This window comes from Streptomyces sp. NBC_00083 (assembly GCF_026343295.1).
Taxonomy (GTDB): Bacteria; Actinomycetota; Actinomycetes; order Streptomycetales; family Streptomycetaceae; genus Streptomyces.
Genome location: NZ_JAPELY010000005.1, coordinates 1 through 57671, shown reverse-complemented (window position 1 = coordinate 57671; position 57671 = coordinate 1). Strand labels below are relative to the sequence as shown.

Annotated in this window: 47 protein-coding genes and 1 pseudogene (1 of these 48 running past the window's edge); 15 read left to right on the top strand and 33 right to left on the bottom strand. The window is 72.3% G+C overall.

All coding sequences use genetic code 11. The features are described 5' to 3' along the window. The 3 genes from OOJ98_RS32900 to OOJ98_RS32890 form a co-directional block, all read left to right on the top strand. Positions 1-965, top strand: partial view of an LCP family protein gene (locus OOJ98_RS32900; RefSeq protein ID WP_267058795.1) — the 3' portion only. It extends 553 nt beyond the left edge of the window; 965 of the gene's 1518 nt are visible here — the last part of the coding sequence; its start codon lies beyond the left edge, outside the window; it ends in the stop codon at positions 963-965. Positions 966-1068: 103 nt separating this feature from the next. Next, entirely contained in the window at positions 1069-2589 is a 1521-nt protein-coding gene (locus tag OOJ98_RS32895; protein WP_267058794.1) for an alkaline phosphatase, read from the top strand. A 36-nt stretch (positions 2590-2625) separates the two neighbouring features. Next, positions 2626-3171, top strand: a complete 546-nt coding sequence (locus tag OOJ98_RS32890; RefSeq protein ID WP_267058793.1) for a hypothetical protein — start codon at positions 2626-2628, stop codon at positions 3169-3171. A 15-nt stretch (positions 3172-3186) separates the two neighbouring features. Here OOJ98_RS32890 and OOJ98_RS32885 read toward each other — a convergent pair whose 3' ends face one another. The 5 genes from OOJ98_RS32885 to OOJ98_RS32865 form a co-directional block, all read right to left on the bottom strand. Next, complete coding sequence (locus OOJ98_RS32885; RefSeq protein ID WP_267058792.1) at positions 3187-4278, bottom strand: type III polyketide synthase; 1092 nt, start codon at positions 4276-4278, stop codon at positions 3187-3189. Positions 4279-4307: 29 nt separating this feature from the next. Beyond that, on the bottom strand, positions 4308-5513 hold the full coding sequence (locus OOJ98_RS32880) for a cytochrome P450 (RefSeq protein WP_267058791.1): 1206 nt from the start codon (positions 5511-5513) through the stop codon (positions 4308-4310). Positions 5514-5708: 195 nt separating this feature from the next. Then, on the bottom strand, positions 5709-7376 hold the full coding sequence (locus tag OOJ98_RS32875; protein ID WP_267058790.1) for an IclR family transcriptional regulator C-terminal domain-containing protein: 1668 nt from the start codon (positions 7374-7376) through the stop codon (positions 5709-5711). Between the two features lie 50 nt (positions 7377-7426). After that, on the bottom strand, positions 7427-7990 hold the full coding sequence (locus OOJ98_RS32870) for a molybdopterin-dependent oxidoreductase (RefSeq protein WP_323177961.1): 564 nt from the start codon (positions 7988-7990) through the stop codon (positions 7427-7429). 55 nt (positions 7991-8045) lie between these two features. Next, positions 8046-8744, bottom strand: coding sequence for a DNA-binding response regulator (locus OOJ98_RS32865; RefSeq protein ID WP_267058789.1), 699 nt, complete (start codon positions 8742-8744; stop codon positions 8046-8048). Between the two features lie 133 nt (positions 8745-8877). Between OOJ98_RS32865 and OOJ98_RS32860 the strand changes: the two genes are divergently transcribed. Further along, positions 8878-9420, top strand: a complete 543-nt coding sequence (locus OOJ98_RS32860; RefSeq protein WP_267058788.1) for a GNAT family N-acetyltransferase — start codon at positions 8878-8880, stop codon at positions 9418-9420. A 61-nt stretch (positions 9421-9481) separates the two neighbouring features. Here the strand turns inward: OOJ98_RS32860 and OOJ98_RS32855 are convergent, their stop codons facing one another. After that, a complete protein-coding gene (locus OOJ98_RS32855; protein ID WP_267058787.1) occupies positions 9482-11137 on the bottom strand; it encodes a serine/threonine-protein kinase in 1656 nt (551 codons plus the stop codon). Between the two features lie 127 nt (positions 11138-11264). On the opposite strand from OOJ98_RS32855, the gene OOJ98_RS32850 reads away from it, so the two are divergent. The 3 genes from OOJ98_RS32850 to OOJ98_RS32840 are packed head-to-tail and all read left to right on the top strand — an operon-like array spanning position 11265 to position 14595. Continuing rightward, the gene (locus OOJ98_RS32850; RefSeq protein ID WP_267058786.1) at positions 11265-12101 is read left to right on the top strand and encodes a B3/4 domain-containing protein; all 837 of its coding nucleotides are present in this window, start codon (positions 11265-11267) and stop codon (positions 12099-12101) included. Next, positions 12101-13387 (top strand): ATP-grasp domain-containing protein, encoded by a 1287-nt coding sequence (locus OOJ98_RS32845; protein ID WP_267058785.1) that lies wholly within the window; start codon positions 12101-12103, stop codon positions 13385-13387. Before OOJ98_RS32850 ends, OOJ98_RS32845 begins: the two co-directional genes overlap by 1 nt. Further along, positions 13384-14595 carry an MFS transporter gene (locus tag OOJ98_RS32840; RefSeq protein WP_267058784.1) on the top strand — a complete coding sequence of 404 codons (1212 nt, stop codon included), beginning with the start codon at positions 13384-13386 and terminating at the stop codon, positions 14593-14595. The genes OOJ98_RS32845 and OOJ98_RS32840 overlap by 4 nt, the downstream gene beginning before the upstream one ends. Here the strand turns inward: OOJ98_RS32840 and OOJ98_RS32835 are convergent. Then, positions 14592-16103, bottom strand: a complete 1512-nt coding sequence (locus tag OOJ98_RS32835; RefSeq protein WP_267058783.1) for a PLP-dependent aminotransferase family protein — start codon at positions 16101-16103, stop codon at positions 14592-14594. The two genes, OOJ98_RS32840 and OOJ98_RS32835, sit on opposite strands and share 4 nt — an antisense overlap. Positions 16104-16315: 212 nt before the next feature. On the opposite strand from OOJ98_RS32835, the gene OOJ98_RS32830 reads away from it, so the two are divergent. From OOJ98_RS32830 to OOJ98_RS32820, 3 genes are all read left to right on the top strand, one after another. Next, a complete protein-coding gene (locus tag OOJ98_RS32830) occupies positions 16316-17896 on the top strand; it encodes a class I adenylate-forming enzyme family protein (protein ID WP_267058782.1) in 1581 nt (526 codons plus the stop codon). Positions 17897-17976: 80 nt separating this feature from the next. Continuing rightward, on the top strand, positions 17977-19227 hold the full coding sequence (gene hemA / locus OOJ98_RS32825; protein WP_267058781.1) for a 5-aminolevulinate synthase: 1251 nt from the start codon (positions 17977-17979) through the stop codon (positions 19225-19227). Next, the gene (locus OOJ98_RS32820; RefSeq protein WP_267058780.1) at positions 19224-20780 is read left to right on the top strand and encodes an AMP-binding protein; all 1557 of its coding nucleotides are present in this window, start codon (positions 19224-19226) and stop codon (positions 20778-20780) included. Before hemA ends, OOJ98_RS32820 begins: the two co-directional genes overlap by 4 nt. On the opposite strand, the gene OOJ98_RS32815 is transcribed toward OOJ98_RS32820, so the two are convergent. The 23 genes from OOJ98_RS32815 to OOJ98_RS32705 all read right to left on the bottom strand — a co-directional run bounded on the left by OOJ98_RS32815 (position 20719) and on the right by OOJ98_RS32705 (position 45636). Beyond that, on the bottom strand, positions 20719-21393 hold the full coding sequence (locus tag OOJ98_RS32815; protein WP_267058779.1) for a response regulator transcription factor: 675 nt from the start codon (positions 21391-21393) through the stop codon (positions 20719-20721). The two genes, OOJ98_RS32820 and OOJ98_RS32815, sit on opposite strands and share 62 nt — an antisense overlap. A 92-nt stretch (positions 21394-21485) precedes the next feature. Further along, positions 21486-22943 carry an MFS transporter gene (locus OOJ98_RS32810; RefSeq protein WP_267058778.1) on the bottom strand — a complete coding sequence of 486 codons (1458 nt, stop codon included), beginning with the start codon at positions 22941-22943 and terminating at the stop codon, positions 21486-21488. A gap of 67 nt (positions 22944-23010) precedes the next feature. Then, on the bottom strand, positions 23011-24837 hold the full coding sequence (locus OOJ98_RS32805) for a long-chain fatty acid--CoA ligase (protein WP_267058777.1): 1827 nt from the start codon (positions 24835-24837) through the stop codon (positions 23011-23013). A gap of 50 nt (positions 24838-24887) precedes the next feature. Further along, positions 24888-26240 carry a cytochrome P450 gene (locus OOJ98_RS32800; RefSeq protein WP_267058776.1) on the bottom strand — a complete coding sequence of 451 codons (1353 nt, stop codon included), beginning with the start codon at positions 26238-26240 and terminating at the stop codon, positions 24888-24890. Between the two features lie 43 nt (positions 26241-26283). After that, a complete protein-coding gene (locus OOJ98_RS32795; protein WP_267058775.1) occupies positions 26284-27138 on the bottom strand; it encodes a class I SAM-dependent methyltransferase in 855 nt (284 codons plus the stop codon). Further along, a complete protein-coding gene (locus tag OOJ98_RS32790) occupies positions 27132-27950 on the bottom strand; it encodes an alpha/beta fold hydrolase (RefSeq protein ID WP_267058774.1) in 819 nt (272 codons plus the stop codon). The genes OOJ98_RS32795 and OOJ98_RS32790 overlap by 7 nt, the downstream gene beginning before the upstream one ends. After that, a complete protein-coding gene (locus OOJ98_RS32785) occupies positions 27947-28591 on the bottom strand; it encodes a LysR substrate-binding domain-containing protein (protein ID WP_267058773.1) in 645 nt (214 codons plus the stop codon). The genes OOJ98_RS32790 and OOJ98_RS32785 overlap by 4 nt, the downstream gene beginning before the upstream one ends. Beyond that, a complete protein-coding gene (locus OOJ98_RS32780) occupies positions 28584-29339 on the bottom strand; it encodes a DUF6182 family protein (protein ID WP_267058772.1) in 756 nt (251 codons plus the stop codon). Before OOJ98_RS32780 ends, OOJ98_RS32785 begins: the two co-directional genes overlap by 8 nt. Beyond that, entirely contained in the window at positions 29336-30490 is a 1155-nt protein-coding gene (locus OOJ98_RS32775) for a hypothetical protein (protein WP_267058771.1), read from the bottom strand. The genes OOJ98_RS32780 and OOJ98_RS32775 overlap by 4 nt, the downstream gene beginning before the upstream one ends. Continuing rightward, positions 30487-31932 (bottom strand): NAD(P)/FAD-dependent oxidoreductase, encoded by a 1446-nt coding sequence (locus OOJ98_RS32770; RefSeq protein ID WP_267058770.1) that lies wholly within the window; start codon positions 31930-31932, stop codon positions 30487-30489. The genes OOJ98_RS32775 and OOJ98_RS32770 overlap by 4 nt, the downstream gene beginning before the upstream one ends. Position 31933: 1 nt before the next feature. After that, positions 31934-32791, bottom strand: a complete 858-nt coding sequence (locus OOJ98_RS32765) for an SAM-dependent methyltransferase (protein ID WP_267058769.1) — start codon at positions 32789-32791, stop codon at positions 31934-31936. Positions 32792-32834: 43 nt separating this feature from the next. Continuing rightward, entirely contained in the window at positions 32835-34547 is a 1713-nt protein-coding gene (locus tag OOJ98_RS32760) for a GH3 auxin-responsive promoter family protein (protein WP_267058768.1), read from the bottom strand. Next, positions 34534-35181 carry a hypothetical protein gene (locus OOJ98_RS32755; RefSeq protein ID WP_267059082.1) on the bottom strand — a complete coding sequence of 216 codons (648 nt, stop codon included), beginning with the start codon at positions 35179-35181 and terminating at the stop codon, positions 34534-34536. Before OOJ98_RS32755 ends, OOJ98_RS32760 begins: the two co-directional genes overlap by 14 nt. A gap of 12 nt (positions 35182-35193) precedes the next feature. Beyond that, entirely contained in the window at positions 35194-36426 is a 1233-nt protein-coding gene (locus tag OOJ98_RS32750; protein ID WP_267058767.1) for a 3-deoxy-7-phosphoheptulonate synthase, read from the bottom strand. Positions 36427-36478: 52 nt separating this feature from the next. Next, positions 36479-36994 carry a hypothetical protein gene (locus OOJ98_RS32745; RefSeq protein WP_267058766.1) on the bottom strand — a complete coding sequence of 172 codons (516 nt, stop codon included), beginning with the start codon at positions 36992-36994 and terminating at the stop codon, positions 36479-36481. A gap of 125 nt (positions 36995-37119) precedes the next feature. Next, on the bottom strand, positions 37120-38319 hold the full coding sequence (locus OOJ98_RS32740; RefSeq protein ID WP_267058765.1) for an acyltransferase: 1200 nt from the start codon (positions 38317-38319) through the stop codon (positions 37120-37122). Positions 38320-38366: 47 nt separating this feature from the next. After that, positions 38367-39719 (bottom strand): aldehyde dehydrogenase family protein, encoded by a 1353-nt coding sequence (locus tag OOJ98_RS32735; protein ID WP_267058764.1) that lies wholly within the window; start codon positions 39717-39719, stop codon positions 38367-38369. Next, positions 39720-40817 carry a phenazine biosynthesis protein gene (locus tag OOJ98_RS32730; RefSeq protein ID WP_323177960.1) on the bottom strand — a complete coding sequence of 366 codons (1098 nt, stop codon included), beginning with the start codon at positions 40815-40817 and terminating at the stop codon, positions 39720-39722. It lies immediately after the preceding gene. 28 nt (positions 40818-40845) lie between these two features. Continuing rightward, on the bottom strand, positions 40846-41991 hold the full coding sequence (locus tag OOJ98_RS32725) for an FAD-dependent monooxygenase (protein ID WP_267058763.1): 1146 nt from the start codon (positions 41989-41991) through the stop codon (positions 40846-40848). A 63-nt stretch (positions 41992-42054) separates the two neighbouring features. Continuing rightward, entirely contained in the window at positions 42055-42531 is a 477-nt protein-coding gene (locus tag OOJ98_RS32720; RefSeq protein ID WP_267058762.1) for a PPOX class F420-dependent oxidoreductase, read from the bottom strand. A 114-nt stretch (positions 42532-42645) separates the two neighbouring features. Then, entirely contained in the window at positions 42646-43881 is a 1236-nt protein-coding gene (locus OOJ98_RS32715) for an MFS transporter (RefSeq protein ID WP_267058761.1), read from the bottom strand. Positions 43882-43910: 29 nt separating this feature from the next. Continuing rightward, a complete protein-coding gene (locus tag OOJ98_RS32710) occupies positions 43911-44735 on the bottom strand; it encodes an oxidoreductase (RefSeq protein WP_267058760.1) in 825 nt (274 codons plus the stop codon). A gap of 85 nt (positions 44736-44820) precedes the next feature. Further along, positions 44821-45636, bottom strand: coding sequence for an alpha/beta fold hydrolase (locus OOJ98_RS32705; protein ID WP_267058759.1), 816 nt, complete (start codon positions 45634-45636; stop codon positions 44821-44823). 288 nt (positions 45637-45924) lie between these two features. Between OOJ98_RS32705 and OOJ98_RS32700 the strand changes: the two genes are divergently transcribed. Further along, positions 45925-49767, top strand: a complete 3843-nt coding sequence (locus OOJ98_RS32700) for a type I polyketide synthase (RefSeq protein WP_267058758.1) — start codon at positions 45925-45927, stop codon at positions 49765-49767. Between the two features lie 203 nt (positions 49768-49970). Beyond that, positions 49971-50582, top strand: a complete 612-nt coding sequence (locus OOJ98_RS32695) for a TetR/AcrR family transcriptional regulator (RefSeq protein WP_267058757.1) — start codon at positions 49971-49973, stop codon at positions 50580-50582. Positions 50583-50665: 83 nt separating this feature from the next. On the opposite strand, the gene OOJ98_RS32690 is transcribed toward OOJ98_RS32695, so the two are convergent. Beyond that, positions 50666-51154: a PaaI family thioesterase gene (locus OOJ98_RS32690; protein WP_267058756.1), complete on the bottom strand. Its 489-nt coding sequence runs from the start codon at positions 51152-51154 to the stop codon at positions 50666-50668. Between the two features lie 534 nt (positions 51155-51688). Between OOJ98_RS32690 and OOJ98_RS32685 the strand changes: the two genes are divergently transcribed. Next, a complete protein-coding gene (locus OOJ98_RS32685; RefSeq protein ID WP_267058755.1) occupies positions 51689-52327 on the top strand; it encodes a TetR/AcrR family transcriptional regulator in 639 nt (212 codons plus the stop codon). A gap of 999 nt (positions 52328-53326) precedes the next feature. Here the strand turns inward: OOJ98_RS32685 and OOJ98_RS32680 are convergent. Continuing rightward, positions 53327-53692, bottom strand: coding sequence for a hypothetical protein (locus OOJ98_RS32680; protein WP_267058754.1), 366 nt, complete (start codon positions 53690-53692; stop codon positions 53327-53329). 202 nt (positions 53693-53894) lie between these two features. Here OOJ98_RS32680 and OOJ98_RS32675 point away from each other — a divergent pair. Next, positions 53895-54678: pseudogene (locus OOJ98_RS32675) on the top strand (LacI family transcriptional regulator); the annotation flags it as partial. Between the two features lie 933 nt (positions 54679-55611). After that, positions 55612-56868 carry a DNA cytosine methyltransferase gene (locus tag OOJ98_RS32670; protein WP_267058753.1) on the top strand — a complete coding sequence of 419 codons (1257 nt, stop codon included), beginning with the start codon at positions 55612-55614 and terminating at the stop codon, positions 56866-56868. On the opposite strand, the gene OOJ98_RS32665 is transcribed toward OOJ98_RS32670, so the two are convergent. Continuing rightward, positions 56789-57671, bottom strand: an 883-nt coding sequence (locus OOJ98_RS32665) for a hypothetical protein (RefSeq protein WP_267058752.1), incomplete at its 5' end; no start/stop codon positions are given. The two genes, OOJ98_RS32670 and OOJ98_RS32665, sit on opposite strands and share 80 nt — an antisense overlap.

The window sequence follows — 57671 nt, the reverse complement described above, 5'->3', positions numbered from 1 at the left end:
CGATGGTGATGGACTTCGCGGGCTTCGCGAAGATGACCGAGGCCGTCGGCGGCGTCGAGGTCTGCGTCCCCGGCAACGTCTACCAGGGCGACCTCAACCCGAAGCTCGGTCACAAGGGCAGCCTGATCTTCGCCAAGGGCCCGCAGAAGGTGTCCGGGCAGAAGGCCCTCGACTACGTCCGCATCCGGCACGGCATCGGCGACGGCTCGGACATCGGCCGCATCAAGCGCCAGCAGGCCTTCATCGGCAGCCTGATCAAGCAGGTGAAGGGCAACGGGCTCGACCCGACCACCCTGCTCCCGCTCGCCAACGCGGCCACCAAGTCGATGACCGTCGACTCGGGCCTCGGCTCCCCCAGCAAGCTGATCTCGTTCGCGATGTCGATGAAGGGCATCGACCTGCACAACACCAAGTTCGTCACCCTGCCCTGGCGGTACGAGGGCGCCCGCGTGGCCGTGGTGAAGCCGGAGGCCGACGCGCTGTTCGCGGCGCTGCGCGCCGACCGCACCGTGGACGGCCAGGACGCCGCGGCCAAGGACAAGGACGGCAAGCCCTCCGCCGCGCCCTCCGCCTCCGCCCCGGCACCCGCCTCCGGCAAGGGGATCGCCGTCGCCGTCTACAACGGCACCACCACCAAGGGGCTCGCGGGCACCGCCGCGGACTCCCTCAAGAGCGCGGGCTTCACGGTGACCGGCACCGCGACCGCCGCCACCCAGGACTACACGCACACCGTCATCCAGTACGGGCCGAACGACGAGGCCAAGGCCAAGACGCTCGCCACGCACTTCCCCGACGCGCTGATGCGCACGTCCAAGCAGCCGGGCCTGAGCGTCATCCTCGGCACGCAGTACAAGCCGGGCGGTCCCGACGCCTCGCCGAGCGCCCCCGCCGCGGTCCCCTCGTCCGTCGTGGACGCGTCCCGCTCGGCCGACGACAACATCTGCTCCAACCTCTCGTACGGGTAGGCAAAGAGCAGGGGCGGAAAGGTTATAAGGAAGGCAAAGGCGTTCGTCCTGACGTCGCCTGCGCCTTCCGGTCCGTTCACATGGGGCTCATAGCTTCGCGGCCATGAGACACACCACCATGAAGGTGCTCGCGGTGTTCGCGGCGGCGTCCGCCGTCGCGACCGGCACGGCCGTCACCGCCAACTCCACGCCCCGGCACGGGCACGGCGACGGCGACCGCGAGATCCACAACGTCATCTACCTGCTCGGCGACGGCATGGGCCGCACCCATGTCACCGCGGGCCGCGAGCGCTACTACGGCGCCCAGGGCAAGCTGAACATGGAGAAGCTGCCCTACACCGGCGCGGTCGCCACGTACGCCGTCGAGAAGGGCAGCGACCGGCCCGCCCTGGTCACGGACTCGGCGAGCGCCGCCACCGCCTGGGCATCGGGCATCAAGACGTACAACGCCGCGATCGGCGTGGACAGTTACGAGAAGCGCCGGGTCACGCTGATGGAGCAGGCCAAGTCGGCCGGCTTCGCCACCGGCAACGTCTCGACCGCCGAGATCACCGACGCCACGCCCGCCGCCCAGTTCAGCCACGCGCTCCTGCGCGGCTGCCAGGGCCCCACCTACTCGGACGCCGCCTGCCTGCCGAAGAACGCCGACGGCAGCTACGAGAAGGCGCCCGCCGACAAGACCCTGATCACCCCGATCGCCGAGCAGATCGCCCGCAACGGCACCGCCGACGTGGTGCTCGGCGGCGGCCTCGCCCGCTTCGAGCCGGACGACCAGAAGGCGCTCCAGAAGCAGGGCTACCAGGTGCTCGGCTCGTTCGGCGACCCCACGCTGCCGGCGCAGAGCGCCGCTTCGCAGCGGGTCGCCACCAAGGCCGACCTCGACAAGGCGCGCGGGAAGAAGGTCGTCGGGCTCTTCAACCGCGGCAATCTGACCGTCGAGCAGGCGAAGGCCGGTCTTCCCGCGGGCGCCCCGCAGAAGCAGGAGCCGACGCTCGCCGAGATGGCGAAGAAGTCGATCGACCTGCTCGACGGCCGCTCGAAGAAGGGCTTCTTCCTCCAGATCGAGGGCGCCCAGATCGACAAGCGCTCGCACGCCAACGACGCGGCCCAGACGCTCGCCGAGGTCAAGGCGTTCGACGACGCGGTCAAGGCGGCCACCGACTTCGCGAAGCGGGACGGCCACACCCTGGTCGTCGTCACCGCCGACCACGAGTGCGCCGGCTTCAACATCATCGAGAAGGGCACCTACACCAACGCCGAGTCGGTGGCGCCCCCGGCCAACACCGACGCGGGCAACACCGCGAACAACTCCCTTCCCTCGCGCGCCACTTCGGGCGCCAAGGACCCGGCCCGCTCGACCGGCATCGCCAACGGCGCGGGCGCGGGCGACGCGAAGAACTTCGCCCCGGCCACCTTCCGCACCCCCGACGACCCCCGGGGCGTCAAGGACGGCAGCCCCGACGCGAGCCTGTGGCTGACCTACCTCTCCGGCAACCACACCGGCGCCGACGTGCCGATCTTCGCCTACGGGCCGGGCGCGGGACGGTTCGCGGCCAGCCAGCTCAACACCGACCTGTACGGGAAGATGTACGGCTCGCTGTTCGGCCGTGCCCCGCGCGGCTGACCGTCCGGCCCGTCCACACACAGGAGTCGTACGCACATGAGACGCAGCCGCACCGCCGCCCCGGCCGTCCTGGCCCTCGTCACCCTCGCCCTGGCGACCGGCTGTGGCGGCGGTGCCGGCGAGCGGGCCGAGGCCGCGCCGGACCCCGTCCCCTCGGTGAGCTTCGCCGCACCGCGGCAGGCCGCGGCGCCCGCCGCCCACCGCGAACTGGGGAAGGGCGAAGTACGCCTGGACCAGGGCCCGTTCACCGACCGGGTGAAGGTCACGGGCGCTGCGCTCGGCGCCGGGTCCGCCGTGACGGGCCACCTCACGGTCACCTCGGACGTCAGCGACCTGATCGCCCTCGAAGTGCGTGCCGCGTACTACGGCGCGGACGGCGGGCTGCTCGGCACGGGCACCTTCCGGTACGCGGAGGAGGGCCACGACGGGCACCCGGGCGGCCACACCCCGGCCGCCGAGGGCGCGGGCATCGACTTCACGGTCCGGCCCGCCGCGCCGGACGGCACGAGCACGCCGGCCGGCGCCCCGATCGGGACGCCGGCCGGCGTGGTTCTCTCGATTCCCGTCCTCGTCAACGAGTAGCGGGGGGCGGGGGGTTCAGAGCTTCGCGGCCATCGCGCTGAGCTCCTCGTCCAGGTGCGGGCCCGCGTTCCAGCTGCCCACGCCGATCTCCGCGGTGATGCCGGGCCCGAATCCGGCGATCAGGCCGCGGGCCCCGTCCTCCATGCCGCCCTCGTCGAAGAGCCGCGCCAGCGCGTCGAAGACCACCGAACTCGCGATGTTGCCGCGTTCGGTGAGGGTGCTGCGGCTGAAGCGGAACATCTCCGGGCCGAGTTCGAGGAAGTGGCACAGGTCGTCCAGGATGCGCGGGCCGCCGGCGTGCACGATGTAGAAGTCGAGCGCACCGACCTCCCAACTGTGCTGGGCCACCAGGGTTTTGAGCGCGGGCGCCAGCATCTCCATGGTGCCGGGCACGCGCTTGTCGAGCTGGAAGTGGAAGCCCGTCTCGCGCACCGCGTACGAGATCCAGTTCTCGGTGTCCGGCACCAGGTGCGAGCCGTTGCGCTCGATGCGCATGCCGGTGCCGCCCTCGCCGCGGACCACCGCGGCCGACAGGGCGTCCCCGAACAGGCCGTTGGAGAGCAGCGAGCCGACGCCGATGTCGGTGGGCTGGTAGAGCAGCGAGCAGAACTCGCACGACACGATCAGCACGTTGGAGCCCGGGTAGGCCGTGATGAAGTCGTGGGCGCGGTTGATCGCCGCGCCGCCCGCCGCGCAGCCGAGCTGGGCGATGGGCAGCTGACGGGTGTCGGAGCGGAAGCCCATCGTGTTGATCAGCCACGCGGTCAGCGAGGGCATCATGAAGCCCGTGCAGGACACGTAGACGATCATGTCGATGTCGGCGGGCTCGACCTCGGCGTGGGCGAGCGCCTCGCGCACCACCTCGGGCACCCGCCGCTTCGCCTCGGCCTCGTACACCTGGTTGCGGAGTTCGAAACCGGGGTGGGCCAGGGTCTCTTCGAGGGGCTGCACGAGGTGCCGGGTGCGGACGCCGGTGTTCTCGATGAGCCGCAGGACCAGACCGAGCTGGGGATGGTCCGCGTGGGTCTCGCGGGCGATCGCCAGGGTCTGCTCCTGGGTGATGACGTGGTCGGGAACGGCGACCGCCGGTCTGCACAGGGTGGCCATCTAACTGCCTTTCGTCGGTGGGGGGTTGGTCACCAGGCGACCGGAAGGCTGAGCGGGTAGCGCCAGATGGAGTGGGTGTTCCACGGCACGTCGGCCGGTGCGCCGGCGTGGTGGATGCCCGGGAAGCGGGTGAGCAGGGAGGTGAACGCCACCTCCAGTTCCATCTGGGCGAGCGGGGCGCCGAGGCAGTGGTGCGCGCCCCAGCCGAACGTCATGTGCGCCACCGAGCCGCGGTCCAGGTCGACCTCGCCGGGCCGGTCGAACTTGGCGCCGTCCCGGTTGGCGGTGAGGTAGGAGACATGGACGACATCACCGGCGCGGATGAGGACCCCGCTCAGCTCGACGTCCTCCAGGGCGATCCGCGGGATGCCGACGCCCTTGCGGAACGGGATGAAGCGGAGCAGCTCGTCGAGGACCGCGGGGAAGCGGTCCGGGCGCGCACGCAGGACATCGAGGATGTCCGGCCTGGTCAGAAGCGTGTACGCGATGTTGCCGAGCTGGTAGGTGGTGGTGTCCTGGCCGGTGATGAGCAGGACCATCGCCATCACGGCGAGCTCCTGGTCGTCGAGGAGCTCGTCCCCGTCACGGGCGGTGGCCAGGGTGGAGATCAGGTCGTCGCCGGGGGAGCGGCGGCGGGCCGCGGTGAGGTCGGTGAAGTAGGCCCGCAGGTCGGCCTTGGCCGCGACGGCCGCCTCCCGGCCCGCGGCGCCGATGTTCATCATGGTCAGCGCGTGACCGCGCAGCCAGTCCCGTTCGCCCTCGGGGATCGCGAGGACCTCGCAGATCGTGACGAGGGGGAGCGGGGCGGCGACGTGCGCCACGAAGTCGGCGGGCGAGCCGTGCGCGGCCATCGTGTCGAGCAGCCCGTCGACCACGCGCTGGGTGCGCTCGCGCATCCGCGCCACGTGCTTGGGGGCGAAGCTCTTCGCGACGAGGCTGCGCAGCCGGCTGCTGGCCGGCGGGTCCATCAGGTTGATCGACTCGTCCTGCACGATCGGCTCGGGGGTCATCCGCGGGAAGTCCCGGCCGATGACCGCGCTGCGGCTGAAGCGGCGGTCGGTGGTCACCGTGCGCACGTCCTCGTACCGGGTGACGAGCCAGGCTTCGCCCTCCCCGTACGCCATGCGGATCCGCGCGACCGGTTCTTCGGTCAGCATCCGCTGGAGCTGCGGGTCGAATTCGAGTGCGTCGGCGTAGTCGAAAGGGCAGCTCCACACGGTGTCTGTGGTCTCCACGAGGCGTACTCCGGTGTCAGGGAAGGGCGGGGGCAGGGGATGAGCCCTGTATCCCCTGCCCCGGGCGGCGACATGTCCGCGTGCGACCCAATTAACCGATTAGAGGGAGATCTCGCGAAGACGCGGACCCGTCGGCCGCACGGCGGGCCTCACCCCGCGGTGCGCCCGGTCCTCACCCCGTGGTGCGCCCGGTCCTCATGCCGCCGGGGCCGGGCAGAAGCGGCCCACCACGTGCAGCTCCGCCTCGATGGCCGCCACGGTGGCGCGCATCTGCGGCAGCACCTGGTCCAGGCACTCCGCGCGGGTGCGCCGGGTGGTGTGCATGGCCACGTTCACCGCCGCCACGGCCCGGCCCCCGGCGTCCCGCACGGGCACCGCGAGGGAGCGCAGCCCCTCCTCCAGCTCCTCGTCGACCACCGCGTAACCCTGCTCGGCGACCTGTGCCAGGAGCGCGGTGAGTACGGCCGGTGAGGTGATCGTGTGCGGGGTGAGCGCCGACAGCTCCGTACGGCCGAGCCGTCGCGCGCGTTCGGCGACGGGCAGATCCGCGAGCAGCACCCGGCCCATGGCGGTGGCGTACGCGGGGAAACGGGTGCCGAGGGTGATGGTGACGCTCATGATCCGGCTGGTGGCGACCCGGGCCGTGTAGCGGATGGCGTCGCCGTCGAGGACCGCGAGCGAGGCGGAGTCGTGGACGGTGCGTGCCAGCGCGGCCAGGTGGGGCGCCGCGATGTCGGGGAGCGTCGTCCGGGAGAGCGGCGGGCAGCCGAGCGCCAGGACGCGCGGGGTCAGGCGGAAGACGCGGCCCTCGGTGGCGACCAGGCCCAGATGGTCGAGGGTGATCAGGGCGCGCCGCGCGGTGGCGCGGGCCAGGCCGGTCGCTTCGGCGACGGCGCTGAGGGAGAGCGCGGCGCGCCCGGCGCCGAACGCGGTCAGGACGGTGAGGCCGCGCGCCAGCGACTCGACGAATTCCGAGCCGAGCTCCTGCTTCGAGGCGGAGGTCCAGGCGGCGAGCGGGCGGGGCGGGGGCGACGGGGTGCTCGCGCCCGTGGTGGTGTGGTCGCGGGCGAGTGCGGCTTCCATGGCGTCGGCGGCCGTACGCAGGCGGTGGAGTACGGCCGCGCGCAGCGAGTCGGCGCTGTGCCGGCTGGTGTGGCTGACGACGCTGACCGCGCAGACGGGTGTGCCGTCCGGGGCGTGGACGGGTACGGCCACCGCGATGAGGCCGGGCTCGATGAGCTGGTCGTCGACGGCGCATCCCTCGGCCCGCGCCTCGGTGACCCGCTCCTCGAACCGCTCCTCGAAATGCGCCTCGACGCGGTCCTCGACGCCGGGAAGGGCGGCGTCCCCGGGGGCGGCGTCCCCGGGGCCGGTGGCCCGTCGTGCGCGCCACGCCGTCCACTGTTCGGGCGCCCAGTGCGCGGCGAACAGGGGCCCCGGCGCGGTGCGTTCGGCCGGCAGGAGGTCGCCGATGCGGAAGGTGAGCGACATCGCGCGGTGCCGGGTGCTCTGGTGGACGAAGCGGATGCCGTCGCCGTCCGGCACCGCGAGCGACACCGACTCGTCGAGTTCCTCGGCCAGTCGGGCCGCGCACGGACCGAACAGGGCGGGCAGCCGCAGCGCGCCGAGGTAGGCGTTGGCGAGCTCCATCAGCCGTGGTGCGAGCGTGGCGGTGGGCCCGTCGAGGCGCAGGTAGCCCATGCGGGCCAGGGTCGCGGCGACCCGGTCGACGGTGGAGCGGGCGAGCCCGGTCGCGCGGACCAGCTCGCCGAGGGTGAGCCGGCCGTCGGCCTCGCCGAGTGCGCGCAGGACGGCGACTCCGCGCATGAGCGGGCCGACGGCTTCGGCGGGGGCGGTGCTCATCCGGCCTCCGGGGGCGGGGAGTTGCGGGGCTGACCCGGTGGCCATGAACTCTAGTTCATTGAGCGAACCGGCGCGTTCTCCTGCCGTTCGGCCCGCTGCCGTTCGGCTTCGCGCGGCTCCGCTTCGTACCGTTCCGCTCCGTACCGTTCCGCTTCGTGCGGCTCCGCGCACGCGCGCACCCTGATCTGGGTGATCCCGCTGATGTAGCGCGCCCCGCACCGGTCGGTGGGGATGACGAGCTGGGCGCCGGGGCCGTCGAGGGCTGCGCCGTCGAGCGCGGTGGCGAGCAGCATCGGCGAGTCGCCGAAGTCCTCGTCGATCTCGGCCCAGGACACCACCGTGGCGTGCCCGTCCTCGCCGGTGATCTCCAGAAGGAACCGGGACCGGTCCTTGCGGCGGGCGGCGTCGAAGCCGGGGCCCGCGGCGGTGATCACCTCGCGCAGCAGCGGCCCCGTGAACGTGTGGGCCCGCCGGCCGCTCGTCGCACAGTCGAAGGTGACGGCCGCCGTCCGCTGGGGCCACCGCTCGCGCAGTTCGGCCACGCTCAACAGGACCGGCCGGTCCACCGCACCCACTACCGCCATGTGCCGCTCGGCCACGCGTTTATGAGTCATGTACGAGAGTATGGCTCGCATTTGCTGTTTTGAGTCATGGTGTGCGGGGCGACCTTCAAAGCGGGGTCCGGGCCGGGAGCGGGCCTCCCCCGACGCCACCCTCCAGCTCCCGCGCACGCGCCCCGGCCTGGAACCGGGAGGTCGCACCGAGCGCGTCCATCAGATCGGCGACCCGTCGCCGGTAGGTACGCAGCGACATGCCGAGCAGCCGCGCCGCCGACTCGTCGGTGTGGCCCGCGCCCAGCATCCGCAGGATCCGCCGCGCTTCCTCGCCCAGCTCCGCGGGGCGCCGCCGCAGGTGCTCGTCGAGGTCGGGCGAGGTGGCCCACGCGGCCCGCACCAGCGACCTGAGGCCCGCGACGACATCGGGCGAGCGGATCACCGTGTACGTCCGCGTGCCGACGGCGGGCGTACCCGCGAGGATCGCCGTGCGCCGGTCCAGGATGATGGTCTCCTGGGCGAGCGGCGCCGCGCAGATCCGGATGTCGGCCCCCGTGGCGGCCATCCTGGCCAGCCGCCGCTCGGCGTGCGCGTCGGGGAGCGCCTGCGGGGTGTAGAGCTTGTGCAGGACGGGCCCGTCGGGCGCCCTGCCGGGGCGCAGCCCGGCCCGGAAGGCGGTGTTGACCCCGGCCGACCAGGTCCCCGGGTCGGCGGCGGCGACCAGGAACTCGTGCCGCGCCCCGGCGAACAGATGCCCGGCGCGGTCGATCAGCTCGCGTTCGCCGTGGAGCGTCACGATCGGTTCGTCGTTCATGGTCCGGTCAGTGTGCGACGCCCGCCGTCTCCGGTCAACGCGCTGCCGGCGGCGGCCCCGCGGCGCCGGGCGCACCCGCCGCGCCCCCCTCCCGCCTGTTCCGCGAACCGCCGTGACCTGCCACGCTGTTGCGATGACAGAGGTGTTCTTGCGGCGGCTCTCCCGCTGGCAGGCCGAGCAACAGCGGGAGTCCGTCGCGGACCTGTACGTGGCGGCGTACGACGGCACGCCGGGCGCGCAGCCCCCGGAGCGGGACGCGTTCCTGCGCCGCTTCGCGCAGGACGTGCAGCGACCCGGCTTCGACATGATCATCGCGGGGGATCCGTTCCTGCTCGGCTGCGCGTACGGCTATCCGCCGGGCCGTGAGGGCGAGTGGTGGCACGGCTTCCGGGGCGCGGCGACCGACGGCGACGAGGAACTCGCCGCCTCCGACCGGGTGTTCGCGCTCGCGGAGCTGATGGTGCTGCCCACGCGCCGCCGCGCGGGCGTGGCCACCCGGCTCCAGGAACGCCTCCTCGAACGCCAGGAGGCCGACCTGCTCACCGCCCTGATCGCCCCCGACAACACGGCGGCCGCGGCGGCGTACGCGTCCTGGGGCTGGACCAGATCGCTCCGCGCCGCCCCGTCCGCCACCGGCCCCGCCCGCGACGCCTGGACCCGCCGCCCAGGAGGCTGAGCCACGCCGCGCCGCCCGGTGCCGGGGGCCCCGTGCCGGGTGCCGGGTGCCGGGTGCTGGGTTAGAACCCCTCCTTGCGGCGGCGAAGGCGGCGGGCGAAGACGGCCGGCACGACGTAGACCATGGCGAGCGAGCCGAGGGCGAGGAAGAAGGAGAAGATCCCGGTCAGGGAGTCCACCAGGTTCTGGTATCCGCTCACCACGCCGCCGTGCTTCGCCGCGACGCCCATCGCGCTGTACGTGCCGATGCCCCACCAGCCCTGCACCTCGAAGAAGGCGAGGGTGAGCCAGAACGTCTGGAGCAGGCCGCACCACTTCGCGACCGGCATCCGCCGGCGCGCCGCGGCGAGCCGGCCACCCAGGCCGAGCAGTGCCGGTACGGCGATCACGCGGAGCCATCCCATGAAGGTGGGCTCCGCGAACACCACGAGGTAGGAGCCGATCCCGAGCGGCAGCAGCCAGATCAGCCCGAACAACGGGTTGCCGAGAAGCCCGCCGTACACCCAGGAGCGGTCGCCGGGCGGGTGGCCGGCGGGGGAGTGCGGCGAGGTGCCGGGCGTACCCGACGGGTACCCGTAGCCCGGCTGTCGCGGCGGGACGTGAGCGGTGTGGCCGCTGCCGGATCCGTAACTCCCGAAGAAACTCGCCGAGTCGGCAGGCGGCGGAGGTGGCGCCGACGGTCCGGACCGGCCCGGGGCGGGCCCCTGGGTCGGGGCGCCGTGGAACCCGGCGCCCGCGTCGCCGCTCGTCCTGAATCCGGCGCCCGCGCCGCCGCTGTCCGTCCGGAACCGGGCGCCGCCCGCCGTGCCGTCCGCCTTGGGGCCGGGGCCGGGGCCGGGGCCGGGGCCGGGGCGCTCGCGGTCGTCCTCCGTCTCCAGGTTGAGCAGCTGCTCCGAGGTGCGGGCGATCGCGGACGCCACCGACGCCGGCAGCCAGGTGTCGGTCGTCGTGTCGAACGCGCGCGCCCGTGCGTGGAGTTCGGCCGCCGACGGGCGCCGCTGTGGGTCCTGGTCCAGGCAGTGCGCGATCAGCAGTGCCAACGGGCCTTCCACGCCCGGAAGTTGCTCCGGTGTCGTGCCGCGTCGCGGGGTGATGCCGGTCGCCGCGAAGGCCAGCGTCAGGCCGTAGCTGTAGATGTCGCTCGCTGCCGCGACGCGCTCCCCGTACGCCTGCTCCGGCGACATGTACGCGGGCGTGCCGATCCGGGCGCCGGACAGGGTCAGCCCGGTCTCCAGGACGGCGTGCACGATGCCGAAGTCGATGAGCCGGGGCCCCGACGTGGACAGGAGCACGTTGGACGGCTTGAGGTCGCGGTGGACGAGGTCCATGCCGTGGACGTGCTCCAGCGTGCGGGCCAGGTCGGCGGCGAACCGCCACAGCGCCTGCGCGGGCAGCGGGCCGTACGCGTCGACCGCGTCCTGGAGGGAGGGGCCCGGCAGGTAGTCCGAGGCGTACCAGGGGTGCTGCTCGTCGACGCCCGCGTCGACCACCGGCACCGTGCCCGCGCCGGAGACCCGCCGCACCACGTCGACCTCCCGCCGGAAGCGGTCGCGGAAGCCCGGCAGGGCCGCCATGTCGGAGTGGATCAGCTTCAGCGCCACCGACCGGCCGCCACGGGTGCGGGCCAGGTAGACCCGGCCCATGCCGCCCTCGCCGAGCCGCCCGAGGACCCGGTATCCACTCACGGTGCGCGGGTCCCGCTCGTCGAGCGCCTCCATCAACTTCCCCCCGGAGTAAGGCGTTTGCGAGATCGCATTCTGGCACGGGGTGCCGTGCGAAGTGGACCTTCGAAATGGCCGGGAATTGGCCACAGCCGGGCCCCCGTCCGCTTCGTACCGTCACGCCATGCAGAACGCACCCCACACCCCGGGCGACGCCCGCCCCCTGACCGTCTCGATCGACCCGCGTCTGACGGAGCGCGTGCCCGGCTATGTGCTCGGCCTCATCGCGGTACCGGCCATCGACGTCGTCGGCACCGGCGCCGGCCCGGACGCCGTCGACACCGGCGCGCGGCTCACCGCCGCCGAGGACGCCCTGCACGCGGCCGGTCCCGGCACCGCGGAGGTGTCCGCGCTGCCCGCGATCGCCGCCTGGCGCGAGGCGTACCGCGTGGTCGGCGTCAACCCGAACAAGTACCCCTGCGCCGCCGAGTCGGTCCTGCGCAGGGTGGCCAAGGGGGCCCGGCTGCCCCGGATCAACTCCCTCGTCGACCTCTGCAACGCGGTCTCCCTCGCATCCCGGCTTCCCGTCGCGTCCTGCGATGTGGGCTCCCTCCAGGGCGCGTTGGAGGTGCGCCCCGCGCACGGCGCCGAGGTGTTCACCCCGCTCGGATCGCCCGGCACCACGGAGCACCCCGAACCGGGCGAGGTCATCTACGCCGATGAACGGGGCCGCGCGCACTCGCGCCGCTGGAACTGGCGCCAGGGCGACGTGGTCAGGACCGATGCCGGACGGCGCCGGCTGCTGCTCACCGTGGAGGCGGCGCACGAAGGCGGCCGGGCCGAGGTCGAGGAGGCCCTCGCCCGGCTCGCCGCCGCGCTGACCGCGCTCGAAGGCCTCGGCGCGGCGCCGGGGCACCCGCTCCTGCTCGACCGGGCCGTACCGGCGGGCGACCCGTTCGCGCCGCACCGGGCCGTGCTGCCGGGCGACCCGTTCGCGACGGCCTCCGCAGCCGCGCGCTGATGCCCGCCGTCCCGCCGTCGACACCGGCCGTCCCACTGGTACCGGCGGTGTACGAGGAGCACCGCACGACCCCCGCGATCCTGGTGATCCACCGCCCCGCCGCCGGGCGCTACACCGCGCAGTTCCGCGCAGTCGTCGACGCCGCCGCCGACCTCGGCGTGGGCACCGTGGTGCTGCTCCCGGCCGGTCAGGAGGCGCCCGAGGCCGCCGGGCTGCCGCACTACCACTGCGACCTCGACGACACCGCCGAGGTCCGCGCCGCGGTCGGCCGTATCGTCGCCGAGCACCGCATCGAGCGGATCTTCGCGCTCTTCGAGGGCGATGTCCTGCCCGCCAGCCGGGCCCGCAAGGACCACGGCATCCCCGGTCTGCTGCCCGCCCAGGCACTCCACTTCCGCGACAAGAACGTGATGCACCGCAGGGCCGAGGAGCTCGGCGTGACGGTGGCCCGCTCCTGCCGGCCCGACACCCTCACGATGGTCGCCGACTTCGCGGACGAGGTCGGCTACCCGGTCGTCATCAAGCCGTACGCGGGCTGGGCCTGCGGCAACACCTACCGGGTGGACGACCGGGCCGAACTCGACGTCGCCTGGGCGGCGATGGGGGACGACCGCCACGAGTACCGGGTGGAGGAGTTCGTCCACGGCACCGAGTTCCACGTCGACTCCCTCGTCCAGCGCGACGACATCGTCTTCGAGCAGCTCTCGCGGTACACGTACTCCGTCCTCGACTACCGTGACGAGCCCGGTGGCACCATCTCCCGCAAGTACGACCTGACGCCGGCGGAGTGGCGCATCCTGGAGCTGAACGGCGTGATCCTGCGGGGCTTCGGCCTGGGCACCGGGGTCGCGCACGCCGAGTTCTTCCTCCGGGACGACGGCGAGATCGTGTTCGGCGAGGCGGGCGCGAGAGCCGGCGGTGGCTCGATCGTGCCGGCCGTCCTGGCGGGCCGCGGCATCAACCTGGCCGGCGAGTGGTGCCGCCTGGAACTCGACCCCGGCCACCGCCCCGCCGCCCGGCTCGGCCCGGAGATCGGCACCGAGTACCTGTCGTCCGACGCGTACGGAACGATCACCTCTCTCACCTCCGCCGCCGAACTGGCCACCTTGGAGGGCGTGGTGGACGCCGAGGTGTGGAAGCGCGTGGGTGATGTCCTCGCGCCGCCGACCGCATCCAACGACGTGCTCGGCTGGTACGTGTGCGAGGGCCGGGACGTCGAGGAGGTGGGGGCCCGCTTCGCCACGGTGCGGGACGCCTTCCGCGTACGGACCGGCGGCCGGCCATGACCTGGACGAGACGCCTCGGTGAACTCCCGCTCGCGTTGCGGGTGTTGTTCGCCGCCTCCTTCGTCAACCGGGCCGGGATGTTCGTCTTCCCGCTGCTCGCCGTGTACCTGGTGCGCGGCAAGGGGCTCGGCCCCGCGGAGGCCGGCCTGCTCATCTCTGTCGGCAGCACGGGGCTGCTCGTCGGAAGCCTCCTGAGCGGCCCCGTGTGCGACCGCCGGGGCCGCCGCGCCGCCCTGCTGGCCGCGCTGCTCCTCAACGCCGCTGGCTACCTCGGCCTCGCCCTGCTCGACGGCGCACCCTGGGCGTACGCGGCGCTCCTCTTCCTCGCCCTGGTCGGCACGGGCATGTTCGGCCCCGCCTCCAACACCCTGGTCGCCGACCTGGCCACCCCCGAGCAGCGCCCGTTCGCGTACACGGTCGGCTACGTCGGCAACAACCTCGGCATGGGCGTGGGCCCGCTCCTCGGCGGGGTCGCCGCCGGGTACTCGTACCGCGTCATGTTCGCGGGCGACATCCTCGCGGGCCTGCTGTGCGCGGCGCTGATCGTGTGGCGGGTGCCGCGCGACCGCAGGACAAAGGGTCCCAAGTCCGTTGCGCGATACGGTCGTTGGCCGGTGACCGGTCATCCCCACGTGCTCCTCCTGATCCTCGTCTCCTTCTTCTACGTGGTTCCGCTCATCGGCCTCGAATACGCGCTGCCGCTCGCCGTCACGACGGTCCTGCACGGTTCGGCGGGGCTCGTCGGGGTGGTCTACACGATCAACAGCGTGGTCGTGGTGGGCCTCGGGCTGCCCCTGGAGAGGCGGCTGCGCGGCCACGGCACGAAGACGCTGCTGCTGGCCGCGGGGCTGCTGTGGACCCTCGGCCTCGCCGTGATCGTGCTCGGGTTCTCGCTGCCGGCGCTGCTGCTGTCCACAGGGGTGTGGACCCTCGGCGAGATCATCGTGTCCGTGGTCGTGCCGACGTACGTCGCCGACCACGTCGACGAGCGCCGCGTCGGCACCTACATGGCGCTCAACGGCTTCGTGCTGGGCCTCGCGCGGCTCGTGGTGCCGGTGGGGCTCGGAGCGCTGTGGGCGGCGCAGGGGCACCGGCCGGTCTTCGTGGCGCTGCTGGGCGCCCCGCTCGTCGGGATGGCGGGGTTCGCGCTGCTGCGGACGAGGCCGACGGCCGCCGCGGCCGAGGCGGCACTCGCGGCGAACGGCTAGCCCGACGCGGCCTCGCGCACCGCGCCGGCGAGCAGGGCGACGCCGCGGGTGATGCGGGGGGCGGGCAGGGCCGCGTACCCCATGAGGAAGGCGGGATCGGCCGGCGGGTCCTGGACGAAGTAGCCGGACGCGGGGTGGATCCGCACGCCGTGCGTGGCCGCCGCCGCGGCGATCCGGTCCTCGGGGACGCCCCGCGCTCCGGTCAGGGTGACGAGGACGTGCAGGCCGGCCGCCGCACCCGACACGCGGACCCCGGCGCCGAAGTGGTCGTGCAGCGCTGCCAGGAGGCGGCTGCGGCGCCCGCGGTAGAGCCGGGTCATGCGGCTGATGTGGCGGGCGTACGCGCCGGTGGAGATGAAGTCGGCGAGGGCGTCCTGGGTGACGGTGGGGGTGAGCCGGTCGGTGATCCACTTGATGCCGAGGAACGGCTGCACGAGGTGCGGCGGCAGGACGGCGTAGCCGATGCGCAGGGCGGGGAAGAGCGTCTTGCTGAAGCTGCCGACGTAGGCCACGGTGGAGCGGTGCCGCTCGGCGGCGAGGGCGGGAAGACGCTCCCCGGTGAAGGTGAACTCGTGGTGGTAGTCGTCCTCCAGGACGGTCGCCCCGCGGTCGTACGCCCACCGGAGCAGCCCGCGCCGGCGCGGCCCGGACAGGATGAACCCGGTGGGGAACTGGTGCGACGGCGTCACGTACACGAGCCGCACGCGGGCCGGGTCGTGGCCGTGGGCGCGTACCCGGGCGTCGATGTCGTCGACGCGCAACCCCTGTTCGTCCACCGGCACGGGCACGACGTGCGCGCCCGAACAGCCGAAGACCTGCCGGAGCACGGTGTGGCTGGGGTCCTCGATGACCACGACGTCGCCGGGGCCGACCAGCATCCGGACCAGGATGTCCATCGCCTGGGTGGCGCCGCTGGTGACCATGATGCGGTCGGCCGGGGCGTCGAGGGCGCGGCTGCGCCGGACCAGCGTCGCGATCTCCGTCCGCAGCGCGGGTGAGCCCTCGGCCGGCCCGTAGCCGAGCGAGGCGGCGCCCGCGCGGCCGTACGCCGTGTGCAGCGACTGCCGCCAGCGCGCCAGCGGGAACTCGGCGAGCGCGGGTGTGCCGTGCCGGAAGTCGATGACGTCCGCGGCCCGTTGCGCGGGCGGCGGCTCCCAGGGCCGCCACAGGGCGTCGCCGCCGTCGGTGGGCCGCGGCGGCTGCGGCGCCAACGAGGCTGCGGGCAGAGCGTGTTGGGGCCGGGCGGGCTGGCCGGCATCGGGTGCGACGCGGGTCCCCGAACCCTGCCGGGCGGTGATGACGCCGCCCGCGCGCAGGAGTTCGTAGGCGCGGGTGACGACGGTCCGTGACACGTCGAGCTGGCGGGCGAGCTCGCGCGAGGCGGGCAGCGCGTCCCCGGGGCGCAGCCGGCCCGCCCGCACCAGCGCGGCGATCCGGTCACCGAGCTGCTGCTGCAACGGCGTACCGCCGCCCCGGTCGAGCACGATGAGCAACTCCGGCGACCCCACGGCGCTCCCCCCTCGGCCCGGCACCCCGTCCACCCCCGCCGAGTCTGCCACGGCGGGGCCTACCCGTTCGGGTACCCCCGGTGGGGCGGTCGCGAGGCCGGGCCGTCGGGGTGGCCGAACACGCCTGTGCCAGGACTTCCGCGACCAGAAGACTTCAGGTGTCGGAGCACAGCTGACTGCCGCGTTCGGCGCGGCAGGGAGGAGCGGGCGGCATGGTGACTGCGGGCGGGGCCTGGTGGTCGGACGCGGGCGGCTATGTGCCCGGCGTGCTGGAGGCGCTGGCGGAGCACCCCGGCAAGGTGGTCCTCCGCTACCCGGGTACGGAGCTGACGGCGGGCGCCTACCTGCGCGCCGTCACCGGCACCTACCGGACGCTGCGCGCCGCCGGAGCCGGGCGCGGCACCGTCGTCGCCGTACTCACCGCGCCCAACAGCCCGGACATGATCACCGTCCGGCACGCCGCCCATCTCGCCGGCGCCGCCGTCTGTTTCCTGCGCTCCACCAACCCCGGCACCAGCACGGCCATGCTGCCGCTCACCGACCAGCTCGGCATCCTGCGGGCCACCGGCGCGAGCGTCCTCTACGCCGACCGGACCAGCGCGGCGCGCGCCGCCGAACTGGCCGAAGGCTGCGGGGCGTTCCTCATCGGCCCCGGGCAGGACGGGGCCGCCAGGACCGAGCCCACCGACGACCCCGGGCACGTCGCCCCGGAGCACGGCGCGCCCGACGACCTCGCCGTCATCATGTTCACCAGCGGCAGCACCGGCCGCCCCAAGGGGATCCGCAAGTCCGTACGGGCCTGGGAAGGCACCGTACGGATCGCGGTCGAGACGCCCCCGGAGGCCGCCGAGATCACCGCCCTGTTCAGCACCCCGCTGAGCCACAGCGCGGGGCTCCTGGTCGACGGCGCGCTGGCGGTGGGCGGCAGCGTCGTGCTGCTGCCGGAGTTCGACGCGGACCAGGTGGTGCGCGCCGTCGTCGAGCACGGCGTCACCCGCACCTTCATGGCCACCACCCAGCTGTACCGGCTGCTCGACCACCTCGACGACCTGGGACACCGGGACGCCGCGGCGGCGGGGCTCGGCGGGCTGCGGGTCCTCAGCTACAGCGGCACCTCGGCGGCGCCCAGCCGGATCAGCGCCGCGCTGAAGGTGTTCGGCCCGGTCCTGCTCCAGCTGTACGGCACCACGGAGAGCGGCCGCATCACCTTCCTCGACCCGGCGGGGCACGCCGACCCGGGTCTGGCCGCGACGGTCGGCCGGGTCTTCCCCGAAGTCGAGGTGGAGGTGCGCGACCCGGACTCCGGGGCGCCGCTGTCCGACGGGCAGGTCGGGGAGATCCGGATGCGCTCCCCGCAGCTCATGGACGGCTACCTCGACGCGTCCCTCGACGCCGACGCGCTGCGCGACGGCTGGTACCGCACCGGCGACATCGGCTACCGCGACGCACGCGGCTGCCTCCACCTGCTCGACCGGGTCTCCGACGTCGTCAAGGTCGACGGGGTCAAGGTCTACCCCGCCGTGGTCGAGCGCGAGCTGCTGACCCTGCCCGGCGTCGCGCTCGCGGCGGTCTACGGCGTACGCGACACCGACGGCGTCGAGCACCTCCACGCCGCCCTGACCTGCCGCCCCGGCACCCTCGTCGAACCCGACGCGGTACGCAAGCACATCAGCGCCTCGCTCTCCCCGGCCCAGGCCCCCGAGCGGGTCCTGGTGCTCGACGAACTCCCCATGAACCTCGGGGGCAAGCCCGACAAGGCGCGGCTGCGCGAGCACAGCGCCGCCACCGCCTGAGACACCCGGCCGCCCCCCGCCCCCAACACCCCTTGTACGTGCGCCACTTCCCCTGATGAAGCCGAACGAGAGGAACCACCATGCCCAGGCACCTCGACTACTTCACCGACCAGCTCACCGACGAGCAGCGCCGCACCCGCACGTTCCTGGAGATCGGCCGCCGGGCCGGCAACTTCCCCAGCGCGATCGCCCGCACCCCCGACGAGGACACCGAGGTCAGCGTCTGGTGCAGCAACGACTACCTCGGCATGGGGCAGCACCCCGCCGTCCTGGCCGCCGTCCATGACGCCGTCGCCCGGTTCGGCGCCGGGTCCGGCGGCTCCCGCAACATCGGCGGCACCAACCACCGCCACGTGGAGCTGGAGCGCGAACTCGCGGACTGGCACGGCAAGGACGCCGCGCTGCTCTTCACGTCCGGCTACACCGCCAACGACGGCGCGCTCGCGGTGATCGCGGGCAACCCCCCGGGCACGGTGGTCTTCTCCGACGAGCTGAACCACGCCTCGATCATCGACGGTCTGCGGCGCAGCGGCGCCCAGAAGCGCATCTTCCGCCACAACGACGTCGCGCACCTGGCCGAACTCCTCGCCCAGGCCGACCCGGAGGTGCCCAAGCTGATCGTCCTGGAGTCGGTGTACTCCATGTCCGGAGACGTGGCGCCGCTCGCCGAGATCGCCGAACTCGCCCACCAGTACGGCGCGACCACCTTCCTCGACGAGGTGCACGCCATCGGCATGTACGGCCCCGAGGGCGCGGGCATCGCGCCCCGCGAGGGGATCGCCGACCGGTTCGACGTCATCATGGGCACCCTCGCCAAGGGCCTCGGCACCGCCGGCGGCTACATCGCCGGACCGCAGGACCTGATCGACGCCGTGCGCACCCTCTCGCGGGCGTTCGTCTTCACCACCTCGCTGCCGCCCGCCACCGCGGCCGGCGCCCTGGCCGCCGTGCGCCACCTGCGGGCCTCCGACACCGAGCGGCAGAGCCTGGCCAGGAACGCCCAGCTGCTGCACCGGCTGCTCGACGAGGCCGACGTGCCGTACCTGTCGTCGGACTCGCACATCGTCTCGGCGCTCGTCGGCGACGACGCCCTGTGCAAGCAGGCATCGGCGCTCCTCCTGGACCGGCACAAGATCTACGTCCAGGCCATCAACGCGCCGAGCGTCCGCGCGGGCGAGGAGCTCCTGCGCATCGCCCCGTCGGCGACGCACACGGAGGCCGACGTGCAGAAGTTCGCCGAAGCCCTCGCGGGCATCTGGCGGGAGCTGGACATCGTCACGGCGTCCGACCGTGCGGCCGGGCGGGCCGGCGCGGTGAAGGAGCTTGTGTGACCCGCCCTCTGGCCGCCGTGCTCGCCGATACGGCGGCACGGCGGCCGGACCGTGCGGCCCTGGTGTGGGACGACTCCGTCATCACGTACGGGCGGCTGTGGGAGCGGGCGCGCCACTACGCCGGAGTGCTGCGCCGCCACGGCGTCGGGCCCGGCGACCGGGTGGCCCTCCTCGTGCCCAACTCGCCCTGCTTCCCCGCCGTCTACTACGGGGTGCTCGCCCTGGGCGCGGTCGTGGTGCCGATGAACGCGCACTCCCGCGCCGCCGAAGTGGAGTTCGTGCTCGGGGACAGCGGCGCGCGCGCCCTGATCTGCGAGGGCTCGGCCCTGGAGCAGGGCGCCGCCGCGGCCGCCGCGGCCGGAGTCGAGCTGTTCACCGTCGCGGGTGATCACCCCGGCGGGACCGGTCTCGACGCCCCGCACGCCGGCGAGCCCGTCGCGCGGTACGTCCCGGTCGCCCCGGACGACCTGGCAGCGATCCTCTACACCTCGGGCACCACGGGCCGCCCCAAGGGCGCCATGCTGACCCACGGCAACATCGTCACCAACATCGAGGTGACCGCCGTCTCCCCGTTCGCGATCCAGGACGACGACGTGCTCTACGGGTGCCTGCCGCTGTCGCACACCTTCGGACAGGTCTGCGTCATGGGCACCTGCTTCCTGGCCGGCGCGACGCTGGTCCTCGCGCCCCGGTTCGCCGCCGAGCAGGCGCTGCGGGCGATGGACCGGCACGGCTGCACCGTCTTCATGGGCGTGCCGACCATGTACCACGCACTGCTCGAAGCGGTGGCCGCGGGCGCGCCCGCGCACCGGCTGCGGCGCGCCTACAGCGGGGGATCGGCGCTCGCGGTCCCGGTCCTCGCGCAGGTGCGCCGCGCCTTCGGCTGCGAGGTGTACGAGGGGTACGGCCTGACGGAGACCTCCCCGTGCGTCGCGTACAACCAGCCGGGGACGGCGCCGCGGCCCGGCACCGTGGGAGTGCCGGTCGAAGGGGTGGAGGTGGCCATCGCCCGCGCCGACGTGGAGGGCAGCGTGGAGCTGCTGCCCGTGGGCGAGGTGGGCGAGGTCGTCGTCCGGGGCCACAACGTGATGGCGGGATACCTCGGTCTTCCCGAGGCCACCGCCGAGGTGCTCGTGGACGGCTGGTTCCGCTCCGGAGACCTCGGACACCTGGCGCCCGACGGCTGCCTCACGCTCGTGGACCGCAAGAAGGACGTGATCATCCAGGGCGGCTACAACGTCTATCCGCGTGAGGTGGAGGACGTGCTGCTGCGCCATCCGGCCGTCGAGCAGATCGCCGTGGTGGGTGTTCCGGACGCGGCCCGCGGCGAGGAGGTCTGCGCGGTCGTGGTGCGCAGGGCGGGCGCCGTCACCGACACCGAACTCGTCGACGAGATGGCCGAGTTGGCGCGGCGCGAGCTGACCGGCTACAAGCGCCCGCGCCGGGTGGAGTTCGTCGAGCGGCTGCCGCTGGGCCCCAGCGGCAAGGTCCTCAAACGTGAGCTGGCCCGACTGCTGCCGGCTTCGCCAGGAGTCCGATCTCCAGCGCTCTGACCACGGCGAGGGTGCGGTTGGGGCTGTTGAGCTTGGCGAGGATGTTGCCCATCAGGCGCTTGACGCCGTTCTCGGAAATGCCCAGGGAGCGGGCGGCCTGCTTGTTGCTGAGGCCGCCCGCCACCAGTTCCAGGACCTGCACCTCACGCGCCGTCAGGGCGACCGCGGGCCCCGGGTCGGCGGGCACGAGCAGGCGCCGGGCCAGGCTCGCCGACACATGGAAGCGGCCGGCGGACACGTCGACGACCGCGTCCCGCAGCAGGCTGAGGTGGAGCGCCGACCGGTCCACGAAGCCGTGCACCTGCGAGGCCCAGGCCGATGTCATCCGCTCGTCGGGCCCGATGAGGACCACCAGGCGCACCCCGTGGTCGCGCAGGTAGCGGGCCACCGACGGGTCGGTGGTCTCGTCCAGTTCGGCGGTGGAGGTGAGCAGCAGGTCCGGCAATGTCCCCGGGGCGGCCTCCACGGCGTCGGCGATGGCCGGGTGGCTGAAGATGCTCGCGATCTCCTCCAGGGAGTGCAGCATCCCTTCGAGTCCGTAACGGTGGATGTCCTGGCGGACGGCCAGGGCGACGGTGAGGCCCCGCGCGGGCCGAGCTGTCGGGAGGGACATGGCTACCTTCTCGCTCTACGAGGGTGGGGCCCCGGGGCGGCCGGCCCCCGTGCGGGGCCGGCCGCTTTCCTGCGCGTGTCCGGGGTCGTCGGTCAGGACCGGGACGCCGTGGGCTCGGGGGCGGCGGTCCGGGTGGCCGGCGGCAGGTCGACCACCAGGGTCTTGCGCCGTACCAGCCACAGTGCGGTGAAGACGGCGCTGATCAGTGTGATGACGCCGGCGGTGAGGAACGCGGAGTTGAGGCCGCTGTCGAAGGAAGCGCCGTGCTCCTGGCGGGTGCGCACGATGGCCCCGAGCACCGCCACCCCGAACACCGCCCCGATCTGCCGGGTGGTGCTGCTGATCCCCGAGGCGAGGCCGCCCTCGCGGGGACCGACCGAGGAGATGGCCGCGCCGGTCAGCGGGGACATGGTGAGGCCGAAGCCCGCGCCGGTGACCGCGAGCCGCCACCACACGTCCGCGTACGCCGTGGTGGCGTGCACGGACGCCATCGTCACCAGGCCGGCTCCGGCGAGGACCAGGCCCGCGGTGACCACGCTGCGGAAGCCGAACCGGGCGGCGATCCGCGCGGCGTACGGACTGCACACCACCATCGCGAGCGTGCAGGGCAGCGTCTCCAGCGCGGAGCGCAGCACCGAATGGCCCTGGACGGTGGCGAAGAACTGGGTGAAGAAGAAGCCCGACCCCATCAGGCCGAAGCCGACGACGGTCATGGCCGCGTTGGAGACGGTGAACAGACGGTGCTTGAACAGACGCAGCGGCAGCATCGGCGTGGCCGAACGGGCCTCCACCGCGATGAACAGCGCGAGCAGGACGATCGTCGCGGCGAAGCAGGACAGGATCAGCGGCGCCGTCCAGCCGAGTTCGCCCCCCTCGGTGAGCCCGAAGGTCAGCGTGCCGACCACGAGGAGCGCGAGGACCTGGCCGGGCAGGTCGAGCGGGGGCGCGTCGGGGTTGCGGTGGTCCCGCAGGACGCGCGCGCCCACGATCAGCGTCACCACGCCGATGGGGATGTTGACGAGGAAGATGGCACGCCAGTCGAAGGCCTCGACCAGGAGGCCGCCGGCCGCGGGACCGACCGCGAGGCCGATGCCGCTGAACGTGGCCCACTGGCCGATCGCCTTGACCCGGTCCCGGGGCACCGGGTAGGCGGAGGCGAGCAGCGCGAGGCTGGCCGGGCTGAGCGCCGCCGCGCCGATGCCCTGGAGGACGCGTGCGGCCAGGAGCCAGCCGACGCCGGCGGACAGGCTGCACAGGAGCGAGGCGAGCGTGAACAGGGCCATGCCGCCCAGGAAGATGCGCTTGCCGCCGAAGCGGTCCGCGAAGACACCGCCCGCGAGCAGGAGCATCGCCACGGCGAGCACATAGGCGTCCACGATCCACTGCAGCCCGGTCAGCGTCGTGTCGAGACGCTGTTGCATGTCGGGCAGCGCGGCGCTGGTGATGGTGTTGTTGAGGAGCACCATGAACTGGCCTATGCAGGTCAAGGTGAGCAAGGCGGCCCTGTTGTGAGGACGGACGCCGTCGGACACAGGAGTAGCTCTTTTCATTGGTCAGGTACTGGTTGGTCGGGTACTGGCGGAGGGTGGTTGCTGGTTGTGGTCGGGGAGGGCGCGGTCAGTCGTCCGCGTACATCGACTCGATGGCGGCGGCGTGCAGTTCGGCGATCGCCGTGCGGCGCAGGCTGAGCTTCGGGGTCAGCTCGCCGGACTCGGGCGTCCACGGGCCGGGCAGCAGGCGGTACTTCTTGATCTGCTCGACCCGGGCGAGATCGGTGTTGGCGTCGGCGACGGCCTGCGCCACGGCGGCCAGGACGGCCGGATGGCGGGCCGCCTCCTCGGTGCCCGCCGTGTCGACGCCGTTGGCCCGCGCCCATGTGGGCACCGCGTCCTCGTCCAGGACGAGCAGCGCGGTGACGTAGCGGCGGCGGTCGCCGATCGCGACGGCCTGGCCGATCAACGGGTGGGCGCGCAGCAGGGATTCGAGCCTGGTCGGGGCGATGTTCTTGCCGCCGGCCGTGATGATCAGCTCCTTCTTCCGGTCGGTGACGGTGACCAGGCCGCGCGCGTCCACGACGCCGACATCGCCCGTGGGCAGCCAGCCGTCGGCGTCGGTGGCGCAGTCGAGGCCGCCGTCGGCGCGCAGATAGCCGGCGCACACCACGGGGCCGCGGACGAACAGCTCGCCGTCGGCGCCGGTCCTGACCTCGATGCCGGGCCCCGGCCGGCCGACCGCGCCGAGCGCGAAGTGCTCGGGTGTGCTGACGGTCGCGGCGCCCGTGGTCTCGCTGAGCCCCCACACCTCGTACACGCACAGCCCGAGGCCGGCCAGGAACTCCAGGACGGCGGTGGGGATCGGCGCGGCGCCGCTGAGCGGCCGGTGGCAGTCGTCGAGTCCGATCGCGGCCCGCAGCGGATGGAGCACCGCTCCGTCCAACGCGACGTACTGGGCGGCCAGTTCGGTGGGTACGGCCTTCCCGGCCGAGCGCAGCCGGAACACCTCGACGGCGACTCCGCGGGCCTGCTCGACGGCTTCGGCCCGCTCGGGCGGCAGCTCCACGAGCTGTGCGCGCACCGCCGCCACCAGCTTCTCCCACACGCGCGGTACGCCGAAGAACGCGTGCGGGCGCACCGCCCGCAGCGCCGGCAGCAGCTGTGCCGGGTCGTCGCAGATGGTGACGTGGCCGGCGTTGCAGATCGGCATGTAGATGCCGAGCACCCGCTCGGCGATGTGCGCCAGCGGCAGATAGGCGACGGTGCGCGGGTGCGCGGGCACGGCGACGAGACGCTCCTGCATCGTCGACTCGTGGATGACGTTGCGGTGCGAGAGCACCACACCCTTGGGGTCGCCGGTGGTGCCCGAGGTGTAGACGATGGTGAGGGGCGTCTCGGGTGTCGGCGCGTCGGTCAGTTCGTCGAAGGCGGCCTCGTCGGGCTGTTCGCGGACCAGCTCGGCGTAGGCGACGCAGCGGTGGTCGTCCGCCGGTACGGCGTCCGCGTCCACGACCACCACCGCGCGCAGCCCGTCCATCTCCGCCAGCACCGGCTCCCAGCGCCGCAGGTGGTCCGCGTCCTCCAGGACGACGACCGTGGCCGCGCTGTGCCGGGCCACGAACCTCAGCTGCTCGGTGCTCAGCGTGTCGTACGGCGTGCAGGCCAGCGCGCCGAGGTGAACGGCGGCCAGGTCGGCGGCCCAGTGCTCGGGCCGCTTGGACATCGCGATCAGCACGCGCTCGCCGCGGGCCAGGCCGAGACCGGCCAGGCCGTGGGCGAGCGCGGCGGTCTCGGCGCGCAGCCGCGACCAGGTCCAGGTGGTGGCGGACGGCCCGGTGCCGCTGGTGAGCGCGGGGCGGTCGGCGAAGTCACGGGCGTTGCGGCGCAGCAGCCCGGTGACCGTCATGTCGTCGGTGGCGGAGGACGGGTGGTGCGGTGGTGCTGAAGCCACGGCGGGCTCCCTTCGTCGCGAGGGTCGTTGCGGTGGTGCGGGGCGCGGCGTCAGCCGCGCGGCGTCACCACCAGGGGCAGGCCGCGCAGGTGCGGCAGGGAGCTGTTCGCCATGCGGATGCGGGCGCCCGGCGCGATGCGCAGCTCCCAGCGGGTGGCGAGGGTGGCGAGGGCGGCGGTCATCGTGGTCGCGGCGAGGTGCTCCCCGATGCAGCGGTGCACTCCGAGGCCCCAGGGGGCGTAGGCGCCGGGCGGCGGGGCCTGGCCGGGGGTGGCTTCGGGGCGGTCCGGGTCGAAGCGGTGCGGGTCCGAGTAGGTGGCCGGGTCGCGGTGCATGGCGCGGGGGCTGTAGCCGACCTCCGAGCCGGCCGGGACGAGGGTGCCGGCGAGGACGACGTCGTGCCGGGCGCGCCGCGTGGACAGCATCGGCGCGTGCAGCCGCAGCGTCTCGTCCACGACCTTGCGGGTGTAGGTGAACTCCTTGACGCTGTCGTAGCCGAGCGGCTGTCCGCCCAGGACCCGCCGGGACTCCTCGTACAGCCGCCGCTGCACCGCGGGCCGGATGGCGGTCTCGAAGACCGCCCAGGTCAGCGAGGTGCTGGTGGTTTCTAGGGCGGCGAAGACCAGGATGAGGAACTCGCCGCGGATCTCGTGGTCGGTGAAGGGACGGCCGGTGTCGGGGTGGGTCGCCTTCAGCAGGATGTCGAGGACGTCCGGCGTGACGCCGGGCGTGGTGCGACGGTCCTGGATCAGGGCGTCGATGACGGCGTGAAAGCGCCCCATGGCGGCCTCGAAGCGCCGGTTGGCGGGGGTGGGCAGCGACGTCAGGGCCTCGGGGAAGACGGTTCCCGCGAACAGCTTGCCCGAGATGAGGCTGAGGGTGTGCCGGATGTCGCGTACGAGGGCCCGGTCCAGATCCACGCTGAACAGGCAGCGCAGCACCACCGCGGCGACGAAGTCCGACACCTCCTCGTCGGCCGCCACGGGCACCCCGGGCCGCCAGGCGCCGAAGCGCCGTTCGGCCTCGTCGACGATGGTGCGGGTGTAGTCGCGCACGCTGGTCCGGCTGAAGGCCGGCTGGATGGTCCGCCGCTGGTGGCGGTGGTCCGCTCCGTCGGTGGCGATCGGCGGATTGCCGAAGTGCCCGGCCAGGACGTCGAAGAAACGGCCGCGTTCGAAGGCGTCGGAGTCGACCTGGATGCGGTGGACCAGCGCCGGGTCGCTCGCCAGGTACAGGCCGAACCTCCCGAACTCGACGCGTACCAGCGGGTCGTGGGTCCTGATGGACTCGAAGAACGTCAGCGGCCTGCGCAGCAGCGCCGGCACGTGGCCCAGGACGGGGACCCGCCCGGGTGCCTGCGGGCAGGGGACGGTGGGGGTGGCGGGGGCGGTGGTCGCTGTCATGGGGGCGGGCTCCTCGTCGTGGTCCGAGCGGCGGGTTCCGTGGTCAGGGGCGGGCGCCGGGCACCGTGCCGACGGCGAGCACGTTGCCCTCGCTGATGTATCCGTCGGGGTCGTCCAGCGGGTGGGCGGGATCGGCGGGGCCGGCGAACCGCCGCCACGCGCCGCCGAGTCCGAGCGCCAGGGCCTGCGCGGCGAGCCGCGCGCACGCGGCCTTGTAGAACTCCTGGGCGGCGGGGGCCAGCGGGGCGTGGTGCTCGATCAGGACGGTCCGCTGGTGTACGCCGGTGAGCCCGGCGCGCCGGAGGTGCCGGTAGAGCTCGCGGGTGCGCAGGAGCTGCCGGGCGTAGCCGGGTTCGGCGGCCGCGGCGCGGAAGAAGTCGGCGAAGAGGTAGGGGTCCCCGGGCCGCGCGGTGATCAGATGGGCGTCGAGGTCCTTGACGGCGATGGTGCCGCCGGGTCGGACCACCCGCGCCAACTCCGCGAGCGCGCGGGCCAGTTCGTCGTCGTCGAGGTACTGCACGGTGTTGGCGCACCAGGCGGCGTCGAAGGTGTCGTCCGGGTGGGGCAGGTTCAGGAGGTTCGCCGTGCGGACGTCGGTGGGGCAGGGCAGCTGCCAGGACGCCGCGCGGTCCGCGGCGAGCGCGGCGTTCTCCTCGGCCAGGTCGACGGCGGTGACCCGGCCTTCGGCGCCGACGAGCGCGGCGAGGTGCGGCAGGAAGTCGCCGGTGCCGCAGCCCGCGTCGAGGACGTGCTGCCCCGGCCGGAAGCCCGCCTGGTCGAGGAGGGCCAGGTAGGGCGCCTCGCAGGCGCGGAAGTGCGCGTCGACGATGGCGTGGTGGGTGAAGCCGAGGCCCGTCGACGAGGTGTGGCCCCAGCCCTGGTGGTCCCGGGTCAGCATGCTCGGGCTCCGCTCTGGAGGGCCGCCGTGACGTCGACCTCGTCGAGGAGTCCGCACAGGGCGCGCGTGACCTCGTCGGGGGCTTCGAGCGGCTGCAGGTGTCCCGCGTGCGCGAGGGTGATCAGGCGTCCCTGCGGCAGGAGGTCCGCGACGTGACGGGATTCGAGCGGGGTGACCAGCGCGTCCTGGCCGCCGGCGACGACCAGGGCGGGGATGCGGGCGGCCCGCAGGACGGCGGTGGAGTCGGGGCGGGCCGCGACCGCCCGCTGGGCCCAGGCCAGGGCGGCGGGGTCGGCGGCGTGGGCGTCGGCCAGGACCCGCGCCACCAGGTCGGGGCGGCGGGCGCGGGTGGTGTCGGAGAGCAGCAGCGGCGTGACGCGGTCCACCAGCGCCGCGCGCCGCTCGGGGTCCTGGACGAGTTCCGCGAACCGGAGCCGCCCGGCGGCCGCTTCGGGGTCGTCGGCGGTGGCGCGGGCGGCGAGGAGGGCGAGGCCCGCGACCCGGCCGGGGAAGCGGCGCAGGAAGGCCATGGCCGCGTAGCCGCCCATGGAGGATCCGGCGAGGACCGCCCGGTCCATGCCGTGCTCGTCGAGCGTGCGGGCCAGGTCGTCGGCGACCGCGTCCAAGGAGGGCGGGACCGTGCCGAGCGGCGCCCGGCCGAAGCCCCGCTGGTCGACGGCGAGGACCTGGTGCCCCCGGGCGCGCAGGGCGCTCTCCTGGGCCTCCCACATCGAGGCGTGCAGGGACAGCGCGTGCAGCAGGACGACCGGGGTGCGGTGCCGGGTGGCGGGCGGGTGCGGGAGCGCGCTCACCGGGATGCCTCCGCCTCGGCCGTGGTGATGAACTCCCTTACGTGATCGTGGAGTTCGGCGCCGCGCAGCCACGCGAGGGTGACCGGCGCGGGCGGCAGGTCGTGGATCGGGACGACCGTGATGCCGGGCGGCGCGATGTCGGCGAGGGAGGTCAGGGAGATGTGGACGGCGTCGCCCGCGGCGACCGTCCGCATCATCTCCGGCACGGTGGCGACCCGGCGCACCCGGCGGACGGGCCGCCCGGCGGGCGTGTACGGCGGCACGACGTCGTCCCAGACGTACCCGGGGAAGCTGCCGGGCGGCGCGAACGCGTCGAAGTCGGCGAGCTCCTCGATGGAGACCGAGGTGCGGGCGGCCAGCGGATGGCCCGAGGCGACGACCACGGCGCGGGCGTCCTCGGTGAGGACCCGGCTGGTGACGAGGTCGGGCTCGCGGATGGGGAACTTCGCGATCATCACGTCGAGTTCGCCGGCGCGGACGCCGCGGAACGGGTCGGCGATGTCGTACTCGATCAGCCGCACCTCGTCCCCGCCCTCCCCGCGGCCGGCGAGGCGGACGATGCGGTCGACCACCTCGGTCGATCCGTGGTAGCCGAACCGGACGGTCCGTGTGCCGGCGGCGGCCGGGGTCTGCTCAGCCAACGAGGGCCTCCTCGGTCAGCCCGGCGGCTGCGCGCAGCCGTCCGGGGAGGTGGGGGTCGGTGGTCACGCGTACGGCGGCCAGGCGCGCGGTCAGCCCGACGATCCGGGGCACCTGGCGCACGACCAGGTGGTCGCCGGGGGCGACGAGGCCGTCGAGGACCGCCTCCACCAGCAGGTGGTTGAGGTGCACCAGGGCCTCGGAGATGGTGCAGTCGGCGGTCGCGATGTACAGGTCGCGGCGGGCCCGGGGGCGGCCGGGCGGGCGCGCCCCCTGCGGTATCCCGACCAGGGTGTCCGGCCGGGCCGGCAGCGGTGCGGGTGCGTCGAGGAGCTTCAGGAGCCTGCGCAGCGGGGAGGCCGGGGCGGCGGGCCCCGGCGCGGTCCACGCCGCGGATCCGTCGTCGGCGATGTGCGCGAAGGGGAAGCGGTCCCGCAGCCGTGCCGGGTCGCCCGCGAGGAAGACGGTGCGGGTGAAGGACGTGCGCCACGGCGCCGCCCGGCGCGGTCCGACACCGAGGGCGAAGACGCAGGTGTCGCGCACCCACGGGGCCAGTTCGACGTTTCGGAGCACCACCGCGACCAGGCTTCCCGCGTCGCTCCCGGCGGTGATGTCGTTCCGGGCGGCGGCCAGGCCGTCGTACGAGGTGAGGTCGTGCCGGGCGGCGAGGTCGGGCCGGGCCGCGCGGATGCGCGCCGCCTCCCGCTCGCGCAGGTCCTCCTGGCTCAGGGGGTCCGCCGCCGTCGTCACAGGAACACCGTCCTCAGCAGGTCGGCGGCGGGAGCGGCGTGGCGCTTGCCGAGGAGGTGGGAGGTGAGCCGGTAGGGGTTGACGTGCAGATGGTCCTTGCGGTGCCGCGCCAGCCCGTCCCGGAGCGCCGCCGGGTCGGTCGCCGGGCCGGCCGCGTCCAGGAGGCGTGCGGCGCGCCTGACGCACTGCGTCAGCAGGTCGGAGCGGAACGACTGCTGCCGCCCCTGGCCCAGTACGGCGATGAAGTACAGCCGCATGCCGAGGCGTACGGCGTCCTCGTGGTGGTCCGCCCGTGCGGCGTCGACGAGCGGCCCGGCGTGCAGGTCACGCCAGCCGCCGTGCCGCGCGGAGCGGACCCGGCCCTCGATGGGCACCCGGCCCAGCGAGACCCGCCGCACCTGCGGTCCGAGCGCCGTCAGTACGCGCTCCAACTGCCGGTAGTCCGCGTCGAGTTCGTCGTCGTAGAGCAGGACGACCTCGTCGAAGTCCGGGGCGAGCGGGATGAGTTCGCGCAGCGCGCAGGCCAGGTAGTTGGGCCGGCCGTCGGCGGTGACCAGGCGGCGCAGGGGCAGTCCGAAGCGGGTGAGGTCCAGGTAGACGGGTCCGCCCACCTGGCGCTGGTCCAGGCACATGCCGAGACGGGCGAGCCGTTCGAGGGCGGCGTCCAGGCCGAGGCCGGGCGGCTGGTGCCGCAGGAGCCCCGGGTCGTGCAGGCCGAGCGCCGCGTAGTGCTCGGACCACAGCCGCAGGACGCGGGTGCTCACCGGGTGCACCCAGCCGTGCTCGACCGCCTCCGCGTACGGGAGCAGCGCCCGCGCGGGTGCCCGCCCGGCGGCGCGGAACGCGACGTACAGCTCGCCGATCCGTTCCTCGCTGAGGCCGTCGTAGTCGGCGGCGCCGCGGCTGCGGTCGAGGAACTCCCAGAAGCCCAGGGTCTGTTCGGTGGGGTGGTAGGTGGTGTGGCTGTAGCGGTACACGACGTCCGCGAGGGGGCGCGTCGCGCGGTACATCACGTCCGTCCACAGCAGCCCCTTGAGATGGCTCGGGGTGAGCGGCTTGGACGGCGTGATGGTGACGGGCGCCAGGAGCACCCGGGGCCGGCCGGCCGCGTCCGGCCGGGGGCGGGGGCCCGCCACGGAAAGGGTCGTCATGCGCTGGTCCCTTCTGCCGCGGCGACACGGCGTACGAGCTCGTCCCGGCCGGGCGGCGGGGGCGACGACGCGAGGGGAGCGGCGGAGGCCGCCTGCCCGACCCGGGCGAGGAACTTGTCGTCGGCGAACAGCTCCGCGGGCGTGGACAGCGTCATGAGCATGCGGGTGAGCCCCCGCCACACCGTGCCGTCGCCGCGGGCCGCGCGCACGATCTCCTCGGTGGTGGGTCCCGCGCCGCGCGGCGCGGGCACGGCGGGGCCGCCGTCGACGGCGGCCCGCCAGCGGGCGATGCGCAGCCGGTCGGAGGCCACGGCCTGCTCGTACCAGGGCCGGAACAGGTCGTGGGTCATCCGGGCGACGGCCCGGCGCTGCGCGCCGTCGATGCGGGGCCGCCCGGCCAGCAGGTCGGCGAGCCTGAAGGCGTGGTCGAGGGCGAGCGACATGCCGCGGCCGAAGAGCGGGTCGGTGACGCAGGCGGCGTCGCCGACCTGGAAGAGGCCCGGGACCGGGCACTGCTCCGGACCGGCCGTCCCGCGCAGGGTGTTGGGCGGATGGGAGATCAGGTGCACCGGGGAGAGGGGGGTGCTGACGCCGTCCTCGAGCCAGGGGGCGAGGCCCGGGGTGGCGCGGGCGGCCGCGGTGAACCCGGCGGGGGTGCGCAGGCCCCACAGCGCCCGGTCGCCGGGCAGCGAGCCCAGGGCGACGGCGAAGGTGCCGTCGTCGCCGGGGTGCAGCACGGCCGCGTAGTGGCCGAAGACATCGCCGACACCGTGGCCGCGGTTGAGCGGTCCCGGCAGGGTGCGGCCCGTCAGCCGGTAGAACCGCGTGTGGCCGACGAGCCCGGTGGGGCTGGTGCGGTCGGCGGCCAGGGGGACCCCGGCGTCGTGCAGCCAGCGGCGGGACAGCGACCGGCGTCCGGTCGCGTCGACCACGATGTCGGCGGGGATCCGCTCGCCCGTGCTGGTGACGACGGCCCGCACGCTCCGCTGCCCGGGGTGGAGTTCGAGGCCGGCGACGGTGGTGTCGTGCCGGAGGGTGACGCCGGCCAGGCCGGCGGCCGTGCGGTGCAGCAGCAGCTCCAGGGTGGAGCGGCGGCAGCCCAGCGCGACCAGGTCGCCGTCGCCGGGTTCCGGGGCGCTGTCGATGGCCTCGGCGGGCAGCGCCCGGGTGAGGTCGAGGACGGGGGCGCCCGCGGCCCGTGCGCCGGCCAGCACCTCGGGCGCCCGCTCCCGCAGCACGCGTACGCCGAGCGAGGTGAGCGTGTGCGACTGCAGTGCCTGGGGCACGGTCGGGCGCTCCCACGCGGAGCCGGCTTCCGCGGTGGAGCACGTGGGCGGCGCGGGGGCGCGCTCCAGCACCAGGACGCGGTATCCGGCGCCGGCCAGGGCGAGCGCGCTCGCCAGCCCGGCGACGCTTCCGCCGGCGATCACTGCGGTCGGCATGTCAGCGCCGCCGCCCGTGGACGAAGAAGACCCGGCGCACATCGCGCTCGTCGCGCGGGGGCACCGGGTCGGGCCAGCGCCCGAAGTCGGCGCCCGCCTCGCCGGGCTGGGTCGCCCGCACGTCGAATCCGTACCGGTCGAAGAGGTCCTCCGGCTCGTCCGTGCCGAACAGCCAGGGGCACCCCCAGCCCGCGAAGACGTCGAGCAGGCCCCGCATGTGGGGCAGGGTCAGGGCGGCGGAGTTGACGATGTCGGCGGCGATCCGGCTGCCGGGGGCCGAGATCGCGGCCACCCGCTCCAGGATGCGGTGGGCGTCGGGTTCGGGGATGTAGTAGAGCAGCCCTTCGAGCAGCCAGGTGGAGGGGACGGCCGGGTCGTACCCCGAGGCCTCCAGGCGGGCCTCCCAGTCGGGCGCGGTGAGGTCGACGGCGACCGATCGGTGGTCCACGCGCGGCTCGGCGCCCCCGAACCGCTCGTGCTTGTGGGTGAGGACGGCCGGCCGGTCGACCTCGAACCACCGCACCCGCTCGGGCCAGTCGAGGCGGTAGGCGCGGGAGTCCATGCCGGCCGGGGCCAGCACGATCTGCGGGGCGGCCGGGTCCCCGGCCGCCTCCTGGAGGAAGTCGTCGAAGAACCGGGTGCGGATCGCGTTGTAGTCGGGGGTGCTCGGCAGGGTGCGCTCGCGGCCGGGCGGGAAGGTGGCGCGGCGCACCTCGGCGAGGAGCGCCGGCCCGATGTCCCCGGCGAGGCCGGCGGCGTACGGGTCCTCGTACAGCCGGTCCGCGCGCCGGGTCTCGGCGGCGCGCAGGGCGGCGGTGAGGAGCGCGGTGCGCTCGACGGCGTCCAGTGATGTGCTCATGTCGCTCCTTCGGTTGGGGGGTGCGCCGGCGCGTGGCGGTGCGTCACGGCCGGGCCGGGGGCCGCTCGGCCGTGGCGTCCGGGGCCCGCCCGGTCAGCCGGGCCCACTGCTCCGGGTCCTGCCGGAACAGCCGGTCCTTGACCTGGGTGGGCCGGATGCCGCTCTCGACCTGGGCCTGCCAGTCGCGCAGGAAGGCCTCGGGGTCCAGGGGGAGGAGCGCCGGTGCGGTGAGCCGGCCCTGGGCGCGTGCCGTGCGGTAGCCGGCCGACTCCCGCCCCAGGGCCTCGTCGAGGAGGGCGGTGAAGCGGTCGGACTCGTCCTGGCTCCAGGGGGTGCGCGGGGCGACCGCGAAGACGTAGCCCGCCGGGCGGTGCGGGGATGCGGTGACCCGGCAGGCCGCGTTGCGCAGTTCGAGACCGGTGGTGTCCGAGGCGCTGTGCAGGGCCCTGATGACGTGGCCGTCGCGCAGCCGCTCGCCCGCGTGGTCGGAGCGGGCCGCGCGGCCGGTGTAGGCGAGCCGGGGGACGCCGCCCCGGTGGTCGACGACGCGCACGACGTCGCCGCCCGCGTACCGGTAGAGCCCGCCGACGTGGCTGAACACCACGTGGTAGTCGCGGTCCGCCTCCAGCTCGTGGGGGTGCAGGGTGGCGGTGTCGGGGCCGAGGTCCTGGTCGGCGTCGGCGAACTCGTACACCGCGGCGTTCACCACGAGGCTGCCGGCGCCGGGGTGCCGGTCGAGGGCGACGCCCACCGGGCCTTCGGACGCGGCCACCGGGGCGGGCAGCGCGGCGACGTCGGGCCCGAAGTCGGCGCGCAGCCGCGGGAGGTACAGCGAGGCCATCCCGGTGGTCCAGCAGAACAGCGCGCGCATGCGGGGCCAGATGTGGGACGGCCGGACGGTGCCGTGGCGGTGGGCGAGGCGTTCGAGTTCGGTGGCGCGGGCGGGGTTGGGGGCGCGGTACGGCACCCCGCCGAGGGTGCCGTCGCGGACCTCCTTGACGATGCGGGGCCACCACAGGTTCAGCTGGTACGGCACGGCGGCCACCATCGCCGGGTTGATGCCGATGACGCAGCGCACGTCGCTCTCCACCGCGAGGCGCAGCCGCAGGTACATCTTCTCCGCGTGCCGGTCCGCCGCGACGGGCACGCCGAGCGTCGCCCAGGGGGCGCCGGTGCCGGGCTCCGCGGACAGCGGCTCGCCGAAGGCCGCCCCGAAGTCGACCTGGCTGGCGCCGACATGGGGCTTTCCGGAGGCGGTGGTGGGCGGGGCCGCGACGGGGTCGTGCTTGAGGTTGAGGACCGCGTCGGGGGAGTCGAGGACGTCCGGGAAGTGCTCGATGAGCGGCGCCCACGCGGCGTAGTAGAAGGGGAAGAAGGTCGTGCGCATGAAGCGGGGGGTGACCGGGATCTTCTTGTGGGCGCCGGTGCTGCCGCTGCTGGTGAAGAACACCGCGGGGTGGTCGGCGCTCAGGACGTTCCGCTCGCCGCCCGCCGCCCGCTCGATCCACGGTTCGAGATCGGCGTACGTCTGGACGGGCACCGCGCGGCGGTACTCGTCGAGGGTGCGGACGCGGCCGAAGCCGTGCCGCTTCCCGTACTGCGTACCGGCGTTGAACTCCAGCAGGTCGCGCAGCACCCGCCGCTGGTGGCCGGCCGGATCGGCGAACGCGGCGCGCAGGGCGTGCCGTTCGGCGAACACGCGCTCGCGGTAGCGCCGCAGGCGGGCGGGGTCGGCCCAGGCTTCAGCCAAACTCATGGGTGAGCACCTCTCGTATCGCCGCCGCGGTGGGCTCCAGCGGGCCCGTCTCGTCGATGACGGTGACGGGCAGGTCCTGGATCTCGTCGCGCATGGCCCGAGCCAGGTCGGTCTGGTAGCGCCGGAATCCGTCCCGGTCCGGCCGCGGCCCGTAGTGCTCCAGGAGGTTGAGGTCGGCGCCCTGCCGGCTGCGCTGCCAGGTCGTCTCGGGCGGTACGTCGAGGTAGATCACCCGGTCCGGCCGGGGGAAGGTGCGCCACCAGGCGAGCAGGGGGCTCCCGCCGGCCCCGGCGAGCCGGCACTTCGCCAGCAGCTTGTAGTAGTAGGAGTCGACGACGACGGGGGTGCCGGCGTCGGTGCGCAGCAACTGGTCGCGCAGGTGGACGACGGCGGTCTGGAGCAGGGTGGCGAGGAACTCCGGGGACCAGGCGCCGCGGTGCGGCGCCACGTCCTTGACGACGTTCCTGCGCAGTCGGCCGATGAGGGCGTGCTCCGGGGCGAGACGGGTGTCGTCCACGGAGAGGAAGCACAACTGGGGTGTGGTGCGGGCGAGTTGGTCGAGGGCCGAGGACTTGCCCGAGTAATCGGGGCCAAGGAGTACGCAGAAGGGCGGGTGCCCGGTGGCGAGGTCGATGGGAGGTCTCCTCTACAGGGCCGACACGAAGGTGTCGACGGCCAGGCCCGCCTGCACCGGATTGAGCCGGGGGTCGCAGAGGCTGGTGTAGCGCGCCACGAGGGCCGCCTCGTCCGGCACGTCGGCGCCCACGCACTCGGTGACGTCCTCGGCCGCGGTCTCCAGATGCAGGCCGCCGGGGCGCACCCCCACCCCGCGCAGCGCGGAGATGAAGCCCCGGATCTCGGCCTGGATGTCGTCCAGGCGCCGGGTCTTGAGCCCGTTCGCCGCCTTGTAGGTGTTGCCGTGCATCGGGTCGCAGAGCCAGACGACGGGGTGGCCCGCGTTCTGCACGGCCCGCGCGAGGGGCGGCAGCAGGGTGCGTACGTCGTCCTTGCCGAACCGCGCGATCAGCGTCAGGCGGCCGGGCTCGCGCCGGGGGTCGAGCCGCTCCACCACGTCGAGCAGGTCCCCGACCTTCGCCGTGCCGCTCACCTTGCAGGCGACGGGGTTCATGACGTCCGCGAGCAGCCGGACGTGCGCGCCCTCGCTGTGCCGGGTGCGCTCGCCTATCCACGGCAGGTGGGTGGAGCCGAGGTACCAGCCGCCCGCGGACTCGTCGAACCGCACCAGGGCCGTCTCGTAGTCCATCACCAGGGCTTCATGGCTGATCCAGGTGCGTTCCGCGTCCACCGGGCCGTGGCCCCGGCGCCCGTCGAGGGCGTCGGCCACCGTCTTGGCGGCCCGGTAGGCGCGCAGCATGCGGTCGGGGTCGTGCCTGCGGGCCGCCGGGTCGGGGGACTCGGAGTTGACGATGTGGCCGCGGAAGGCCGGCAGCGGGCGGCCGTCCACGTCCTCCGTGGGAGCGGACCGGGGCTTGGCGAACTGGCCGGCCAGCCGGCCGATCCGGACGACCGGCAGCCCGGTCGGGGCGGCGATGGCGCCGGCGAGGCGCGCGAGGGCCCGTTCCCGGTGGGCGGTGTGCTCGGGCGTGCACTGCGCGAAGTCCTCCGCGCAGTCGCCGGCCTGGAGCACATGGCCCTCGCCGGCCGCGACGGCGGCGAGGTGGTCGCGCAGGTGGAGCAGGTCGGGCAGCCGGGTGAGGACGGGACGGCCCGAGAGGTCGGCGCAGACCTCGTCGCGCCGGGCCGGATCCGCCCAGGAGGGCTGCTGGCCCGCGCGGTAGAAGCGCCAGCCGGTCTGGTCTCCGGCGTGGGAATGCGGAGTGCGGGCCGCTTCTTCGGCGGCCGTAAGAGCCTGGGGCATGACAGTTCCTTCGCTGTGTCGAAACGGCGATCAGGCGGGCGACGACGCGGGCCTAGTCGTCGGCGAGCTGGACGACGTGCGGGTTGAACTGCTCGTGCACGTAGGCCCGTCCGCCGACGGCGTAGTGGATGACGTACTCCTTGAACGCGGAGTCCACCCACTGCTCGGTGAGGCTGTCGCGCCAGCGCATGAGTCCGGTGGACAGCTGCTCACGGTGCTGGTGCACGTGCTGGTCGCGCAGTTGCAGGCCGATGGGGGTGAGCGAGTCGGGCACCCCCATCCGGCTGCGGGCGGTCGCGTCGAACACCACCCGGTTGATGCTGACCACCTCCTGCTCGGCGGTCACCAGGCAGGAGCGGCGCTCCAGGACGACGGCGGTGTCCACGAGGGAGAGCACGGAACGGATGCCGTGCGGGAGCCGGCCCGCCGGGGTGTCTCCCTGCGCGTCGACCCGGATCGACAGGTCGTGGCCGGTGAGGGCCTGCAGAAGCAGGGTGGTGGAGCCGTCGCAGGCCAGCAGCATCCGGGTGCTGGCACTCAGTTCGGCCGTCGACTGGAGCGTGGTCATGATGGGTCTCCTGGGCTGCCCTTGGTGTGCTGGAGGGGGATCGTCCGGCGTGCGCACGAGTGCGGTGAGGGGTGGCCGCGCGCGGGGGAGACGGCGCGGCCACCCCGGCCGGGGTGCCGCGCGGATCAGTGCGCCCGCGCGGCTTCGACCGGCTTGTTGTCGGGCTCGGTGCCGCCGGTGCCGGTCGCGGTGTTGCGCGGCAGCGGCGGGCGGGTGCGCCCGAAGCGGTTCATCAGCGGCAGCTCCACACCGATGTGCAGGAGCCAGGAGAAGAAGACGCTGATGGCCGCCTCCGCGGCGAGCAGCCCGGCCGCTGCCGGGGCGCTGTGCACCGGGCTGAGGCCGAAGCGGTCGACGAAGACGTGCACGGTGATGTCGTGGACAAGGTAGAAGGCGAACGAGACTTCGCCGAGCCACACACAGACCCGGTTGCGCAGGATCGAGCGCCGGCCCGCGATGTCGGTCGTGGCCATCGCGGCGATCAGCAGCGCGACCGGGACCAGCGTCACGGCGCTCATCCCGTACAGCCACGGCACCCGCAGCTCGACCACGTAGGCGACGGCGACCAGGAGCAGCGCCGGGACGACCGGGAAGTTGATCCAGCGGCCGGTCATGACGATGCGGGCCATCAGGATGCCCACCGCGAACTCCAGCATCCGGAACGGCGGCAGCTGCCAGACGAACCAGTACTGCCACACCGACGCCTTGAACCCGAGCGGCATGGTGGGGGAGCCGGGCAGGACGGCGTACGCGATGGCCGGGACGGCGAACACGGCGGCGGTGAGGATGCCCACCCACAGCCACAGCCGCTCCGGCCTGATGCGCTGGATCATCCGGTGCAGCCAGGGGAAGCAGAGGTAGAAGATGATCTCCACGGAGAGCGACCAGCTGGGCGGGTTGACGCTCTGGAACGTCTTCGCGTCCGGTATCCACGTGTGCAGCAGGAACAGGTTGGGCAGCTCCTGCTTCCAGGTGTTCTTGGCCCAGGCGAACAGCACCAGCGCGGCGACGAAGGTCACCACGTGGTTGGGGTAGATCTTGACCAGGCGGCGCCGCCAGAACTGCCGGGGCCGGTCGCCCGGCCGTGCCGACCAGGTCAGTACGAACCCGCTGAGCACGAAGAAGAACCCGACGCCCAGCCAGCCCGCCTTGCTGACGGCGTGCGTGACCGCTTCGGCGCTGCCGCCGCTGAACGGCGTGTAGGGCGGCAGCGTGGAGTGGAAGGAGAAAACCAGGAACGCGGCGAAGAACCGCATGCCGGTCAGCGAGGGCAGCCGTGCGAAGCGCGCGGACGCGGGCACGGCCGTCCTGGTTGATCTGGACATGTGAACACTCCCGATCGTGTGGTGAACGGTGGGGGGAAGGGGCCGGCTCAGCCGGCCGGGGTGACGACGCCCTTGGCGTCCAGGAGGAACGCGGTGTAGTTGCCGTCGTGCGGCATGCCCGGCACCGGCTCCCAGGGCAGGACGGCGCCGTCGGTGATCTTCCGTACGGACGGGTCGAGCAGCGCCCGGCCGGTGATCTCGGCGTTGTCGGTCAGCAGGTTGAGCACGAGCGAGGGCCGCAGCGGCGCGATGCCGTCGGCCGGGCTCCAGGGGGCGACCACGACGAACGGGAACGCCAGCTCCGTACCGACGGCCGGATGGTCGGCGCGGTCGGCGGCCAGGACCATCGGGCGCGGCAGGAAGGAGCCGTCGCCGAGGTCGACGAGGAAGTCGTCGCCGTACAGCGGGGTGCTGTGGTCGCCGAGTTCGGTGGCCAGCTTCGCCATCTGCCGGCGCAGCGCGTCGGCGCGCTCGTGGCCCACGACGAGCAGCTCGCTGCGCGGGTCCAGGGCCGGCAGCACCGGGATGCGTGCCAGCCGTTCGGCGAGAGCGGACGCGGTGGCGTGGACGTCGTTGCTGGTCAAGACGGCGGAGAGGTTGGTGCACCGGGTGCCGCCGTCGAAGGCGGCGCTCAGGGCCAGGTGATCCAGGAGGGCATCGGTCAGGGGCGCGTCGAGCAGCGCCCGGGAGCGACCGGGGCCGCGGGTGGCCACCCGGGCGTGATCGGCCCAGGCGCTCACCGCCTGGTCGTTGCCGTAGACGATGCCCCGGTCGGCGGCGTTCAGGAGGAACGATCCGACGGCGTGCGGACTCGGCAGCAACGCCAGCTTCTCCGGCGGCAGTCCGGCGGTGAGCAGGGCGGCGGCCAGCCGGCGCGGCGTGAACGGGTCGCGGCTGCCGGGCCGTACGACGACGCTGTAGCCGTGGTAGAGCGGCTGCACCCAAGTGGCGTGCGGCAGCGGGTGGTTGCTCGCCATCACGGCCGTGAAGATCCGGCCGGAGGGCGCCCGGTGGACGCGGTGGGTCGGACGCAGTCGCGCGGCGGGCAGCTCCGCGGCGGCGGCCGCGGGCAGCGCCTCGATCTCGGTGGCCATGTCCGTCAGGGCGCGCCGGACCGTGGTGGACGCGAGTCCCGTACCGCGCACGGTGCGGTGCACGTAGGCGTCGGGGCTCTCGCCGTCCAGCTCGGCCGTGGCGAACAGCCGCGCGGCGGTGCGGAAGACCTCGGGCTCGGGCGGCAGACCGTCGGCGAGCCGGCGCAGCCGGTCGACGGCGGCCTGCGCGGCGAGCCGCGGGGCGAGGCCGACATCGGCGAGCGGTTCGCCGTGCACGTCCCGCAGGACGGCGCGGTCGGCGCTCGGCCGGCTCTCACCGGCGACGAAGGGGTCGATGGCGAGCACTCAGTACACCCCCTCCACGACGTCGGCGTCCTCGAAGGTCGCCACGCTGGTCACCTCGGCGAGGCCGTCGACGCCGCCGTCCACGGACGGCGGGACCCTGACGGCGCTGTCGCGTTCCAGCACGTTGGGCAGGAACATCTCCTCGCTGACCAGGTGCAGCCGGACCCGGCCGCGCTCGCCGTACCCGACCTGCTCGCCGGCCTCGTCGACCAGGTCCAGGCGGGTGGTCTCGGCGAACGGCTCGAAGACGCACGGGTAGCTGTCCTGGGGTGTCCGTACGCGCTGGGGGGCCACGCCCATGAGGCTGTTGCCGTAGATGCCGACCACGCGGGCGTCGGGGAAGAAGTCCTCCTGGACCAGCCGCAGGCTTTCGGGGCTGAAGGAGGTGCCGGCCCAGATGATGGCCTGGACGCGCGACGCGACGAGTTCGTACAGGTCGGGCCGGGCGCAGATGGCCTCGATCAGCGGGGGTGTGGTGCTCAGGACGCGCACCGGCTGGCTCAGCAGGACCTCGCGGGCCTGGTCGAGGAGGTGGTCGATGTAGTCGTCGGCCTCCTGCTGCCGCCCGGCGCCCAGCAGGCGTTTGACCCAGCGCGGGTCGAGGTCGACGGTGTGGCACAGGCCGCCGGAGGGCTCGGCGTAGCGGGAGGTGTCGAAGGCGACCACATGCGGGCCGGTGGGGCCCAGGTGCAGCCAATCGCCGGTCTCGGGTACGCCGTGCCGGGTCAGCAGCCGCCGGGTCCAGACCCCCATCCGGGAGCGGTAGGCGCCGTCGACGATCCGCTTGGGTGCGCCGGTGGTGCCGCCCGACTCGAAGACGCGGAAGGCCTGCCCGGGTGCGGCTCCCGCGGGTATGAGGTCGGCCGCGGGGGTGGTGCGCAGGTCGCGGCTGACATCGGGGAAGCGGAGCAGATCGTGCGCGCCGGTGACGTCGGTGCGCGGGTCGAAGCCCAGCTGCGCGCGGCGGGCCAGCCAGAACGGTGAGCCCGTGCGGTCGTCGAAGTGCCAGGCCATCATGGCGCGGACGTGGGCGTCGAAGCCGGCCTCCGCCGAAGGTGGCCGGTGCGGATCGGGCAGCTGGTCGGGGGTGATGGTCACGCGTTCGTCCCTTCGGAGCGGAGCGGCATCAGAACGGCTGGTTGAGCGCGTCGTCCACTTGGTGGGACACCCCTTCGAGGCCGTTCCTGATGAAGGCGGTCTGCCGGTCGAGGGCCGCCTGGTCGGCGGTGTTCATCTCGGCCAGGAGGATGTCGCGGGAGGCGTCCTGGGCGATCTTGGCGCGGACGAAGCGGCGCTCCTGGAACTCGGCGATCAGCTCCCGCAGGTCGCCGTCGCGGCCGAGCGTCTCGCCGAGTACGGCGGCGTCCTCGATGGCCATGGCCGCGCCCTGGGTACGGTGCGGCGCCATGGCGTGGGCGGCGTCCCCGAGCAGCAGCAGCCCTTCGTGGTACCAGGGAAGCGGGAGGAGCACCTCCTCGATCGGCGCGTACACGATGTCGTCGTCGGGCTTGATGCGGTCGCGCAGTTCGCCGATCAGACCGGTGTAGCCGTCGAGCCGTTCGGTGAGGTGGCTGTAGAACTGCTCCTTGGCGTGGCGCGGATTGCCCGGCTCCGGCGTCACGTGCAGCAGGTACATGACGGCCTCGTTGAGCGGGAAGAGGCCCGCCTTGGTGCCCATGCCCTGGAAGTACATGTTCCGGGTGACGTCGGGGTGCCGCTCCAGGGCGACCCGCCACACCGAGTAGCCGGTGAAGCGGGGCTCGATGCCGAGGGCCGCCTTGCGGAAGGAGGACCGGATGCCGTCGAACGCGACCACCAGGTCGTACTGTTCGGTGCTGCCGTCGGTGAGGGTGGCCGCGACCCCGCCGTCGGCGGTGGTGCGCATGTCCTGCACGGACGTGCCGTAGCGGATCTGGGTGCCCACGTCGACGCAGGCCTTCTCCAGGATCCGGGCCAGGTCCCTGCGCTGGATGGCGCAGTTGGGGGGGACGCCCCCGACGCCCAGCTTCGAGCGCAGGGCGAGCAGCAGCCGGGATGCCGAGTCGTGGAAGTCGACCCGGTCGAAGGTGAAGCCGTGGGCGAGGACGTCGTCGAGCAGGCCGATCCGGTCCAGGGCCCGCAGCGCGTTGCCGGGGATGTTGATGCCGACGCCGGCGACGAGGTTCTCCGACTGGATCTCGACGATCGTGGTCTCTATGCCCTGCTGTCCGAGCGCGGCGCCGGCGGCAAGCCCGCCGATGCCCCCGCCGATGATCAGAATGCGGCGTTTCACTGTGACTCCTCACGCATGAGTGGACGATTCCGGGTCACTGGTGCTGTTGTTCGCTGCTGTTGGTCACTGGTGCTGTTGTTGGGGCAGCGGCAGCCCCGCCACCCAGCGCGCGTGGTCGCGGACGAGCTGGCGGTCGGGTTCGATGAGGAGCATCACGCGGTCCGAGGTGATGAACTCGTCGGCGAACGGGCCGCCCAGGTATTTGCGGGACAGCTCGTCGATGTGCTCGCGGGCCTCGGCGCCGAGGACCTCCTTGACCACCCGGCCGCGTATCTCGGCGAAGTTCAGGGGGTCGCCGTGCTGCCAGATGGTGACGGTGGCCCGCGGATCGCGGCGCAGGTTGCGCACCTTCTGCCGCGCCACCTCGCTGTTGAGGGCGAGGTAGTCACCCGCGGTGGAGACCCACACGATCTGGGTCTGCGGGGTTCCGTCGCGCATCAGGGTGGTCAGGGCGGCGAAGTTCGGCCCGTCCGCGAGGGCGCGGACCTCCGGGGCGAGACGGGGTCCCGCCTCGACCTCCATCTCCTGGTGAGCGGGCATGCTGCGTCCTTCCTTCGGGAGGTGATTCCTTCGTGAGCGAGGACGGATCGTGTGGGGGCGCCCCGGCCGGGGCGGTACGACGGGGGATGACGCCGCCCGCGGCCGGGGCACGTTTCACCCGCGCAGGGCGGGACTGGTCTCGGCTTCGGTGGGCGTCGCCGGCCGGGTGCGTTTGCCGGTACGGCCGCGCAGTGCGCCCACGCTGACGACGAGGGCGAGGCCGGCGAGCAGCTCGAAGCCGGCGCCGGCCAGCGGGTTCCAGCGGAGCAGGCCGGCGTTGGCCAGCAGCCCGCCGACCGCGGCGGCGATCATCTGCCCCACGTAGACGGCGCTGTTGTTGAGCGCGAGGAGCATGTCGCCGCGGTCCCCGCCGATGCCGAGCGCGCGGTGCAGCAGGAGCGGGAAGCTGGGCCAGTGCACCAGCCCCCACACCCCGACGGCTATCGCGGCGGCCAGCGGCCAGCGGATGGCCGGGGTGAGGATGATCAGCCAGACGCCCAGCGCGCTGATGGTGAGGGTGAGTCCGACGACCGAGCCGAACCGGTCGGCGAGCCGGCCGCCGACGAAGACCCCGCCGAAGCTGCCGACGCCGAAGAGCAGCAGGATCCACGACTGCTGGCCCGCGGAGAGTCCGGTGATCTGCTCCAGGATGGAGCCGAGGTAGGTGTAGACGGTGAACGTTCCGGCGGTCCAGGCCGCCGTCACCAGCAGGTGGGTACGGGCCTGCGGGATCCGGATCGCGGACATCCGCTCCCGCACCGTGGCGCCGGGGCCCGCGGGCACGTCAGGCAGGAAGAACCCGATGCCGACGACCGTCACGGCCGCGAGGAACGCGACGAGGCCGAACGCCCAGCGCCAGGAGGCGAGTTCACCGATCCAGTTGCCGATCGGCACACCGAAGGCGATGGCGCTCGTCATGCCCGCGTAGACGATGGCCAGGGCCCGGCCGCGCACCTCGGGCGGGCTGATGCGGGCGGCGACCGCGGAGGCGTTGGCCGAGTACAGGGCGGCGCCCGCGCCGGTGATCACACGGCTGATGAGCAGCACGGTGAAGTTGGCCGAGACGGCCGACAGGGCGTTGCCGAGGCCGAAGACCAGCATGACGGAGATGAGCAGCGGCTTGCGCCGGAACCTGGCGGTGAGTCCGGCCAGGATCGGCGCCCCCACCGCGTACGCGGCGGCGAACGCCGTGGAGGTCTGGCCCGCGAGTGCCGTCGAGAGGTGCAGGTCCCGGCCCACTGCCGGGAGCAGTCCGGAGACGATGAACAGGTCGGTGCCGGTGGCGAATGTTCCCAGCGCGAGCAGCCACACCCGCGGGTCCACCCGCCCGGCCGAACTCCCCGAGCGCATCGGAGTCCTCCTTTTCCGGGGACGGTTGGTCAGATGGCCGTGTCCAGCGCGATCTCCCGCCAGGCGTCGAGCTCCTTGGCGACGCTTTCGAGCTTGCTCTCGACGCGGGCGACGCAGTCCGCGCCGAGCGGCAGGCGCAGCGGGGGCTCGTCCGCCTCGGACACGGTGACGATCGCCCGCGCGGCCTTGGCCGGGTCGCCGGGCTGCTGGTGGTTGGTGTCCAGCGCCCAGGTGCGGGTCTTGCCGACGGTCCCCGCGTAGTCGTCGATCGCGGTGGTGCGGTGCAGCGAGGAGTCGTCGAGGAAGTCGGTGCGGAAGACCCCGGGTTCGATGATGGTGACGTGGATGCCGAGCGGCGCGAGGTCGGCGCGCAGCGCCTCGCTGAGGCCCTCGACGGCGAACTTGGTGCTGTTGTAGACGCCCCAGCCCGAGCCGGCGGTGAATCCGCCGACCGAGCTGATGTTGAGGATCCGGCCGGAGCGCTGCCGGCGCAGGTGCGGCAGGACCGCCCGGGTGACGGCGAGCAGACCGAAGACGTTGATGTCGAAGACCGCGCGCGCCTCGGCGTCCGACGCCTCCTCCACGGCGCCGAGCAGACCCCGGCCGGCGTTGTTGACCAGGACGTCGATCCGGCCGAAGCGCTCGACCGCGGCCTGCGCCACCTCCTGTGCCTGCCGCTCGTCGGTCACGTCGAGCGGCAGGGCCAGCAGCTCACCGCCGGCCTCGCCGAGCGCGGCGCGCACGGCCTCCGCGTCGCGCGCCGTCGCGACGACCTGATGGCCCTGGGCGAGCGCCTCCCGGGCGATGTGCAGGCCGAGGCCACGGGAGCTGCCGGTGATCAGCCAAACGGACATGAACTTCCTCCAACAATCGGTGTGTCGCGGGGGTGGGTCGCGAGGGCCGGGAAGGCCCCGGGGGCGCGGTCCGCGGACGCCGCTCTCAGGCGCCGGCGTGCTGCGTGAGGAACGAGCCGAGCACCTCGGCGAACCCCTGGGGGTCCTCCGCCAGGGCGTTGTGGCCCGTGTCGATCTCGGCGTAGGAGGCGCCGGCTATCCCCTCGCGCAGCAGCTGCTGCTGGTTCGCCCCGCAGACGCGGTCGTGGGTGCTGGCGAACACCAGGACCGGCGCGGTGATCCGGCCGAGCAGCGGACGCAGGTCGACGGTGAGGCCGACCTCGAACTGCCGGGCGGTGCCGGGCTGGCCGTTCTCCGCGATCTGCTGGACGAGCTTCTCGTGCGAGGCCCGGTCGGTCGCCGCCCAGTAGCGGGGGCCGAGGGTGGCCAGCGGGAACATCTGCGGGACCAGTGAGGTGCCCAACTCGGCGTCGGTGCGCAGCAGATCGAGGCAGTAGCGGAAGTCGGCCGTCATCCGCTCGTCGGTGTACGCCCAGCCTGCGTGCGAGACGACCGAGCGGACGCGCTCGGGGTGGTCGGCCGCCAGGCGCAGCGCCACCACCGCGCCGAGGGAGTGGCCGGCGATGTGGAAGGTGTCGAGCCCGGCGTGGTCGGCCACCGCGAGGACTTCGGCGACCAGGTCGTCCAGGGTCAGCGGTCCGCCGTGATCGACCGTACCGCCGGAACCGGACAGATCCGGGGTGACGACGGTGAACTTCCCCTGAAGTTCTTGCACTTGCTCGTCCCAGGCTTCGCCACGGGTTCCGGTGCCGTGCACCAGGACCAGAGCCGGGCCGCTGCCGTGGATGCCGTACGCGACGTCGGCCTCGCCGCCGTTGATCCGTAACCCCGTACTCGGCATGTCTGGTGCCTCCTTGAGATTCGTCAACTGCCGGACAAGATGGCACCACGAGTCGAGGTTAGATGCAAGTATCACTTTTTACTGGAAGCCAAGGAGGCGAGCGACCTGAGTCACACCCGCCGGGAGGGTTCGCGAGGGTCCTGAGAGAGCGGCGCAGGTGGGGGGCGTAGTCGGTGTCCAGCGGGTCAACTAGGCGGTGTGGGTTCAATCTTGACCTCGCATCAATGATTGGACGACTATCTCTCCTGCAGCACCGATGCTTCGCTCGCACGAAGGCAGGTACGCCTCATGGATCAGCCCGAAGTAGCGTCCGACCGCTCGATCGCCGTCATCGGCCTGGGGTGCAGATTTCCCGGGGCCGCCAACGCCGACGAGTTCTGGGAGCGTCTGATCGGCAAGGCCGACAGCGTGACGGCGATTCCGGGCGACCGGTACGACGCCGCCGCCTACCACGCTCCCGACGGGGCCACCCCGGGCAAGTCGGTTTCGGCCAGAGGCGGGTTCATCGACGACCCCTTCGCCTTCGACCCCGCGTTCTTCGGCATCTCGCCCGCGGAGGCCCGCACCATCGACCCCCAGCACCGCGTGCTGCTCCAAGTCGTGTGGGAGGCGCTGGAGGACGCGGGCGTCCGCCCGTCCGCCCTGGCCGGCAGCCGCACCGGTGTCTTCGTCGGGCAGGCGACCTCCGAATACGGCGACGAGCACCGGCCGCTGACCGAGCAGGACATCCGCCGCACCATCGGCAGCCAGTTACGGTCGATGGCCGCGGGCCGCATCTCGTACGCGCTGGACCTGCGCGGCCCGAGCGTCGTGCTCGACACCGCCTGCTCCTCGTCGCTGGTCGCGGTGCACATGGCCCGGCAGAGCCTGCTCACCGGGGAGAGCGACTTCGCCGTCGTCGGCGGCGCCAACGTGGTCCTCGCGCCCCGGGACTCCATCGCCTACTCGCAGGCGGACATGCTCTCGCCGGAGGGCCGCTGCGCGTTCGGCGACGCCGATGCCCGCGGGTTCGTCCGCAGTGACGGCGTCGGCGTCGTGCTGCTCAAGCGCCTCGCGGACGCCCGGCGCGACGGCGACCAGGTCCTCGCGGTGCTGGCCGGCAGCGCGGTCAACAACGACGGCCGCAGCAGCGGGCTGCTGGTCAAGCCCTCCGTCCCGGGCCAGGCCGACATGCTCCGCGATGCCTGCCGCAGCTCCGGGATATCCCCGGCCGACCTCAGCTACGTGGAGGCGCACGGCACCGGCACCTCGGTCGGCGACGCGGTCGAACTAGCCGCACTGGCACGGGCGTTGGGCTCCGACCGCGCGCCGGACCGGCCGCTCAGGATCGGTTCGGTGAAGAGCAACATCGGCCATGCGGAGGCAGCAGCCGGCATCGCAGGACTGATCAAGACCGTCCTGATCGCCCGCACCGGCGTGATCCCCGCATCGCTCCACGTGAACCGGCCCAACCCGCTGCTCGAAGACCCGCGGTCGCCCCTGCACGTCGTCACCGAGAACGAACCCCTGGAGGAGCGCGACGAGACGTACCTCGGGGTCAGCTCCTTCGGCCTGTCCGGCACCAACGCCCATGTCGTCGTGGCCCGTCACCCCCGCGACAGCACCACCGCGACCACGCCCGACACCGCCGACGGACGCCCCCACCTGCTGGTGATCAGCGCCCGTTCGGAGCAGTCCCTCGACCGCCTCGCGACGGCCTACGCCCGCCATCTGCGACCCGGCGGCGCGGGCCACCACGAGCCGCTGAGCGAGATCTGCGCCGCCGCCGCACTGCGCCGCGACCACCACCCGTACCGGATGTGGGTGATCGGCCACAGCCGCGAGGAGATCGCCGGCCGGCTCGACGCGCTCGCGGCCGGCGAGGAGATCACCGACGGCGGACGCGGCGAGGCCGGCTTCGGCCCGCGCCGGCAGACGGTGTTCGTCTTCCCCGGACAGGGCGCGCAGTGGCCCGGCATGGGACGCGGCCTGCTCCGGGCGTTCCCCGCCTTCCGCGAGCGCATGGCCGAGTGCGACGCCGCGATCCGGCGCGAACTCGGCTGGTCCGTGGTCGAGTTGCTGGAGAGCGCGCACGAGGAGTTCCCCGGCGAGATCGACGTGGTCCAGCCGGCCCTGTGGGCGATGGAGGTGTCGCTGGCCGCCCTCTGGGCCGATCTCGGCGTCGATCCGTCCGCGTGCGTCGGGCACAGCATGGGCGAGACCGCCGCGGCCGTGGTCGCCGGCGCCCTCTCGGTGCCGGACGCGGCCGCGGTCATCTGCCGGCGCAGCCGGCTGATGCGCCGGCTCGGCGGCCGGGGGCGGATGCTGGCCACCGACCTGTCCCCGGACGAGGCCGAACGGATCGCGGAGCGGTCGTCGGGCGCGCTGTGCGTCGCCGTGGAGAACTCACCGCGCTCCACCGTCCTGGCCGGAGACCCCGGACACCTCGCCGCGCTCGCCGAGGACCTGACGGAACGCGGCCGGCTGGCCCGGTTCGTCAACGTCAGCGTCGCCTCGCACTCCCCCGACATGGACCCGCTGCGCCCCGGGCTGCTCGCCGCCCTGACCGGCCTCGCACCGCGCGCCACATCGCTGCCGCTCCATTCGACCGTGCGCGCCGAGCCCGTGCCCGGCACGGCGCTCACCGCCGCGTACTGGATGGACAACCTGCGGCGCCCCGTGCGGTTCGCCGGTGCCGTGGAGCAGTTGGCGAAGGAGGAGGAGAGCGTCTTCCTGGAGATCAGCCCGCACCCGCTGCTGACGTCGGCCGTCGAGGAGACCCTGGACGCGATCGGCGCCCCCTACCTCACCGTCGCCTCCCTGCACCGCAAGGAGGACGAGGCCGCCGAACTCGCCCGCGCGGCCGGCCGCCTCCACGCGTCGGGCGCGGTCGTCGACTTCGCCCGGTGGTTCCGGCGCGGCGCGCGCCCCGTGCCCCTGCCCCGCTACCCCTGGGACAACGAGCACCTGCGGGAGGCGCCGCCCCAGCCGCAGCCCACCGGCTACACCTACGAACGGCCGCTGGGCGCCGAGGCGTTGGGGATCTCGTTCCGCGGCACGGCCGTGGTGCCGCCGATGCTGTACGTCGACGCCGTGCTGAGCGCCGCGCGGTCCGAACTCGGCGGTCACCACCGGATCGAGGACATCAGGCTGAGCGGAGGGCTGGTCGACCGCGCCCAGGCGCACGGGGCCTCCCTGCGGATCACGCTGCGCCCCGAGGGCGCCGACCACCTCGCGACGGTCCAGCTCGTCGCCCCGGGACCGGCGGGCGCGCCCGCCAGGACCTGCCTGACGGCCCGCGTCACGTCGTCCCCGCGCACCGGCGGCGGCACGGGCGAGAGCCTGGACGCGCTGCTCGCGCACTGCACCGCGTACCTGGCGGGCCCGGACTTCTACGACGAGATCCGGGGGTACGGATACGAGGTGCCCGGCGACCTCGCGGGCGTCTGCCGGCTCTGGCGGCGGGACGGCCGGGCGGTGGCCCGGATGCGTCTGTCGGCCCCCGGGCACCCCGCGGCGTGGGAGATCCTGCTGCAGCCGCTGCTCGCGGTGCTGCCCCGCACCGGGCCGGACGGCGCGAGCTACACCTATCTGCCGGTCGGCGTCGACTCCCTGACGGCGCACGGCGATTACACCGATCTGACGAAGCCGGTGTGGAGTTCGGCCGTGCTGCACCCGGTCCCGCACGACGGCTCGGCGCCCTGGGACTCCGTCGTCCGGGCGGACGTGGTGATCCACTCCGACGACGGGGGACACGTCCTGGCGGAGCTGCACGGCGTCCAGCTGCTGCGGCTGACCGGCCAGGCGGGCGCGGAGGAGGCCCGGCCCGCGGCGCCCGAGCGGGATTCCGCGGCGCCCGAGCCCGCACCGCCGGCGCCCGAGCCCGCGAGCCGGCCCGCACCCGGGCCGGCCGACGGCGCGGAGCCGGCCGCCGACGGCGAGACGGTGGTGCTGACGCACGCCGCGGCCCTGCTCGGAATGAAGCCCGAACGCATCGACCGCAGACGCCCGTTGCGCGAGCTGGGCCTCGATTCCATCGCGGCCGTCAAGCTGCGCCAGCGCATACGGACCGCCCTGGGCATCGACCTGCCCGTGGGGCGTCTGCTCGGGCGGGAGAGCATCGGCCAGCTGGTGGCATCGACTGAGATGTAAATGAATACCTTGCATCAAAGTTAAATTCTGGTATAAATCTGTAGAGGAGAACTGTGCCCAGCCCTACGGGCCTTCACGCGCCACATCGTCATGAGGCCCACTCCCTTGTCGCTGGAGAGCGAATGTTTGCTGAATCGCCTGTTGCGCCGACCGCATCCGTCGCACCCGTCGCCACGGGCCGCCGCGAACGCAACAAGCAGCGGATGAGGGCACGTATCTTCTCCGCTGCCCTGAGCCTGTTCGCCGAGAAGGGCTTCGAGCAGACGAAGGTCGACGACATCACGGAGCGCGCCGATGTCGCGCGCGGCACGTTCTTCAACCACTTCCAGCACAAGGAAGAGCTCGTCACGACCTGGAGCAGTCAGCGCCTTACGCGATTCGAGGAGAAGCTGCGGCAGGGGGCCCCCGTGAACGACGACCCGGGTGTTGCCCTCGGGCGGTGCATGTCAGCGCTCGTCGAGGTCAACGAGGAGGAGCAGCCAGGGCTCAACCGGGTCATGCTCACCTCGTGGGTGCGGGCGGGCCTGCCCATCACCGAACCGCCGCGTACGGCCGAGGTGTTCGCCAACGTGATCCGGACCGGGGTGGCGGAGGGCCGCATCAAGTCCGGCGTCGACCCCGTCCAGGTCGGGTACCTGCTGCGGGACGCCTACTTGGGGGCGCTGTTCCGCTGGTGCCGCGGCGACCTGAAGGGCGACGGGGCGGGCCTGGCCGCGGAGTTGCAGGGCATCGTGGACTTCCTGCTGCCCAGCATCGTCAGCGACAGCTCCGTCGCCGACGACACGGCCGGCGGCACGGCCGGCGGCACGAAGTAGCCGGCCGCCGGGGGAGCGCCGCGCGCCCCCGCCCCCGCGGCCCGGCCGCCTCCCGCGCGCCTGCTCCTGTGTCTCCCCCTCGCCTACTCCTGCGGGACCGCGTCGCGGATGAGGCAGGTCAGGCGGGACGTGCAGACGCGCCGCCCCTGTTCGTCGGTGATGACGACCTCGTACGTCGCCATGGTGCGCCCGCGGTGGACCGGAGTCGCCGTGCCGGTGACCGTTCCCGAGCGCATCCCCCGGTGGTGGGTGCAGCTGAGCTCCACGCCGACCGCCACCTTCTCGGGGCCGGCGAACAGCGTCGCGCCGATGGAGCCCAGGTGTTCCGCGAGGACCGCCGATGCGCCGCCGTGCAGGAGGCCGTACGGCTGGGTGTTGCCCTCCACAGGGAGGGTGCCGACGACACGGTCGGAGGTGGCTTCGAGGAGTTCCACGCCCATCCGGTTGCCGAGGTGTCCGCCGGCGAACATCGCTTCGAGGTCGACGCCCGCGTCGGCGAAGCGGCTGAGCACCTCGGGCGGGATCTTGGCCCCTGTGCCAGGCGTGGTCTTCGTCCGGGTCTGCTCACCCATGAGTGCGGCTCCGATCGGCGTGGGGTCGAGAAAGGATCGCTCGTAGGAATTGTACTTTTTCACCATCCGTCTGGGGCGTCACTGTGATCGATGTCTCTCGGCAAAAAGGGCGGCGGCCGGAGTGGAGCGGTCTTGCCCGGACGGGTCATCTGCCGTTGCGGCAAGGCGAGTTGGGCCGATCCGGACAACAGGCGTGGCGTCGCCGCCCACGGTTCGGCGGTCAATCGACGGATGAGCCAGGTCCGTTGGGCAACACGGCTGCAGGGAGCGGGCGTTCGCGGCGGAGTTCGCCGGGGTGCTGGGCGTGGAGCCGGGAGCGTGAGATCCTCCCGTGCCGGGCGGCGGCCTCGAAGCCGGCCGGGGGCGCGGCGCCGGTGGCCCGGACCCGCCTCGCCTGACACAAAGCTGGTATATTACTCTAAACTTAAATCCTAGTACACCCGCGGGCTTGTACGGGCGCCATGTCGGTGGCCGAAGAGCTCCCCACCCGTGGAGCAGGGCTTAGGCACCGACACCCTCGCCACAGGAGAACGCATGTCCGACGAAACGTCCGTCGCCCTTGTCGCGACGAGCCGCCGGGAACGCAACAAGCAGCGGATGAGAGAGCGGATCTTCTCCGCCGCCCTGAGCCTCTTCGCCGAGAAGGGGTTCGAGCAGACCACGATCGACGACATCACCGAGCGCGCCGATGTCGCCCGGGGCACGTTCTTCAACCACTTCCAGCACAAGGAAGAGCTGATCAGCACCTGGAGCAACCAGCGCAGGGAGCTGCTGGAGGACAAGCTGCGCCAGGAGGTGCTCGCGGAGGCGGACGTGAGCAAGGCGCTGGGCCGATGCATGGCGGCGCTCGTCGGCATCAACGGCGAGGAAGCGGCGGAGCTCAACCAGATCATGCTGATGTGCTGGGTCCGGGCGGGCCTGCCGATCACCGAACACCCCTACACCGCCGAGGTGTTCGCGGACGTGATCCGCACCGGCATCGCGAGCGGCCAGATCCGCGCCGGCACCGAGCCCACCCAGGTGGGCCACCTGCTGCGCGACGCCTACCTGGGAGCGCTGTTCCGCCTGTGCCGGAACGACCTGAAGCGCGTGGACCTGGGAGTGGAACTCCAGCGCGTCCTCGACCTGGTCCTGCCCAGCATCCTGACGAAGAGCCCCGGCCGCCCGGCCTGACCCCGGGGCAGTCACACCGGGTCGCGGGTGCGGCGGCGACGCCGAGCAGCGGCCCCCATGCGACGCACGATCAGGCAGCAGAGGTTCGTCACCCACTCCCCTCCCAGGGCGCGATGCCCGATTCGGCGTGCAGCGTGGTCCGACGAAGAGCACGCCGTAGACCGTGAGCAGGCGAGCGAGCCCAGCGCGGCGGGGACCACGGCGGCCGGTACGGAGACGCGGCGTCCGCCCAGGACCGGGACCCGCCGCGTCCGCACCAGCGCCGGCCTTCCTGCCGCCGGGCCTCCTGCACCACGCACAACGCGGGCAGGATGAGGTCCCCCAGCCCGGCAGGAGCATCGAGCTGTACGCGGACTTCGCCGGGGACTTCGCCAGGCCGAGCGGCACACCGACCACCACGGCGAAACGCCAGAGCCCGGACGGCACCGAGGCCCATAAGGCCGCGGCCGCCACACGTTGAGCCCACAACGGGACGGGTACGGCGGTCGCGGGCCGGGGGAGGACCGAGGACGGTGCGAGGGTGCGCATGAGGTGGCCCTTGTGTGGGGCCGGCAGTGATACCAGGTCGCCGCAGGCGGTCCAACAGTCGGTGCTGCCGTTGTCGTACGGGCTGCCCATGTTCCAGTCGTCGTCATCCACAGGCTTCACGAGACACAGGCCGCGGAACCCGAGAGCGATCTCTGGGCATGGCATCTAGTGGCCCTCGCCGAAGCCGACCCGCTTCACCGACTGATCGGGATCCAGGGCGACAGCCTCTCGGCCCCCCCGGATACATCGCGGATCCGCTGAAGAGTCCATCCCCGGGGTAGTCGCGCGTCGCGCGTCGGCCATCTACGGATGATCTCACTCGTCCAGGGTGGCGCCTGCCTCGTGCGCCGGTGCCACTCAGAGCTGTTGCATGTCGCAGCCGTTCGGGGTGCCTCGGGGCCTCCAGTACGGGGCAGGGCACCAGAGGCTCCATCCGGCCGGTCGCCCCCAGCGTGAGCGATCTGGCGCCGGTCAGTGTCCTGGGACAGGCCCTTGCCGACCAGGTCTCCCCACCCAGTTCTCGGGAAAGAGCGGCGCAGGTATCAACGCGGCGAAGGCGATCTGTGCCACAACCTGGAAGAACAGCGGCTCAGACGCGCTGGTGGCGAGGAGCGGCCACGCGCACAGGACCAGCGACATGCCTAGCAGCATGCGAAATCGGGCGACATCCATATGGCGATGCACCGATGCCGCGCACACCGCGATGAGCACGGTTGGTATGCCAATGAACAGCATCATGCCCATCCCCAGCGCCATGATCTCCAGGAACGTGTCGTCCCACCAGACCGTCTGTGAGACAGCGAGCCACGCGGCGCCGTGAAGGAGGAGATACGTCAAGACGCACCGCCCCATCCGCCCCAATACGCGCCCCACCCTGCGATCGGCAACCGCATCGATGGACACTCGGTACCCCCGCACTCTTGATATTTGAACGCGTTCAATCTAGCGCTCCGGTGGCTCCATGGCGAGAGTCCCGCTGCCCTGGCCCCAACCACTCTCCCCAGCTCCCATCCCGTCCGCCGTCACCCCACACACCGTGGAGCAAGCGTCGCTGCTGTCTGGGGGGATGACGAGTTCGTGGCGGTGGTTCTCAAGGGCTACACGGGGATGCGGTGGGGTGAAATCGTGGGCCTGGAGCGCGAGTTCGTGCGGTCCACGTCGCTGCGCGTGGAATGGCAGCTCTACGAGCTGGACTCAGGAGAGTTCGAGCGCTGCCCACCCAAGGACGACCTATCGCACCATCGACGCCCCGGCGTGGCTGTCTGACCTTGTGGCGGGCCACATCGCCAGGCGCCGCAGGGGCGAGGGTCAGGGTAGAGGCGGCCAGCGTGAACCTCGTATACGTCCGCGCCGGCCAGCCCAGCGAGACGGCAGAACACTGGCGCCGGAGCGGGTTCGGCACGTGGTTGTTCCAACCGTCCGCTACAGGGTGGTACCCGAAGAAGGCTCCGCAGGAAGCGCGGCCCGTGCCGGTGCTGGCCGCTCCGTGGCCAGGGGTCCCCGCGCGCGGGCGTAATGCCGCCGGCCGAGCGAACGCGTGCTGGCTTCCGGTCGCAGGGGGCCTCACCCCGCACGGACTCAGGCACACACACAAGACCGTCATGGAAGATCTCGGGACCCCGCCCAAGCTCATGGATGAGCGCTTGGGCCACGAGGACGGCTCCGTGCAGGCGCGCTACTCGCACATCACGCCGGGGATGAGGAAGCGGCTCATGGACGGGCTGACAGAACAATGGGAGGAAGCGCTCAGCGCCCGACTGGCCATGCATCCGCGGTCCCCGGCGCGTGCCCTCGACGCCATGCTGAAGGCCCGTCAGGGGTGACGCCGGGGGAGTGAGATTCCTTGATCCACTCCCCGTTCACTCCCCAGAAGGTCCACAACGCACATCAGGCCCGGTCTTCCGTGAAGGAAGACCGGGCCTGACCTGGTGTTTCGGCTGTCGGGGTGGCGGGATTTGAACCCACGACCTCTTCGTCCCGAAGCAACTCGGGGCGGCCGTTGTGCTTGGACTGCGGTGCCTGTCACCTGTGCTGTTGGTCCGCTGACGTCCACGGTTGTCCGCGGTTGTGCGCCGCGGTTGTCACGCAGTTAGACACTCAGGTGGCAGAGGCTTCCTTCACTCCCGCCAGGCGGAATGAGTCGGTCAGCGCTCCACATCTCCGTGCGCGTCCACAGTGATCGGAGTGGCCCGTCCCCTGGAAGTGACGAGCCAAGCAAGTACCTGCTCGGTCAGCGGGCCGTTGTTCGGTCCCTCCTCCTTCCAGTACGCGCGCCAGCCTTGTGCCGAGGCAACCTCGGAGGTAATCGACGGCGGGCCTACCTGGCTTTGAGTTCCTGCGATGGTTCTTCGGCGTCCGTGTGGATCCCGCCACCGTCCGACTGGGTCACGCAGCTAGATCACCTGTGGCGTCTTGTGTTCGGCTGTGGCATTTGTCTAAGGAGCGCCGGCGACGCTGCGATTCTGTCGCAACTACTAGTTTGCTGGACCTCGCGGGAGACGCGCAGCGTGCGCGTGACCGCGTTATGGAGCCTCATCACGCTCTCTAGTCATCCGCGTCAATGAACGGGATAGTGGCATGTTCATCCTGGCCCGTAGCCATGTGTCTCGACACAGCTCGCGAACGTGACCGAACCTGAGGGAATTTACTAGGCTACGTGCGTGTTTTATTTTCTGGTTGGGCCTGTTGTAGCGAACTGGGGTCGAACTCTGGGGTGTGCATTACGTTCCTACTAGCCCCTGAACGACTTGACTTAGATGACGGATCAAGGATATTATTTATTCTTAATAAGGGGAGATCAATTGTCGTCGGCTGACGCTTACTCCGTTGTGGATCTTTTTTCCGGAGGCGGAGGTATGAGCTACGGCTTTCATGCCCATTCGTCCTTCAAGATGTACGGTGCGGCGGATGTGGAGGTCGGTAAGCCTAGCACTGGACATGGTGCAATCGGCTGCAATGCCACCTATGAAGCGAATATCGATATTAAGCCGATGGCCGTGGACCTTGCTGCTATCGAAGCGGATGAACTTGCGGCACGCATTTCTCCATCAAGAGGGGTGGATGTCCTCTTGGCGTGCCCCCCATGCACCGGGTTCTCTCGCGCCGTGTCAAAGAACTGGGCGCAGGACGACCCTAGAAACTCACTTGTAGCAAAAGTGGCGGATCACGTGTCGGTCATGCGACCAAAAGTTCTCCTTATGGAGAATGTTCCGCAGCTACTCACCGGGAATTTTCGGCATCATTTCCAGGCCTTGAAGAGTTCTCTTGAGGGGATGGGTTACACAGTTCGAGCGTCATCGCACGTTCTGACAAGATTCGGATTGCCTCAGCAGCGTGATCGAGCTCTGGTGGTCGCGACAGCTCCCGGCCTCCCTATGTACACGCTCGAAGATATCTGGCGAGGATACTCAGTGCGTGAGCAAGCGGTGACAGTCCGGCGGGCTATCGGTCACTTGCCGGCAATTCGCTCTGGAGAGCAGCATCACCGCGACGAGAGTCACACCAGTAGTGCACTTGCGGGCGAATCTTTGGCGCGTATTGCAGCAATCCCCCATGACGGTGGGAGCTGGGCCGATCTTCTGCGCACTCCAGAGACGGAGAAGTATTTGATTCCGTCCATGAGGAAAGCTGTGGAAGCGGGCCGCCTAAATGCTTATTGTGACGTTTATGGCCGTATGTTTTGGGATCGCCCTGCTCCCACGATCAAACGTGAGTGCTCACACGTCGGCAATGGGCGTTACGCCCATCCCGAACAAGACCGGCAGTGCACAGTTCGCGAGTTGGCGATTCTGAATGGGTTTCCTGAGGGTTATAGGTTCATCGGTCAAAGTCGCAAGAATCTGTACCGTCAGATCGGTGATGCGGTCCCGCCGCTAATCTCTTTCCAGTTGGCCCACACGGCTTCCTGGATTCTTGGAGGAGAGGCGCCGGAACTCAAAGCGGCAATTCTTCCTGGCTCGACTCTTCGTGCTGATGACCTCGTTGTGGAGGAAGCTCAGCTTTTTCTGGCTTGATCAGTTCCGCAACATTCGGCGGTGTAGAGGCTGGCAGAGTCCAGTAGCCGTGATGGCGGCACTCCTTCAGGGCGTGCCAAATGCGAACCTTTTCGACGCTTGTGTCGAGCAGCATGCGGAATAGTCTATTTTGAGTTCCGGCGAGTGGATAGTCGGCTCCGAAGCTCTTTGCTTCCTTTCCCCCGCGAATTCCCTTCGAGAAAATCTCCGCATGAGTTTCATTCTGCAAGGCCAAATATAGAGTATTATGTGGAATCTCTTCAATGCTATAGGTGATCATGCTGCCTGTCCTTACGGCGCGCAGTACGACGATTCTGTCGTAGTCCAACAGACGCGGTGTCACCCTCTCGCGAATGTTTCGGGCGCAGTCCTCTGCCGTAAGGCTGTCCCGGATCCAAAGAGCTTCGGTTAGCTTCTCAACCTTGACCATGTTCCGGCTCATGGATTCACCCGACTCGGTCTTGAGTGACCATCGCTGGCCGGCGCCTTCGACATCGTATTTTGCTTGTTTTTGGTTAGGGTTCAATCGAGCTTCCGGATCGCCGGATGCGATCAAACATTGCTTGAATACGTACTCGAAATTCTCCTTATTCAAGGCTCGCTCATGCAAGGCGTGATGGACTACAAGAAAGAGGGACATTTCGTCACGAAAGGCTTCACTGACGAGGTCTGTGGCATCTCCAGAGCGAAATTCAATCTTTCGATGCATATTGCGCACAACGGACTCGATGGCCGCAAGCTGGCGAGTCTCCAGACCGTCCAAACCTGTAACGATTTGGTCTTTGATGCTCTTGGGGTCAACG

Coding starts and splice junctions, on each gene's coding strand:
- OOJ98_RS32895 (WP_267058794.1), top strand. CDS start 1,069: ATGAGACACACCACCATGAAGGTGCTCGCGGTGTTCGCGGCGGCGTCC.
- OOJ98_RS32890 (WP_267058793.1), top strand. CDS start 2,626: ATGAGACGCAGCCGCACCGCCGCCCCGGCCGTCCTGGCCCTCGTCACC.
- OOJ98_RS32885 (WP_267058792.1), bottom strand. CDS start 4,278: ATGGCCACCCTGTGCAGACCGGCGGTCGCCGTTCCCGACCACGTCATC.
- OOJ98_RS32875 (WP_267058790.1), bottom strand. CDS start 7,376: ATGAGCACCGCCCCCGCCGAAGCCGTCGGCCCGCTCATGCGCGGAGTC.
- OOJ98_RS32870 (WP_323177961.1), bottom strand. CDS start 7,990: ATGACTCATAAACGCGTGGCCGAGCGGCACATGGCGGTAGTGGGTGCG.
- OOJ98_RS32865 (WP_267058789.1), bottom strand. CDS start 8,744: ATGAACGACGAACCGATCGTGACGCTCCACGGCGAACGCGAGCTGATC.
- OOJ98_RS32860 (WP_267058788.1), top strand. CDS start 8,878: ATGACAGAGGTGTTCTTGCGGCGGCTCTCCCGCTGGCAGGCCGAGCAA.
- OOJ98_RS32855 (WP_267058787.1), bottom strand. CDS start 11,137: ATGGAGGCGCTCGACGAGCGGGACCCGCGCACCGTGAGTGGATACCGG.
- OOJ98_RS32850 (WP_267058786.1), top strand. CDS start 11,265: ATGCAGAACGCACCCCACACCCCGGGCGACGCCCGCCCCCTGACCGTC.
- OOJ98_RS32845 (WP_267058785.1), top strand. CDS start 12,101: ATGCCCGCCGTCCCGCCGTCGACACCGGCCGTCCCACTGGTACCGGCG.
- OOJ98_RS32840 (WP_267058784.1), top strand. CDS start 13,384: ATGACCTGGACGAGACGCCTCGGTGAACTCCCGCTCGCGTTGCGGGTG.
- OOJ98_RS32830 (WP_267058782.1), top strand. CDS start 16,316: ATGGTGACTGCGGGCGGGGCCTGGTGGTCGGACGCGGGCGGCTATGTG.
- hemA (WP_267058781.1), top strand. CDS start 17,977: ATGCCCAGGCACCTCGACTACTTCACCGACCAGCTCACCGACGAGCAG.
- OOJ98_RS32815 (WP_267058779.1), bottom strand. CDS start 21,393: ATGTCCCTCCCGACAGCTCGGCCCGCGCGGGGCCTCACCGTCGCCCTG.
- OOJ98_RS32810 (WP_267058778.1), bottom strand. CDS start 22,943: ATGAAAAGAGCTACTCCTGTGTCCGACGGCGTCCGTCCTCACAACAGG.
- OOJ98_RS32800 (WP_267058776.1), bottom strand. CDS start 26,240: ATGACAGCGACCACCGCCCCCGCCACCCCCACCGTCCCCTGCCCGCAG.
- OOJ98_RS32795 (WP_267058775.1), bottom strand. CDS start 27,138: ATGCTGACCCGGGACCACCAGGGCTGGGGCCACACCTCGTCGACGGGC.
- OOJ98_RS32775 (WP_267058771.1), bottom strand. CDS start 30,490: ATGACGACCCTTTCCGTGGCGGGCCCCCGCCCCCGGCCGGACGCGGCC.
- OOJ98_RS32770 (WP_267058770.1), bottom strand. CDS start 31,932: ATGCCGACCGCAGTGATCGCCGGCGGAAGCGTCGCCGGGCTGGCGAGC.
- OOJ98_RS32765 (WP_267058769.1), bottom strand. CDS start 32,791: ATGAGCACATCACTGGACGCCGTCGAGCGCACCGCGCTCCTCACCGCC.
- OOJ98_RS32760 (WP_267058768.1), bottom strand. CDS start 34,547: ATGAGTTTGGCTGAAGCCTGGGCCGACCCCGCCCGCCTGCGGCGCTAC.
- OOJ98_RS32750 (WP_267058767.1), bottom strand. CDS start 36,426: ATGCCCCAGGCTCTTACGGCCGCCGAAGAAGCGGCCCGCACTCCGCAT.
- OOJ98_RS32745 (WP_267058766.1), bottom strand. CDS start 36,994: ATGACCACGCTCCAGTCGACGGCCGAACTGAGTGCCAGCACCCGGATG.
- OOJ98_RS32740 (WP_267058765.1), bottom strand. CDS start 38,319: ATGTCCAGATCAACCAGGACGGCCGTGCCCGCGTCCGCGCGCTTCGCA.
- OOJ98_RS32720 (WP_267058762.1), bottom strand. CDS start 42,531: ATGCCCGCTCACCAGGAGATGGAGGTCGAGGCGGGACCCCGTCTCGCC.
- OOJ98_RS32715 (WP_267058761.1), bottom strand. CDS start 43,881: ATGCGCTCGGGGAGTTCGGCCGGGCGGGTGGACCCGCGGGTGTGGCTG.
- OOJ98_RS32710 (WP_267058760.1), bottom strand. CDS start 44,735: ATGTCCGTTTGGCTGATCACCGGCAGCTCCCGTGGCCTCGGCCTGCAC.
- OOJ98_RS32705 (WP_267058759.1), bottom strand. CDS start 45,636: ATGCCGAGTACGGGGTTACGGATCAACGGCGGCGAGGCCGACGTCGCG.
- OOJ98_RS32700 (WP_267058758.1), top strand. CDS start 45,925: ATGGATCAGCCCGAAGTAGCGTCCGACCGCTCGATCGCCGTCATCGGC.
- OOJ98_RS32695 (WP_267058757.1), top strand. CDS start 49,971: ATGAGGGCACGTATCTTCTCCGCTGCCCTGAGCCTGTTCGCCGAGAAG.
- OOJ98_RS32690 (WP_267058756.1), bottom strand. CDS start 51,154: ATGGGTGAGCAGACCCGGACGAAGACCACGCCTGGCACAGGGGCCAAG.
- OOJ98_RS32685 (WP_267058755.1), top strand. CDS start 51,689: ATGTCCGACGAAACGTCCGTCGCCCTTGTCGCGACGAGCCGCCGGGAA.
- OOJ98_RS32670 (WP_267058753.1), top strand. CDS start 55,612: ATGACGGATCAAGGATATTATTTATTCTTAATAAGGGGAGATCAATTG.